At 40.8% G+C, this 54574-nt stretch carries 50 protein-coding genes and 1 tRNA gene; 19 read left to right on the top strand and 32 right to left on the bottom strand.

What is annotated here, in order from left to right; translation table 11 throughout:
* The 3 genes from LBH98_09955 to LBH98_09945 form a co-directional block, all read left to right on the top strand.
* Nucleotides 1–414 (top strand): formylglycine-generating enzyme family protein (locus LBH98_09955; GenBank protein ID MDR0305070.1); only part of this gene is annotated, 414 nt, incomplete at its 5' end.
* Nucleotides 415–851: 437 nt separating this feature from the next.
* Complete coding sequence (locus LBH98_09950) at nt 852–2072, top strand: ABC transporter permease (GenBank protein MDR0305069.1); 1221 nt, start codon at nt 852–854, stop codon at nt 2070–2072.
* Between the two features lie 18 nt (nt 2073–2090).
* Nucleotides 2091–3245: a class I SAM-dependent RNA methyltransferase gene (locus tag LBH98_09945; GenBank protein ID MDR0305068.1), complete on the top strand. Its 1155-nt coding sequence runs from the start codon at nt 2091–2093 to the stop codon at nt 3243–3245.
* On the opposite strand, the gene dapA is transcribed toward LBH98_09945, so the two are convergent.
* The gene (dapA, locus tag LBH98_09940) at nt 3242–4138 is read right to left on the bottom strand and encodes a 4-hydroxy-tetrahydrodipicolinate synthase (GenBank protein MDR0305067.1); all 897 of its coding nucleotides are present in this window, start codon (nt 4136–4138) and stop codon (nt 3242–3244) included. The genes LBH98_09945 and dapA overlap by 4 nt on opposite strands.
* Before the next feature lie 183 nt (nt 4139–4321).
* Here dapA and LBH98_09935 point away from each other — a divergent pair, with 183 nt between their 5' ends.
* The 4 genes from LBH98_09935 to LBH98_09920 all read left to right on the top strand — a co-directional run bounded on the left by LBH98_09935 (nt 4322) and on the right by LBH98_09920 (nt 7964).
* Nucleotides 4322–5554, top strand: a complete 1233-nt coding sequence (locus LBH98_09935) for a phosphoglycerate kinase (GenBank protein ID MDR0305066.1) — start codon at nt 4322–4324, stop codon at nt 5552–5554.
* Between the two features lie 24 nt (nt 5555–5578).
* Nucleotides 5579–5794, top strand: coding sequence for a hypothetical protein (locus LBH98_09930; GenBank protein MDR0305065.1), 216 nt, complete (start codon nt 5579–5581; stop codon nt 5792–5794).
* A complete protein-coding gene (locus LBH98_09925) occupies nt 5748–6986 on the top strand; it encodes a hypothetical protein (protein ID MDR0305064.1) in 1239 nt (412 codons plus the stop codon). The genes LBH98_09930 and LBH98_09925 overlap by 47 nt, the downstream gene beginning before the upstream one ends.
* Nucleotides 6987–7139: 153 nt before the next feature.
* Nucleotides 7140–7964 carry a rhomboid family intramembrane serine protease gene (locus LBH98_09920; protein ID MDR0305063.1) on the top strand — a complete coding sequence of 275 codons (825 nt, stop codon included), beginning with the start codon at nt 7140–7142 and terminating at the stop codon, nt 7962–7964.
* Nucleotides 7965–7968: 4 nt separating this feature from the next.
* Here the strand turns inward: LBH98_09920 and LBH98_09915 are convergent, their stop codons facing one another.
* From LBH98_09915 to LBH98_09890, 6 genes are all read right to left on the bottom strand, one after another.
* A complete protein-coding gene (locus LBH98_09915) occupies nt 7969–8712 on the bottom strand; it encodes an energy transducer TonB (GenBank protein MDR0305062.1) in 744 nt (247 codons plus the stop codon).
* The gene (locus LBH98_09910; protein MDR0305061.1) at nt 8712–9164 is read right to left on the bottom strand and encodes a biopolymer transporter ExbD; all 453 of its coding nucleotides are present in this window, start codon (nt 9162–9164) and stop codon (nt 8712–8714) included. Before LBH98_09910 ends, LBH98_09915 begins: the two co-directional genes overlap by 1 nt.
* Nucleotides 9161–9640 (bottom strand): biopolymer transporter ExbD, encoded by a 480-nt coding sequence (locus tag LBH98_09905; protein ID MDR0305060.1) that lies wholly within the window; start codon nt 9638–9640, stop codon nt 9161–9163. Before LBH98_09905 ends, LBH98_09910 begins: the two co-directional genes overlap by 4 nt.
* A complete protein-coding gene (locus LBH98_09900) occupies nt 9637–10272 on the bottom strand; it encodes a MotA/TolQ/ExbB proton channel family protein (protein MDR0305059.1) in 636 nt (211 codons plus the stop codon). The genes LBH98_09905 and LBH98_09900 overlap by 4 nt, the downstream gene beginning before the upstream one ends.
* A gap of 36 nt (nt 10273–10308) precedes the next feature.
* Entirely contained in the window at nt 10309–12441 is a 2133-nt protein-coding gene (locus tag LBH98_09895) for a S1 RNA-binding domain-containing protein (GenBank protein MDR0305058.1), read from the bottom strand.
* A gap of 41 nt (nt 12442–12482) precedes the next feature.
* Nucleotides 12483–12556, bottom strand: a tRNA-Arg gene (locus LBH98_09890).
* A 105-nt stretch (nt 12557–12661) separates the two neighbouring features.
* Between LBH98_09890 and LBH98_09885 the strand changes: the two genes are divergently transcribed.
* Nucleotides 12662–13114, top strand: a complete 453-nt coding sequence (locus LBH98_09885; protein MDR0305057.1) for a hypothetical protein — start codon at nt 12662–12664, stop codon at nt 13112–13114.
* A 22-nt stretch (nt 13115–13136) separates the two neighbouring features.
* Here LBH98_09885 and LBH98_09880 read toward each other — a convergent pair whose 3' ends face one another.
* The 3 genes from LBH98_09880 to LBH98_09870 form a co-directional block, all read right to left on the bottom strand.
* Nucleotides 13137–14009: a polyprenyl synthetase family protein gene (locus LBH98_09880; protein MDR0305056.1), complete on the bottom strand. Its 873-nt coding sequence runs from the start codon at nt 14007–14009 to the stop codon at nt 13137–13139.
* Nucleotides 14010–14026: 17 nt separating this feature from the next.
* Nucleotides 14027–14257: an exodeoxyribonuclease VII small subunit gene (xseB, locus tag LBH98_09875; GenBank protein ID MDR0305055.1), complete on the bottom strand. Its 231-nt coding sequence runs from the start codon at nt 14255–14257 to the stop codon at nt 14027–14029.
* 111 nt (nt 14258–14368) lie between these two features.
* Nucleotides 14369–15454, bottom strand: coding sequence for an efflux RND transporter periplasmic adaptor subunit (locus LBH98_09870; protein MDR0305054.1), 1086 nt, complete (start codon nt 15452–15454; stop codon nt 14369–14371).
* 457 nt (nt 15455–15911) lie between these two features.
* Here LBH98_09870 and LBH98_09865 point away from each other — a divergent pair, with 457 nt between their 5' ends.
* The 5 genes from LBH98_09865 (at nt 15912) to ligA (ending at nt 25161) form a co-directional block, all read left to right on the top strand.
* Complete coding sequence (locus tag LBH98_09865) at nt 15912–18800, top strand: hypothetical protein (protein ID MDR0305053.1); 2889 nt, start codon at nt 15912–15914, stop codon at nt 18798–18800.
* A gap of 19 nt (nt 18801–18819) precedes the next feature.
* Nucleotides 18820–20763 carry a hypothetical protein gene (locus tag LBH98_09860; protein MDR0305052.1) on the top strand — a complete coding sequence of 648 codons (1944 nt, stop codon included), beginning with the start codon at nt 18820–18822 and terminating at the stop codon, nt 20761–20763.
* Nucleotides 20764–20776: 13 nt separating this feature from the next.
* The gene (locus tag LBH98_09855; protein ID MDR0305051.1) at nt 20777–22681 is read left to right on the top strand and encodes a hypothetical protein; all 1905 of its coding nucleotides are present in this window, start codon (nt 20777–20779) and stop codon (nt 22679–22681) included.
* A gap of 89 nt (nt 22682–22770) precedes the next feature.
* A complete protein-coding gene (locus tag LBH98_09850; GenBank protein MDR0305050.1) occupies nt 22771–23199 on the top strand; it encodes a SoxR reducing system RseC family protein in 429 nt (142 codons plus the stop codon).
* 12 nt (nt 23200–23211) lie between these two features.
* Nucleotides 23212–25161 carry an NAD-dependent DNA ligase LigA gene (gene ligA / locus LBH98_09845; GenBank protein MDR0305049.1) on the top strand — a complete coding sequence of 650 codons (1950 nt, stop codon included), beginning with the start codon at nt 23212–23214 and terminating at the stop codon, nt 25159–25161.
* On the opposite strand, the gene LBH98_09840 is transcribed toward ligA, so the two are convergent.
* The 4 genes from LBH98_09840 to LBH98_09825 form a co-directional block, all read right to left on the bottom strand.
* A complete protein-coding gene (locus LBH98_09840; GenBank protein MDR0305048.1) occupies nt 25156–25788 on the bottom strand; it encodes a TetR/AcrR family transcriptional regulator in 633 nt (210 codons plus the stop codon). The genes ligA and LBH98_09840 overlap by 6 nt on opposite strands.
* 75 nt (nt 25789–25863) lie before the next feature.
* Nucleotides 25864–28959 (bottom strand): efflux RND transporter permease subunit, encoded by a 3096-nt coding sequence (locus LBH98_09835; GenBank protein ID MDR0305047.1) that lies wholly within the window; start codon nt 28957–28959, stop codon nt 25864–25866.
* 39 nt (nt 28960–28998) lie between these two features.
* Nucleotides 28999–30051 carry an efflux RND transporter periplasmic adaptor subunit gene (locus tag LBH98_09830; protein MDR0305046.1) on the bottom strand — a complete coding sequence of 351 codons (1053 nt, stop codon included), beginning with the start codon at nt 30049–30051 and terminating at the stop codon, nt 28999–29001.
* An 18-nt stretch (nt 30052–30069) separates the two neighbouring features.
* Entirely contained in the window at nt 30070–31506 is a 1437-nt protein-coding gene (locus LBH98_09825) for a TolC family protein (GenBank protein MDR0305045.1), read from the bottom strand.
* Between the two features lie 367 nt (nt 31507–31873).
* Here LBH98_09825 and galE point away from each other — a divergent pair, with 367 nt between their 5' ends.
* The 6 genes from galE to LBH98_09795 all read left to right on the top strand — a co-directional run bounded on the left by galE (nt 31874) and on the right by LBH98_09795 (nt 36713).
* Nucleotides 31874–32854 carry a UDP-glucose 4-epimerase GalE gene (galE, locus tag LBH98_09820; protein ID MDR0305044.1) on the top strand — a complete coding sequence of 327 codons (981 nt, stop codon included), beginning with the start codon at nt 31874–31876 and terminating at the stop codon, nt 32852–32854.
* Nucleotides 32855–32989: 135 nt separating this feature from the next.
* Nucleotides 32990–33937: a ketoacyl-ACP synthase III gene (locus LBH98_09815; protein MDR0305043.1), complete on the top strand. Its 948-nt coding sequence runs from the start codon at nt 32990–32992 to the stop codon at nt 33935–33937.
* Nucleotides 33938–33958: 21 nt separating this feature from the next.
* Nucleotides 33959–34900: an ACP S-malonyltransferase gene (fabD, locus tag LBH98_09810; GenBank protein MDR0305042.1), complete on the top strand. Its 942-nt coding sequence runs from the start codon at nt 33959–33961 to the stop codon at nt 34898–34900.
* Nucleotides 34897–35643, top strand: coding sequence for a 3-oxoacyl-[acyl-carrier-protein] reductase (gene fabG / locus LBH98_09805; GenBank protein MDR0305041.1), 747 nt, complete (start codon nt 34897–34899; stop codon nt 35641–35643). The genes fabD and fabG overlap by 4 nt, the downstream gene beginning before the upstream one ends.
* Before the next feature lie 49 nt (nt 35644–35692).
* The gene (gene acpP, locus LBH98_09800) at nt 35693–35926 is read left to right on the top strand and encodes an acyl carrier protein (GenBank protein MDR0305040.1); all 234 of its coding nucleotides are present in this window, start codon (nt 35693–35695) and stop codon (nt 35924–35926) included.
* Between the two features lie 64 nt (nt 35927–35990).
* Entirely contained in the window at nt 35991–36713 is a 723-nt protein-coding gene (locus LBH98_09795; GenBank protein MDR0305039.1) for a class I SAM-dependent methyltransferase, read from the top strand.
* A gap of 12 nt (nt 36714–36725) precedes the next feature.
* Here LBH98_09795 and LBH98_09790 read toward each other — a convergent pair whose 3' ends face one another.
* The 18 genes from LBH98_09790 to LBH98_09705 all read right to left on the bottom strand — a co-directional run bounded on the left by LBH98_09790 (nt 36726) and on the right by LBH98_09705 (nt 54322).
* Nucleotides 36726–37682, bottom strand: coding sequence for an ROK family protein (locus LBH98_09790; GenBank protein ID MDR0305038.1), 957 nt, complete (start codon nt 37680–37682; stop codon nt 36726–36728).
* Between the two features lie 88 nt (nt 37683–37770).
* Nucleotides 37771–38367 (bottom strand): hypothetical protein, encoded by a 597-nt coding sequence (locus LBH98_09785; GenBank protein MDR0305037.1) that lies wholly within the window; start codon nt 38365–38367, stop codon nt 37771–37773.
* Between the two features lie 131 nt (nt 38368–38498).
* Nucleotides 38499–38669, bottom strand: coding sequence for a hypothetical protein (locus LBH98_09780; GenBank protein MDR0305036.1), 171 nt, complete (start codon nt 38667–38669; stop codon nt 38499–38501).
* Nucleotides 38670–38729: 60 nt separating this feature from the next.
* A complete protein-coding gene (locus LBH98_09775) occupies nt 38730–38957 on the bottom strand; it encodes a hypothetical protein (GenBank protein MDR0305035.1) in 228 nt (75 codons plus the stop codon).
* Nucleotides 38958–38966: 9 nt separating this feature from the next.
* The gene (locus LBH98_09770) at nt 38967–39635 is read right to left on the bottom strand and encodes a TIGR00730 family Rossman fold protein (protein MDR0305034.1); all 669 of its coding nucleotides are present in this window, start codon (nt 39633–39635) and stop codon (nt 38967–38969) included.
* Between the two features lie 14 nt (nt 39636–39649).
* Nucleotides 39650–41176, bottom strand: a complete 1527-nt coding sequence (locus tag LBH98_09765; GenBank protein ID MDR0305033.1) for a restriction endonuclease — start codon at nt 41174–41176, stop codon at nt 39650–39652.
* The gene (gene gyrA, locus LBH98_09760; GenBank protein MDR0305032.1) at nt 41136–43805 is read right to left on the bottom strand and encodes a DNA gyrase subunit A; all 2670 of its coding nucleotides are present in this window, start codon (nt 43803–43805) and stop codon (nt 41136–41138) included. The genes LBH98_09765 and gyrA overlap by 41 nt, the downstream gene beginning before the upstream one ends.
* A gap of 331 nt (nt 43806–44136) precedes the next feature.
* The gene (locus LBH98_09755) at nt 44137–45132 is read right to left on the bottom strand and encodes a hypothetical protein (GenBank protein ID MDR0305031.1); all 996 of its coding nucleotides are present in this window, start codon (nt 45130–45132) and stop codon (nt 44137–44139) included.
* A gap of 169 nt (nt 45133–45301) precedes the next feature.
* A complete protein-coding gene (locus LBH98_09750; GenBank protein MDR0305030.1) occupies nt 45302–46033 on the bottom strand; it encodes a Fic family protein in 732 nt (243 codons plus the stop codon).
* Between the two features lie 10 nt (nt 46034–46043).
* Nucleotides 46044–46229: a hypothetical protein gene (locus tag LBH98_09745; GenBank protein MDR0305029.1), complete on the bottom strand. Its 186-nt coding sequence runs from the start codon at nt 46227–46229 to the stop codon at nt 46044–46046.
* On the bottom strand, nt 46226–46984 hold the full coding sequence (locus LBH98_09740) for a hypothetical protein (GenBank protein MDR0305028.1): 759 nt from the start codon (nt 46982–46984) through the stop codon (nt 46226–46228). The genes LBH98_09745 and LBH98_09740 overlap by 4 nt, the downstream gene beginning before the upstream one ends.
* A complete protein-coding gene (locus LBH98_09735) occupies nt 46962–47828 on the bottom strand; it encodes a site-specific DNA-methyltransferase (protein MDR0305027.1) in 867 nt (288 codons plus the stop codon). Before LBH98_09735 ends, LBH98_09740 begins: the two co-directional genes overlap by 23 nt.
* Nucleotides 47828–48601: a 5'/3'-nucleotidase SurE gene (gene surE / locus LBH98_09730; protein MDR0305026.1), complete on the bottom strand. Its 774-nt coding sequence runs from the start codon at nt 48599–48601 to the stop codon at nt 47828–47830. The genes LBH98_09735 and surE overlap by 1 nt, the downstream gene beginning before the upstream one ends.
* On the bottom strand, nt 48594–50711 hold the full coding sequence (locus LBH98_09725; protein MDR0305025.1) for a DNA topoisomerase IV subunit B: 2118 nt from the start codon (nt 50709–50711) through the stop codon (nt 48594–48596). The genes surE and LBH98_09725 overlap by 8 nt, the downstream gene beginning before the upstream one ends.
* Nucleotides 50712–51051: 340 nt before the next feature.
* Entirely contained in the window at nt 51052–53178 is a 2127-nt protein-coding gene (locus LBH98_09720; protein ID MDR0305024.1) for a hypothetical protein, read from the bottom strand.
* 13 nt (nt 53179–53191) lie between these two features.
* The gene (locus LBH98_09715) at nt 53192–53572 is read right to left on the bottom strand and encodes a hypothetical protein (GenBank protein ID MDR0305023.1); all 381 of its coding nucleotides are present in this window, start codon (nt 53570–53572) and stop codon (nt 53192–53194) included.
* Between the two features lie 32 nt (nt 53573–53604).
* Entirely contained in the window at nt 53605–53997 is a 393-nt protein-coding gene (locus tag LBH98_09710; GenBank protein ID MDR0305022.1) for a hypothetical protein, read from the bottom strand.
* Between the two features lie 76 nt (nt 53998–54073).
* Nucleotides 54074–54322 carry a hypothetical protein gene (locus LBH98_09705; protein ID MDR0305021.1) on the bottom strand — a complete coding sequence of 83 codons (249 nt, stop codon included), beginning with the start codon at nt 54320–54322 and terminating at the stop codon, nt 54074–54076.
* Between the last annotated feature and the right edge of the window lie 252 nt (nt 54323–54574).

The raw sequence follows: 54574 nt of genomic DNA, 5'->3' as shown, positions 1-54574 counted from the left end.
GAGTTTGCCGCACGCGGCGGTAATAAGAGTAAAGGCTATATTTTCAGCGGAAGCGATAATTTGAGTGAAGCGGGTTGGTATTGGGATAATATTCCGAGTCAAAATTCGAGTAACTCCGGTTATGGCGCACAACCGGTCGGTCAAAAGAAGGCTAACGAACTTGGCATATACGATATGAGCGGTAACGTATGGGAGTGGTGCAGTGATTGGTATGGAAGTTATTCCACAGGTTTAATAACCGACCCAGTAGGACCATCATCTGGCTCTGACCGCGTTATTCGCGGCGGCGGTTGGTACAACTATTCGCAGATTTGCCGTGTTGCCATTCGCAGCTACGCTACGCCGTCCTCCGGCAACGGCGATTTGGGCTTCCGCGTCGCCTTTGATTCGTCTTCTTTAGCGTTACAGGAATAAAACGCCGGAGCAAACGCAAACAAACCTTGTCGTTTATGATAATACGGGGAATGTCGTATTTGAAACGAAGAGTTGGAAAGATAAAGAGATTTTGTGGGATTTAACGAATAACGCAGGCGGAAATGCGGCGAACGGAACGTATTTGATAATTGTCGAAGCCAAAGGTGCGAGCGAGAAGACTTATAATTATTCGACGAAGTTGGGGGTAAGACGGTAAATGCGGTAGCAGGGTTGAATTTTGATAAACAAGCGGAAGACGCCGCCAGAAAACTCGGCGTCGGAATACTGAAATTAAAAAGCGGCGTGATGGAAATAAACGACAGTAAAATGAAAGTTTATTGAAAGATTGTTTTGTTAATAAGTTATTTAATTCCATATTTTTGAAACATACGCGCCGTACAAAATATCTTATATACCGTAATTAAACGGGAAACGCTATGAGTTTAGGACGGCTTATCACTCTCGCATTTAAGGCTATTCTTCGCAACGGTTTCAGAACCGTTTTGACGATGCTTGGAATAATTATCGGCGTGGCGGCGGTTATCGCTATGCTTGCGGTAGGTGCGGGAACAAAAAAAAGCATTCGCGACAGCATTGCGGCGGCTGGGGCTAATATGTTGTTTATTATGCCAGGGTCGGATTTGCGAGGTCCTGCAAGGTCTGCCGCAAGAGTTAGATTTTACGACAAAGATTTGCATGCGATTGTATCAAATTCTACGATGCTTTCCGATATTTCTCCGATAATTTCCGCAGGCGGAACCGTAAAGTTTCAGGCGGAAAGCAGGACTACTTCCATGTACGGAGTCGAGCCGCCTTATATGAAAATTCGCAAGTTGGAAGTAGAAGACGGACGAATGTTTACGCAGTCGGAATCTTCTACGGGCGCTAAAGTTTGCTTAATCGGACAAACGATAGTCGGTAATTTATTCGGAGACATGGACCCTGTCGGACAATCTATACGATTCAATCAAACGCCGTTTGTAATAATCGGAACGATAAAATCCAAAGGACAAAACAGTTCGGGTATGGATACGGACGATATGATTTTGGCGCCTTTTAACACCGTTCGAAAAAGAATAGTGTACGGTCCCGCCAGACAAACAATTAATCAAATTTACGCATCAGTTATCGACGAATCTCTTACGCAGAAAGCGATTGCCGAAGTAAAGGATGTTTTGCGCGTCCAAAGGAAACTGCGCGACGGCGTTCCCGACGACTTTACAATCCGCTCACAGCAAGAAATTTCAAATATGATGGAATCCACAAGCACGGTTCTTACGGCGCTTTTGACGGCTGTCGCGGCGATTTCGTTGCTTGTAGGCGGAATAGGAATTATGAACATTATGTTTGTGTCCGTAACCGAAAGGACGCGGGAAATCGGTCTGAGAATGGCGGTCGGCGCAAAAGACCGTGATATTTTGTGGCAATTTTTGATAGAAGCGATAATGATAAGTTTGACCGGCGGACTTATCGGAATGATTTTCGGAGTCAGCGCGTCGCTTATATTGAATAAAGCGTTTGGCTGGACGGTCGTTATTATGCCGTCGTCGATTATTATAAGTTTTGCGGTATGCGTGGCGACCGGCGTGTTTTTTGGCTGGTACCCCGCGTTTCAAGCGAGTAAATCCGATCCTATCGAAGCGTTAAGATATGAATGAAAGTTGAAGTGCAAAAATATGTTTGAATATCAAAAATACAATAAATTTTACGCTCAGGCGGCGGGTGAAACGGAAGAAATCTGCACAAAAGAATTGCAGGATTTAGGCGCGGCGAATGTGGTTCCAAGTTTTCGCGGAGTTTCGTTTGAAGCGGATAAGGAAACTTTATACCGCATAAATTACTGTTCGCGGCTGTGCGTGCGGATTTTGGCTCCGATTTTGACTTTCGACTGCCACAGCGTAAAATATTTGACGAAAACCGCGCTGAATGTCGAATGGGACAAACTGTTGAAAATTAACCGGACGTTTGCGATAAACGCCTCGGTCGCAGACAGTAATATTACGCATTCGCTTTATGCGTCTCAATGTCTTAAAGACGGAATCGCCGATTGGTTTAACGCAAAATACAAACGTCGTCCGAATGTCGATGTGGAAAATCCCGATGTCAGGTTTCATTTGCGTATTTATAGAAATCGTGCTACCGTAAGCATAGACACTTCTGGCGCTGCGCTTCACAAGCGCGGTTATAGAGTTTCGTCCGTGCTTGCGCCGATGCAGGAAACGCTTGCGGCGGCGATGGTGAATTTGGCGAATTGGGATAAAAAAACGCCTATTTGGGACCCGATGTGCGGAAGCGGAACGATTTTGGCGGAAATTCTTATGCTTTACTGCAATATCCCCGCTCAATTTTTGCGAAAAAAATTCGGATTTGAAAATTTACCCGACTTTGACGATGGAATTTGGGAGAAAATTAAGGCGGAAGAAAACTCAAAAATTATCGAACTGCCCAAAAATTTAATTTTCGGCAGCGACAAAGACGACGACGCGATTCGCGTAACGCAAAAAAATTTGGCGATGCTTCCAAGCGGTCAAAAAATTTCGCTTCGGACGATGAATTTCAATGAAAAAGAGAGCTTTGAGAACGGCGTAATCGTTATGAATCCGCCTTACGGGGTACGTTTGGGTGAAACGCAGGAAGCGGCGCAATTATACAAAGATTTCGGTAATTTCTTGAAAAAACGCGCAGACGGAACTTCGGCGTTTATTTATATCGGCGATCCTTCGCTTAAAAAGGCGTTCGGTCTTAAACCGTCTTTCGTCAAAAAACTGATAAACGGCCCGCTTGAAGGCGTATTTTTGAAAATTGAAAGTTTTCGGATAAAATTCCGTTAAGATACGACGCCGTCGGAAATCGCGATTTTCAATTTTGAAATTTCGTCTTGTGTCAGTTTGAACAACGGCGGACGAACTTCGTCGCACGCGATAATTTTCTCGTCTTTTAGCAGCGCTTTTATAGGAATTGGATTTGGGTGAGTAAATATTCCTGCAAAAAAGTCATAATTTTTGAAATGAATTTCTTTTGCCAACTGATTGTTTCCAGCTTTGAACGCGGCTATCATATTTTTAATTTCTGCGCCGACCAAATGTGACGCGACGCTTACGACACCCATTCCGCCGACCGCCAAAATCGGTAAAGTCATCGAATCGTCGCCCGAATAAATCGTAAAATCTTCCGGCGTATCGTAAGCGATTTCCGTTACCAAATCAATATCGGGTGCGCTTTGTTTTACCGCAAAAATATTTTTGTGCGCCCGCGCCAAATCGGCTATGGTGGTAGGATTCATCATAACTCCGGTTCGTCCAGGAATGTTATAAAGCATAACCGGAAGCGTCGTCGCTTTCGCAATCGCTGAAAAATGCTCGAAAATTCCTTTTTGGTTCGGCTTGTTGTAGTACGGCACTACCGACAAAATCGCGTCCGCGCCTATTTGTTCCGTGCGCTCTACGACTTCGACCGCGGTATGGGTCGAATTTGAACCGGCGCCCATCATAATTTTTATTTTGCTTCCCGCAGCCGAACGGACGCATTTTAGAATATCCAATTCTTCCTCGTGCGTAAGGGTAGGACTTTCACCCGTAGTTCCGTTAACCAAAATCATATCTGTACCGTTTGTAATAAGATGGTGAACCAAGTTTTCAAGCGACTTGAAATCCACGCTAAAATCTTCTTTGAACGGCGTAATCATTGCCGTTATCACCTCGCCGGCGTCGTATCGAACTTTCATAATAAACTCCTGAGTTTTATTTATTTTGATGAAAATAGTTTATGCCGTAGAAAAAAAGCAAGTGTATTGAAATAGACTTCTTTTCAGACTTGACAAGACTTAACTGTATATATTATATTAAACGGCGAATATAAGGAAGAATGATGAATTATAATGTGAACTTTTTTAGAAAGGAAATTTCTTGTGGCTAAATTGTTTATTGAAGACTTGGATTTGAACGGTAAACGGGCTTTAATTCGCGTCGATTTTAACGTCCCGGTTAAAAACGGAGTCGTTGAATCCGACAAGAGAATCGTCGCGGCTCTTCCGACAATAAAGTACGCTTTAGAAAAAGGCGCGTCTGTAATTCTTATGAGCCATTTGGGAAGACCAAACGGACAGGTAAATCAAAAATATACTCTTGCGCCGGTCGCCAAAAGATTGGAAGAACTTTTGGGCAAAAAAGTTCAGTTTGTCGGCGATTGCGTCGGCGCGGACGCAGAAGGAAAAACCGCCGCGGCAAAACCGGGCGATGTTATTCTTTTGGAAAATTTGCGTTTTCATATCGAAGAAGAAGGAAAAATTAAAAACGCCGACGGTTCAAAAATCGTCGCAAGCAAGGAAGATATTGAGGAATTTTGCAATTCGCTTTCAAGGCACGGCGACGTGTTTATCAACGACGCGTTTGGAACCGCGCACCGCGCACACGCTTCTATGGTCGGCGTAAAGTTAAAAAGAGCCAGCGGGTATCTGCTTAGAAAAGAATTGAAATTTTTGGGCGAAGCGGTTGAAAACCCGACGCGTCCGTTTGTAGCGATTATCGGGGGGGCTAAAATATCCGGAAAAATCGACGTAATAAATTCACTGCTCCCTAAAGTCGATACGCTCATTATCGGCGGCGGAATGGCATACACGTTTTTTAAGGCGCAAGGATACGAAATCGGCGATTCCTTATGTGAAAACGATAAGATTGATTTGGCTAAAGACATTCTGTCGAAAGCGGGTAATAAAATCGTGCTTCCGATAGATATACTGGCGACAAAAAAACTTCATTTTGAAGAAAGAAGAATTGAAGGTGAATATATTGTAGATTTCGATAAAATTCCTGCAGGTCATGAAGGTTGCGATATAGGTCCTAAGACGCAGGAGAAATTTGCAAATATAGTGAAATCTGCAAAAACGGTCGTTTGGAACGGGCCTATGGGCGTGTTTGAAATTCCCGAAACGGCAAAGGGAACGTTTGCGGTTGCTAACGCTCTTGCGGAAGCGACGGCTAAAGGCGCCGTAACGATTATAGGAGGAGGCGATTCGGTTTCGGCTATTGAAAAAGCGGGGCTTGAAAGTAAGGTCTCGCATGTGTCAACCGGCGGCGGAGCGAGTTTGGAATTCTTGGAAGGAAAAGAACTTCCCGGCGTCGTAGCGTTGAGTGATAAATAAATAATAAAAAGGAAAGGGTTTAAAATGAAGTATTCAAAAATTGCGTTCTTAGCGGCAATTATGTCCGCGGTTGTTTTTGCACAGTTCGCACAGGATGAGGAAACGACGGAAAGTCAAAATTATTCAAGTTCTTACGGCGGTTCTTCGTATTCGTCGTCGGTGGGGGGGGGCGGAAAAAAAGTCTCGGGTAAAATTGAGATTTTCGGGAGATTTTTTCTTAAATCCCGGGTTTCATTTTGATAATGATTATTACTATACCGGCAGTTATTATGATGACGACTATTACGGTCCTAATAAAAACGTAAAAGTGGACTATAAAAGCAACACTTTCAATATTCAGTATGCTTGGAATACCCGCTTAGGTTTGGATTTCGGCGATAATCTCTCGGTAGATTTTCGTTTGAGCAATCCGGGGGGTTACGGAAACGATAATCTTGCGTTTAAGGACGGAAACGCGAAAGGGTATATTCCGACTCTTCCCAACGCGTATATTACATGGAAACCGGGCTCGTTATTTAAGTTTTACGGCGGACTTCTTGAAACGAAAGGCAATACGGTTCTTGACTTGGTCGCCGGGTTTGAATCCATGTTTTCCGCATCAGATTTTGATGTGGAGGACTTATATGACGTAGGCGGCGGATACGGTTTGTGGACTTCTTTTTGGAACTGGGATTGTGAATATAACAGTTCGCAGGCGGGGCTTAAATTCGGCTTTGATTTTTCCGACAAATTTTCTCTTAACTTGACAACCGCTTTGGTTAGTCCTGCGAATGCGCTTGGGGACGCCTATTATATAGTTTATGAAGACGGCGTTCCGGTGGACATAGAATATTATTATTATAATCATAACGAATTTCGTTTCATTTTAGACGCCGATATAGGTTTGGGCGAAAAAGTTACGCTTTCTCCGGTATTTCAGACCCGTTCTTTCTGGGGAACTTATTATGATTATTCTAATAGGAAAAATAAAGCGTCGGTTTTATTGGCTTACGGAACGGATATTGATTTCGCGTTTAACGATAAGTTTAATTTTAACGTAGGCGTGGCTTTGGGAAATATAAGATTGGGCAAATCGTATGTTGTGAATTATGATACTTGGGGAGATGATATAAAGTCTTTTGGTTTTCTTGTAAAGGCGGCTCCGTCGCTTACTTTGGGGATTAACGAGTTGGCGTTTAACTACAGTTTGGGAACGGGTAATGTGAAATTAGATGAAGGAGTATATGGTACATACAAAGAATCTTTCGTATGCAACGATTTGTATTTCGGATGGCATTTCCTCATTAATGATAACATTGCGTTTGGTCCTGCGGTCCAATTGGCGTTTAGAAGCGATAAATTGAAAGCGACTTACGAATCTATAAAAAGCACGGATAAAATCGGCGGTTATAATTATATAAATTTCGGTCTTGAATTTGTCGCAAGGTTTTAATTTTATAGGGATTCTATCGGCAAGATAGGATCCCTATACTTTTCGCTATTTCGTCCGGTTTTGTTCTTGAAGCGGCTCTTACAGTCGCCAAAAGACCGGAAAACAACGGTAAAACCATATTAATATTTTCCCTTAAAAAAATAGGAGAAATAAGTGAGTAATATTTTTACAGACAAGCAAACGGGAAATTTCAGCTCTATAAATTTTATTATTACGATTACGGTCGCTATTCAAACCGTTGTTTTTTTGATGCCGCAAATAGGAAATTATTTGGTAGCGTACGGCGGGTTGTCGCCGGAAGCGGTGATTTTTGACAAAGAGGTTTGGCGTTTAATTTCTTATGCTTTTCTGCACGATCCGCGTTCGTTTTTCCATATTGTTTTTAATATGCTTATTCTTTGGATGTTTGGGAAAGAAATAGAGTATGTTTGGGGTTACCGCAGATTCTTTGAATTTTATTTATTTTCGGCGTTGTTTGCGGGCGCGTTTTCTCTTTTGGCGGTATTTTTTAATTTCCCCGTAAACATAATCGGCGCTTCGGGCGCGCTAATGGCGCTGCTTGTAGTATATGCGTATTATTTTCCCGACCGTCAATTGCTTTTTTTCTTTGTTATTCCTATGAAAGTGAGAACGGCGGTAATAATTTATGCGGTCATTTCAATTTTCGGTACGGCAAGAAGTGCGGGAAACGTTTCGCACATAACGCACCTCGGCGGAATTGTCGCAGGGTTTATATGGATTAAAATCGAAGATAAATTTGATTTGGCGATAAGAGGAATTTCCGCATTTTTTAATAATATTTCGACTAAACGTAATCGGTATAAAATTGAGAATGAACAAACCGGAAAGCGTTGCCGCGCCGAAGAAGTCGATAGAATTTTGGATAAAATAAACGATTACGGAATACAATCGCTTTCACCGCAAGAAAGAAAGATTTTGCAGGAAGCGTCTGCAGATTATCGAAAAAAAGGTTTTTGAATAACTATAGTTTCTCAAATCTTATGGGAATCGTTATCCAAACGGCGACTATTTCATCGCCTATCCTTGCCGGCGTAAATTCCATCTGAAAGCACGCGTCTATAGCCGATTTAAGAGTTCCGAACCCCAAATCGTTTTCGGCTACCGCTTTTTTTACTTTTCCGTCTATGTCTATGAGTACTTTAACTTTGATCGTTCCGCTTACGCCGCTTTTGCGAATTTCTTCGCTTATTTCCGGTTTCACGCGTTTTTTGAACGAAGGCGCATGTGTTACGCTCGCCGGCGAAACCGCTTCTTTTGCCATAATGTCCGTTTGTGAAGCGGTTATAGTGTCGAAATCTTTATTTATGGCATTCCCGAATTTTCCGACAACCGCGTTCGCCATCGATCCGCCGGTTCCCAATCTCGTAGAATAAACTTTTTGAAGTCCATAGACCTTTTTTATCTCGCGATTTTCCGGCTTAACTTCCGATACTTCTTTGGGAAATTCTTGAATTTTTGTAATTTTGGGTTTTTCTCCCAAATCAATCGGTTTGGGCGTTTCTTTTTTCTTTTCCTGATTTATGGAAAAAGTTGTTTTAAGCGTTGTAATTTTTTCATGAACGGGTTTAGGCATAATCTCAATTTTTGAAAGATAATAAAATCCACCGCAAAACATTAGAATCACTACGATAAACGAAATAATAAAGTTTTGAGAATCGTTGCTTTTTTGCTCTGAAAAATATTCTTCCGGCGCAATTTTGTTCATCACAAATCCTTGTCCACCAAAATTTCAAAGTTCTCAAAACCTGCGGCGCTGCAAGAAAAACACACTCTTTTTATTATGTTGAACGGCAAATTTTTGTCCGCTTCGATAATAATTCGTTTGTCGGGTTCGTTTTTTGACAGTTTTTCAAACAATTCAGGAATAATCAAATCGTCTCTGTTTTCAAAATTTTCGTTTTTTACGACGCTAACGCCTTGAACACGGACTTCGTTCGAAGTAATTTGTACCGTGTATGCGGGCAACGGCGTGGTTTTAACTTCGGAATATGGAAGCACAATATCTTTTTGCGTAGTTATTAAATTCCCTTCCGTTGAAAAATTTTGAATCAAAAATACAAGTAAAATCGTCATTGCGTCGATAAGCGAAGTTATTTGCGGCGATATCGTGTCGTCCGTATCGACTAAAGAATTTCCTGTAAACGATTTTCTTTTCATATTTTTCCTGCGATGTCGGCCGAATTAGGCGCGGACGATAATCCTGTTTGTAGAAATCCGCTTTCTTTGCAAATGTCCATGATTTTCACTACCCAGTCAAATGTAACCGCGTCTTTTACCGAAACGACCGCCTTTTCTTTATCGTTGCTGATTTCTTTTGCGTTTATAAGCGAATTTATTAAACGTTCCTTGTCGAAATCTACAATAGGTAAAGAATCAATCATATCGCTTCCTACCGTTACCAATAAATAATTTGTGTCGATTACGACGGTCGATTTCAATTCTACTTTTCCGGTTTTGTCTGAATTTGCGGCGTCTGGCGGAAGGTAAAATTGATGAATGGCGATATGGCTGAAAACCGCCATGGAAACTAAAAACGGGATTAGAATTACAAACATATTCATTACGGGTTTTACGTCAATATCTATATTTGCTTCTATTTTGGAATTTTGTCCCCAGACGTGTCTTTTTTTCATTTTGGTTTTTCCAAAAAGTTTAGAAAACGAGCCATTGCGTCGTCAATGCTGTTTATTAAATTTTGCTTTTTATTCGATAAAAAAGTAAAAGCAAACATGCATGGAATCGCCGTGACAAGTCCTAACGCCGTAGTGTTCATGGCTACGGAAATCCCTTTTGACAGCGCCGTCGCTTTTTCAGCCGCTTCAAGAGAAGCAAGCGATGAAAACGACATTTGAAGCCCTTGTATCGTTCCTAAAAGTCCTAAAAGCGTTACGGCGTTTGCTACCAGCGCCAAATAATTAAGTCGAGAGTAAATTCGCGGAATTTGTAAAATCGCATCTTCTTCTACGGTATTGCGGATTTCGTTGATTGAAACGCCTTTTTTGAATTTATTTATTGCATTATTAAGCAGAATTGAAAGCGGGTCGTTTCTTTTGCATAATTTTTCAATCTCTTTTTTATCGTCTGCTTCCAGCGCTTTTGCGGCTTCTAATGCCGCTTTTGCCGAAGTATTTGCGCAAGTTACGTACATAAAAATCAATCGTTCTATCACTATAGCTACGGCAAAGCCGAACACTGCCGAGATTATCCACATAAATTCGCCCCCTTCTTTAAAAAACAAAGCGAATTCACCGATATATTTTCCCATTGAAACCCCCAATTTTATTAAATTTTCATTTAAATTCTACAAATCTTCGTTAAAGAATTCCGTCAAATCCGGAATTTCGGTTTTCGGATGTTTCAATGATAAAGCGATTCTGCGTTTTTTGTCGTCCACGTCGAGGATTTTTACGCGGATTTTAGCGCCGGGCTTAAATGTTTCGGACAAGTATTCGGGAATTTCGGATATATGCACCAATCCGTCCGTGAAAGCGTTTATGTCCACAAAAATGCCGAAGTCGGTAACGTTGCGTACCGTTCCCTGCGTAAATGTTCCTGGAATAATATCCGACCAGGCGACGCGTTTGCGATGTTTTACGGAAACCGGCAAATATCTCGCCGCAATTTTTAGCTGGTTTGCTATTTTTCTTTTAATAAAAAACTCGTTTACCGGATTCTCGTCTTTATAACCGTTTATTATATTTTTGTTGCCGATAATATTTTCAAGCGAGCATTTTAGAATATTACACACCGCATCGACAATATGATACATTTGCGGGTGTATTAAAGATTTGTCGTATAAGTTTCCGGCGTTGGGGAATATTACAAACCCTGAAACGTTATTGAAAGCCGCTTCGTTCATTCCGTCGATATCGGCGATGCTTTTTTTAGATTTAAGTATTCCGTCTGTTTTTTTTGTACGCATAATTTCAAGAGTTTCTTGAGAAATGCCGAGATTAAGAAGCAGGCGATCTTTTTTTGAACCTATTTCTATGCCTTGTTTTAATTGTAAAAGCAATAAATTCCGGTCGGTTATTTCTTTTATTTCTTCTTTAGGCAAATATTGCACCGCATGATTTCCTAATAAGACGCTTAAACACTCCGGTTCGCTTATAAGCGCAAGGGGAGCGATTGCACAAATTCCGTAAGCATAAACGTTCTGAATTGTTTTATCAAAATTTTTCACTTGTGATTTTACAAAATCGGTTTTGAGTATTTCCGAGATTTTTTTATTTGACGAAATCCTTGTTATCTTAGGTTTTGAGGCAAGTGCAGTTATTGTAGTTTCTACGACCGAGTTCATAAATTCGCCGCATTTGTCGTCTTCTACAAGAATAAACTCGTCTGCGCTCCACTGTTCAAATGCGCTTCTTATTTTTCCGGAACTAAACGGTTTCCCGTATTGCCGCACAGATTCCGCCGAGGCGCGAAGCAGAGTTCCTTCGTTATCGACGACTATTATGTTTATTAATTCCTGTAAATTTTGTGAAATTATAAGGATATTCTTTTTTGTTCCTTTATTCCTTTGCTTTAACACGTTATAAAGCTGCGACGAAACAGTTCTTGACACCCTCTCGACTGCGCCTTCAAAAATTTCTTCTTTGATTGAATTTTGCGCCATCGGAACTAAAAATTTGTTGCAAGCGTCCGAAATCGCACGGTTTATTATTGGTTCGGCGCTTGAATTTTCACAGGTTAAGAAATTGTGTCTTAAAAGTTCAAGAATGCTTAAAAACGGAGCGATTACGCTAAATTTAATGTTTTTGTTTTTTTCGGCGTCCATTAAAAATAAAATATCGTCGTCGTTTATATCGCTCAAATTGTGTATCCCGATGAATTTATCGTATTTAGCGGTCTTTTTTTTGACCGAAATTTCTATATTTCCGTCTTTGGCGGTTAAATCCCTTACAGAAATTCTCGCATTTTCGTCAAATCCGAAACGGTCGGTTAAAATAGCGGCGGCTCCGTCAATAACATCGTCAATCGTGTTAAGATTTTTTTCAGAAGACAAATACTTTTCGGCTTCTTTTTCTATGTCTCCGCAATAATTATCATAAAATAAATTCGCAAGAGGCAGAAGTCCGTTAACAATCGCCGTTCTGCCTTTGGATTGAGAATTTATTTTGAACGACGCGACAATATCGTCAATCTCCGTTTTGGAAATACTTAACGATATGTTATCTTCCATGCCGTCGTTGTATTTTTCGGCGCTTTTAAGAATTTTCCTTGCCTGAGTTTTTAACGATTCGAGTTTTTTTTGCAGATCTAAAAATTTGTAAATTTCACAAACGGTTTCAATTCCGCAAATTGAGACGTTAGGCACATATTCCGACATAAAATATATAGAATACCCTCTTTCATGGTGAGAGCAAAGCGATAAAGCGGCATCAAATGGAATATGCCATCTATCTTCTATATATCTCGCAAAAATATGCATTCGTAATGACTCCGCAATAAAAAATTATCATTTTTTACGATCGCATTCGACAGGAGTCGAACCTGCGACCTTCGGCTTCGGAGGCCGACGCTCTATCCAACTGAGCTACGAATGCAAAAAACGATATAAACTCGTGGAAAATAGTATTTTTACAATAGAAAAAGCATAATTGGATCATCTTTTTATGTTTTTTAAGTATTTTTGATTTTACGAAGGGCGTATGACAATGTTAAAAATGTATTTAGAAGACGTTAGATGGAACAGTGAAAGTGAACTCAGCGTACTTGTTTTCAGTAATTTAGAATGCAGCGAAACTATGGAATTGTACGTTCCAAGCGCTGTCGGCTTTGATTTATGGGTGACTCTTGACGTTAAAAGAGAAGACGGCGATATGCCGTATTTCGGTATTATGGATATTATTTCGCAAATTGACGGCGAATTCATAATGTTGTTTGTCGGCAAAAACCAAGCGCCCGAAACGATTATGGCTAAACTTGAAATAACCGGCGTACAATTCGAGGTGGAAATGACGGTCAAAGACGCGGTCACAATCGCAATATTACAAGATTTGCCGATATATTTTGACAAAAGTCTGAGAAATAAAGATAAATTATCGCTTTCTCAGAAATTATTTCGCAAAAAAATTTCTGAGATAACAAGATACTCTTTTTGAAAAAGTCTCTTGAAAACGTTTTTTAGTTTATCCTGCTCTCTAAATAATCGGCGATTTTATTAAGCATATCCGCTTTTTCGCCGAGAAACGCAATTGATTTTTTTGCTTTTGCGGTAAGTTCTTTTGCGTATTCTTTAGATTTTTCAAGCCCGATGATTGACGGATAGGTCGCTTTCTCGTTTTCAACGTCGCTTCCGACTTCTTTCCCTAATTCCTGGGTGGTTGAAGTGATATCTAATATGTCGTCAATGACTTGAAACGCCAAGCCGACCGCGTTTCCGTATTCGGATAACGCCGCAAGAGTTCTAGAATCGGCATTTGCGAGCGACGCTCCTATTATTACCGACGCGCATAAAAGAGCCGCAGTTTTATTGTTATGAATATATTCAATGGTTTTGAGATCGACTTTTTTGCCTTCGGATTCGATATCGACAATTTGTCCGCCGATCATTCCGTTAGTGCCGAGCGCTTTTGAAATTTCTTCAATAATTTTTATATTTCCGGTTCTTGCCATAATTTCGTATGCAAAAATAGCCAAAGCGTCGCCTCCCAAAACAGCGATTCCTTCGCCGAATACTTTATGAGCGGTCGGTCTGCCTCTGCGTAAATCGTCGTCGTCCATGCACGGTAAATCATCGTGAATCAGTGAAAACGTGTGAAGCATTTCGACAGCGCATCCGGCCAAACGCACGTCTTTATTTGCAAATTGTCCGCCGCACGCCTCGTTTGCCGCGAAAACAAGAACGGGGCGAATACGTTTTCCGCCTGCAAAAGTACTGTATCTCATAAGTTTATGTATTGTCTGCGGATATTCGGTTTCTTTGGGAAGAATTTCGTCAAGCGTATCTTCGACAGCCTCGCAACATTTTTCAAGATATTCTTTAATTTCTCTCATAAATAGCTCCTTTTTTTTTACAAATCTAATATTTCTTCTATTAATTTTCCGTTTTTACCTTTTTTCAATTCTGTTATTTTCCCGTTCGCGTCTTCAATAATTTTTCTGCAATTGGCGACGGCGTCAATACCTGTAGAAAACAGAGTAATCGCTTTATCAAGATGAATATCGTCGTCTTCTATTTGCGAAATAATATCTTTGAGAGTTTTTACGCTGTCTTCAAGCGACGGTTCTTTTTTTTCGCTCATTTTACGTTTTTCTTATTTTCTTATAAATTACTAAATTCCCCGATAAAATAATTTATCGCCGTATCTTTCGACAGGAAAATTCGTTTGTTATAAAAAATGAAAATATTGTGTTTACTCGATAATGTTTATACTTAACGTGTCGTTTTGAGAAATCTGTGTAATTCCGGAAACAATAACCGTGTCGTTTTGAGACACTCCTTTTTTTATTAAAATTCTACCTTGCGAAATATGTTCGTATTCGATCGCAGCGTTAAACGCTTTACCGTTTCTTACGATAAAAACCGAACGATTATTGAGCGCCGCCGTAGCCGGAATCGCGATACATTTAAGCGGAGAACCGATTTCCGCCGAAACAATTCCCGACATTCCGTCTTTTACAAAATATTGAGGATTTTCAAAAACGACCTCGGCTGTAAACGCTCCGGTGCTAGGGTCGCTGCCCGCAGGTACCGCAGAAATAATTCCCTTGAGTTCGGCGTTTATCGACGGAATTTTAACGAATGCCGCAGCGCCTTTTTTGATTTGTCCTATTTCTTTCTCGCCAAGCGATATGTTTGCTTTGAGTTTGCTTATATCCGCTATGGATAAAAGCGGCTGTCCTATCGAAATAGTATTGCCGGTCTGAACTATGTCGTTAATATTTGTTATAATCCCGTCAAACGGAGCCGTAATTTTCGTATCTTTAAACGATTTTTGCGCCGAAGCCAAAACGGTTTGCGCCGCTAAAAGATTATTTTTACTTCTGATATATTCCGCTTTGGAAATGCTGTTGGAATTAAACAGTCGCTGACTTGCGGAAAAATTTAATTCCGATTCTTCCACAGCGCCTGCCGCTTGTTTAAGATTAGCCGTTTGAATCGAATTTTCCGTTTCAATCAAAATATTACCGTAATGGACGGTGTCTCCCAATTTTGCCGTTACCGACGATATTGTTCCGGCGGCTTGTGAAACAATCGTAGTTTTTTTGATTCCTTGCAGTAATACGGATGCGGCAATGTCCTTCTGGATCAAAATGTTTTTAACTATAACGGCGTTGACGGGGAACGGTTCTTTTTCGATAACTTTGTCTTGTTTTGTTTTGTTACAAGCGCATAAATATAAAGAAAGGAAAAAAAATAATATAAAAAAATACTTTTTCATGATTTTCACCTGAAATTCATAATCACCGCCGATAAAATAGTATATTTTGCCGCCCATCGCTCAACTTTATTTACATTGACGGCAAAAACGCCTTGCCCGGTGCGCCGTAATCAGCTTAATCCCGCATTCCCTTCAACTGCTCAAACACTGACACTCCGTTTATTTCCGCCCATCCTTCGTCGTTTATTTTGAATATCCTGCGGATATCGGTAATTGATACGTAATTTGGATTTTCTTCCAATAATCCCTGTACTGATTATGAATATACATAAATAAAAAACAAAATCGGAGGGAAACGGGTTTTTTGAAAAAAATCAAAAATAACGAGTTTTCAACAATATGCTTCCGTCTGTGGACGCCCGTATTAATAATGCGTGAGAGTCGTGAAACGGCGGTATAGCGGTAATATATTTTATAAGATTTATCAAAAAAATAAAATAATATCGCACAATACGTTGAAAAGAAAATATATTTGTATTTGGCATGGGATGAAAACACTCAACAGGGAGGTTTTTTGAGAAAGCGGATTAAATGTATTTCTGCCGGAATCGGATTTTTGCTTTTGTTGTGTTCCGCCGCATTTTGTTCGGTGGATATGATGGTGTTGGCGCACGAAACCGATAGCGCTAGGATAGATTCACTTGAAAGACAATTGCCGTTTCTTGAAGCCAAAGTCGCTTCGACGATGAGGAATGGGGCGTCTGCGCCGGTTACTTTCGACGGACAGATACAGCTTCGTTCCCAATTCCACAATTACGGTCGGTTGAAGGATTCTTCATATTTGTACCTTACTCGGCAAGGAGTAATGTTGAATGGAGATAATCCGCTTGTGCGAGTAGGAATTGTCGCTTCACCCGGAAGAAGTACTACTTTGTGGACGACTTTTGGGCTAAATGCGATGTTTTCAGCGTATAATCCGCATCAGTTTTTGGAACCGGAAGGTTTGGATTATGACGGTAGTTGGTATTATGACGTTCAGCACCACAGTAGCGGAAGCGCCGGACGAGGGCTGTCTGTTTATGAAGATATGTGCGCCGGAATTGCAATACGTACGCGTCCGGCGAGTTTTATGCTTAAACTTGGCAGTATGAATTGGATGGAAGCGTCCCCGCTTTCTATTTGGAGCGCGTCTCCGAAAATGTTTGCATGGGAATATTTGCCTTACGAAGAAGAAGAACCGGTTGGAAATTACTACAGTAACAAAATAACAAATTTGGAACAAGTCGGACGCGGCGTTTGGAATAAAAGAGCGTTTCAGGGCATTGATTTTTCGGTTATCGATTTGCCTTGGGGGCTTCGCGGATTTTTTCTTTTCGGCATAGGAAATCCTTACGATATGACGCATCGTTATCACATGGATATGGCGGTGGATTTGGGTTATGCGGGCGACGAAGGTTCGATTGTAGAAAGCGGAATCGGAGATTCTTACCGCAAATTCGTTTTTTATCGTTTGAGTAAACGTCTTGAAAATCATGATATTACTATAGGCGTCAATAACGGATATGTTCACGTTAACGACGATATTATTTACGCCGGTTATAATTATGGAAATCTGTTTAACCAAAAGTTTAATATCGGGCGTTACGGTTCGGAATGGATAAACACGGCGACAAACGAAAGAGACGTTATCCTTTCTAAAGACAGGTTAGATAAGATAGCCGGATGGGGAAAAGATGCGAAAGTCGAATCGCTCGGGGAAGGGTTTTTAGTCGCGCCGCGGATTCTTACGATTGACACTAAAGGAAGCATAGGCAAAAATTTCAGTTTCGGATTGGATTTGGGAATGTCGTGGATTGACACTCAATTTATAAAAATCGACCCGAAATCGTACGACTATAGCGATAATCCTGCGGATGACATTTATGACGCTGAAGATGGTGAATACGGTTCAAGCGGTACGTCGTGTAATCCGGGAAGAATTTTGAGTAAAAGAAAAGAAACGAGTTCGCCTGATTTTGCCGCTTATGGAAATATGACTTATAATTGGGCGCGAATTCAGGGAAGCATAGAAATGCTTTTAGCGGGTGATAATTTTTATTCGCCTTATTCTATGGTAAACAATACCGACGCGTTTTGGGCGTTCGGTTCGAATATGGTCGGAACGCAGGCTTTTCAAAATATGGAAGCGGCGGAATATTCCAAAAATCTGCGTTCTCTGAAACTTACTCTTGTTCCGAAAACTCCGTCTTGGCACGGACACTTGAAATTCGGTTACCAGTTGAACTCGCAAAACAAGGAAGCGCGGGACATTCTGGTTTTACCGTACCGCTTAAACGGCGCAACTCTGCATTCGACGCTTAATCATTGGTACAGCAAATGGGGGCTGGGAACGATTACGGAAGGATATGATTTTATGAATCACCAAGGCGGAGTGGATAATGTCGGATCTTTGGCGAAGCATACGCAAAATCGTTTCGGCGATCAGAGCTATACGGCGGACAACGCTCCTCATAAAGGCGGTATGCGTTCCGATTTTGACGCCGTGAGTGAAATTGTCGTTCCTTTTGAATCTGCGGAACAAGTAATCTTTAATTATTTTTCCGGCAGTACGGTTGTCGGGACATATAGAGATTTGAGAAATATTTGGCATTCCGGTTCCGAATCAAGCGGCGAATTATCGTATGAACACGGCAAATTTATAGATGCTGTCGGAAGAATAAATGCGGCGAATACGGGTAACGGTATAAGAGTCAGCGATAAAGACGGGAATAATTATTACAAAATAGACGAAAATACCGTTACTGCCGATGGGCGTGCGGATCTCGTTATTAGTGACGAAGACGGCAATGTTGTAAAAACGAAAAATGTTTCGCTTGTAAGCAACTCGGGATTTGTTCCCGTATCGATAAAGAAAAGTTTTGATTTCAATGTTGACTGGGCTTTGAATATCGCAAAGTACATCGGCTACAAAAACAGTTTGATTTTGTCGCTTTATTATGAAGTAAACGGAGTTACGCGAAACGGTATTATGCCGATCGCGTTTACGTCCAAAGACGACAAAGACGACAAAACGTTACTTGTATCGCATTATTTAAGGAGCGAACCTACGATCGGAATAACTAAAAAATTTTACATTACGTCTTTGGTAGGTTTTGAGAAATGGCTGAGCGGAAAAACTTGGACGGGCGAATATGAATACGATAACGGAAGCAGTTCGCAATACGGGCTTTTGAACGTAGGCGAGGGCGCAGGCGCAGTCGCAGAGTCTTATACTCTTACGGGAATTAAGCAAAGCCGTCTTGAAATCAACGATTTGGCTTTGGGTATAGGGTTTGACTGGGATATGATGAAAAGAGTGTCTATGCACGGACGTTACAAATGGCTAAAACACAACGATGTGAATATGCCGTTTAATAATTTTACAGGTAACGTCGTTTCACTTGAATTAAAAGCGTTTTTCTAATAGAGGAGATTAAAAAAATATGAGAAGAGTAAATTTAGTTAATGGTATTTTGTTGGTTTGCGGATTGTCGGCGGCTGTTTTGGCCGATATTGAACCTATTAAAGGAAATGATTCGCAACGCCTTGATTCGCTTGAAGCGCAATTAAAACCGCTTTATGCGAAATCCGGGATTTATTTCGGCGGGAATTTTTATTCCAGAGCGTTGAGTTCAAAAATAGACGGAAACCTTGTTAAGGATATGACCGCAAAAACCACAGAAGACATTCTTTATACCGGCCTTGATTTGAGCGTTAACGCTCGTCCTCTTGACGTGATAGGCGCAACGGCGATTGTTCGCATGTATGAGGATTGGCGCAACATGTTTGGAAGTATGGCGAATCCGCTCACTCTTCGTTGGATTAGCATTGACGGAAACGCGAAAGATTTTTTCACTTACAATATCGGCGATTTCACACAAAAATATTCAAAATATACGCTTTGGACGCCGCAGCCGGAAATTATGTTTGAGCCGACGGTTTTTGCCCGCCAAAGAGACATCGCAATGGGTGAAGAATTTTTAGGCGATAACAATAGAATTATGCAGGGCGCGAATTTTAATTTCGGCGCGAAAGTCGCTCCGGGATTGCAAGAGTTGAAAATCGGCGGTTTTGCCGTTCGTCTTCGTCAGGTTGGAAAAGAAATAGGTGATGATGTTACGACTCCGCTGGGGGTTGACGGGTATGGCTTAAGTATGGACAGATACGCTTTCGCTTTTAACGCCGATATGAAATTTGTTCCAGGAACGTTGCTTGGCGGAACCTTTTTGTATATCGGCGACGCTAAACGCACTTCTAAAGAAAGCGACCCAAATACATGGAATAATGCGAACGACGACATAGTTTTTTCCGGACGTTTGAGATTGGGAAGCGGATTATTTTCGGCTATTGATTCGGATAAAGTAAATTTCGGTTTGGGCGGTGAATTTGCCGGTTCAAATTATAGGACATACGCTTATAATTCTAAAAATAAAAAGGGCGATGTAGATAAGACGGATTTTGGGTTCGCGTTTAACGGCGGTTTAGACGGGGACTTTAAGTTTGGGAAAAACGGATTAAAACTTGACGCGGGTTTTATTCTTAATCAACAAAACTTTCGTAACGAGTTAGCGCAAAGCCCGTCTCTGTATAACCGCAATATTCTCAATAGTATGACGCAATCGTTTAATATTTTTGACGCGTTATACACGAGCGTTTTCAGTTATACTCCGGCGGAAGGAGAATTATTGGTGGACGGCGCAGGGATAAAACAACCGATAAAGAAATCGGCTTGGACGCGTGGGACGCTTACTTGGGAAGAAATTCACGACGCATACGAAAACGGCATGATTGAGGAAAATATCAGCGGAGCGATGCCTTTGGGTGACGCGACGCCGAACAGAAGCGGATTTGTCGGCGGTTTGAAATTGGATTTTGTTAATAAGGCGATTTTGCTTGGCGGCGATTTGAAAATTCTCAGCGAATTGCAAAGAGATACTATCTTTTTAGAAAAGACTAAAGAGGCTCAAGATTTCATGGAATTTGTCGGCGGAGCGTCGTTTGATGTGGCGAAATTCGGCAATTGGTGGGCTTATCCGTTTATTCTTTCCGGAAGTTTCAAACATACGTCTGTTGACAATTATCGCGGGCAGTCCGGAAATACGAACGATATTTCATTTATTAACGGCGGTTTGTACTGGAAATTCTGGAAAAGAGCGGCTGTTATGGGCGGTTATCAATTTATAAGCGGTGAAACATTTAATAAAAGTAGTAAAAAGACTGTGACTACGGATCAATCGCAATGGGCGGCCGGATTTGAATATACTGTCACCGAAGGCGGAGTCTTGAATGCGACAATCGGACAGGTAAGTTTCGAAAATTCGGAAGACAAAGGCAAAAACAACTATAAATCGCTTCGTCTTGATTTGAATTTGAGCGTGAAATTCTAAAACGGGAGTCAGAATGGCAAAAAACAGAATAAATGTTTTCTTCACTTTAGGGCTTTTTGGCGCGGTTACGCTGGGCTTTGCAAAACTTGAACCGTTGCCTGAGGTTGTCGAAGCGAGAAAAGCAAAAATAAATTTGATTGAGGCTCAAACAGCCGATACAAATAAATTCATTTTCTTTGAGGAAAATTTTGTAGCGGGCGGGTACGAGTACGTTTATGGCGGCAATACACGCGTTTTCATTCCGGAAGAATCCGGTCATGACGGCGACGTAGCGGTGTGTTTTGAACTTGATCCGGCGGATTATTCTGGCGGCGCCATTGTACTTTACGGCACGGAATACGACTTGAGGGACGTTTTTCCGACGGGTGCTTTGGAGTTTTGGGTTAAGGGTGCGACCGGCGGCGAAAAGGGATTTATAGGTCTTGCCGATAACGAAATGGTAGATGGCGTTAAAACCGAAATTTTATTAGATTTCGATAAATACGGCGGAGTTAAGCCGTATTGGACTCAGATGTCGATTCCTTTGGCGGATTTCGGCAGGCGCGGCGGATATTGGGACGAACGTTTGCAAACCACTATTAAAAGTAATTTTAAGTGGGACTGTGTCAAAGAGTTGCTTGTAGTAACCGACCGAGGTGCGAATAAAAAATTTAAAATTTGGCTTGACAATGTTTATATTGTTAAGAATCGTTATCCAGAGCCTAAGAATCTTTGGGAGCCGTACTGGGACGAAGTAGTGGAGACGATAGAACCGGCTCCGGTAAAACCGGGCGCTGACGTTAAAGAAATAACCGTTATTTATGAAAAAGATTTCAAAGATCCTATGAAGGGTGAAGTTTATGGCGGAAGGACTGCGTTTGCTCAACAAAACACTACGGATCCTGCAGGAAATCCTCACGTTATGGCCGTTTACCTTGATAACGCCGATTATTCCGGCGTTGATTTTAATTGGGGAAAAAATACCGATATGTCTTTACCGCGCAATAATAACGGCGGTATCGGTTTTTGGGCGAAATCCGTTCCCGGCGTAATACAGGTTTTTTTAGGATTAACGGATAATAAGGGCGATGGAAAAAACGTAGGAACGAGCGTTCTGATGAACGATTTCGGAAAACTTGACACTAATTGGAATTATTTTATGATTCCGCTCAAGGAGTTTTCAGACGATGGGGAATACTGGGATGAAAATACAAACGGTACAAAGCACGGGATTATTGATTGGAGTAAAATTATCGGAATGTCGATAACGACCGACAAATATGTCAATCGTATTGCCGTTGAAGATCCGATAAAAGTGTTTTTCTCAAGAATTGCGCTGATAGACAAAGTTCCCGGATACATAGATCCGGACGTTTATTGGGACAATTTTAAGTCGAATGCTCCAGATTTAATTATTAATGACTTTGAAAACGCCGTTGCGGAAGAGTGGATGGCTATAAGCGGAGAAGAATCTGCGCTTGAGGTTAAAATCGTGAGCCAGAACGATCGCGAATTACGCGATAAATACGGCAGATGGCATCTTTTCTTGGATTGGTCGGTTAACGATTGGGTTATGGCGAGTTACGGACTTGCACGAAGGAATTTACCTAAAAACGTTTGCGATTGGTCTAAACATTCGGCAATTTCGTTTGATGCGTTTTCAAACCGCGACGTTGAAAGATTGGGGTTGAAAATCACCGATGAATTTAAAGAAGAGTGGACGGCTATGGTTACTCTAAAACGCGGCTGGAATAATGTAGTAGTTCCTTTCAGAAAGTTTAAAAAATCACCGTATCAGTCGGCTGCGGATGCGACGGTAAACGGCAAACTTGATTTGGGTAACGTGCAAGAATTCAGTTTTGAGCCGTCGGAAATAGGCGTTTCAAGCAAGACGCTTATTGATAATCTTAAATTGACGCAAGAACCAAAAAGTAAATAAGTTTTGGTATTTTCATAAAACACTAGGACGGATAAAAATATTCGCCCTAGTGTTTTATGAAAATATTATTTTGCAAAAAAAGGAAAACTATGCAGAGAATTTCATCAAGAGCCGGAAAAATTTTGCAAGTAAATAGAGACAAAATAAAAATAGAATTGTTTTCAAACGAATTGCCGCAATCTTGTGAAGTAAAAGGTTGCAACGTTTGCAAGTCGCATTCTCCAAAGATAGAAAGAGATTATCCAAAAAGCAATTTTTGCGACGAAATAACAGTAAATGATATTGTGAAAATTGAATGTTTACAGATAAACGACGGAGTTGCCGCCGCTATCGTATTTTTGACTCCGCTTCTGTTTTCGGCGGTTTTTTATTATGTTTCAACTGCGTTAGGTATTTCTTTGCAGAGTGTTTTGTCAATTGTTTTTGCAGTCTTCGGAGGAATTTTCGGCTTTGTCGCGGTAGCGATTTTTGACAAAATCTTTCGTAGATTAAATCCGGCAAAGATTTTCAAAGAATAAAAAGGAATAAAATTGTCGCAGGAAAAATTAAACGAACTTTACAAAAAAATTAACAAGTATGATTCGGCGTATTACGGCAGGGGAGTATCGCTTATTTCCGATCGCGATTACGATTTGCTTTACAAAGAAATGCTTGATTTGGAAGAAAAATTCCCAATTTTTAAAAGTGAGAATTCTCCGAGTACGCGTGTCGGAAACGATTTGACGAGCCGTTTTGCAAAAATTGAACATAAAATTCCCATGATGAGCATTGATAATTCTTACGATGAAAACGATGTGAGCCGGTGGATAAATAATCTTTACGAATCTTGCCGAACGAAAGAAATTTCAGTTTGCGGAGAAATGAAAATAGACGGAGTTTCGTGTTCGTTAATTTATGAAAACGGGAAATTTACAAAAGCGGTTACGCGGGGAAACGGCGAGCGCGGAGACGATATTACCGCAAACGTAAGAACTATAAAAAGTATTCCGCTTGAAGTGAAAACGGTCGATGATTTTGAGGTTCGCGGCGAATTATACATGAAATTTAACGATTTTGAAACGTTAAACAAACAAGCGGAAGAGGACGGTAAAGAACCGTTTGCAAATCCGCGAAACACAACCGCCGGAACTATAAAATCGCTTTCTCCAAAAGAAGTAGCCAAACGCAAAATCTCGTTTCTTGCGTATTACCTGGTTGCAAATTTCGGATTCAATACGCATATTGAACATTTGCAAAAACTTAATGAACTTGGATTTCCTGTTGTAGAGCATAGCGGCGCACTGAAAAATTTTGACGAAATCATTAATTTTATAAATTTTTATAGAGAAAAACGAAAAGACTTGTCTTATCCGATTGACGGAATAGTATTTAAGTTGAACGAATTGTATTTTTACGAAAAAGTAGGTGCGACCGTTAAATCGCCGAAGTGGGCGATAGCGTTCAAATACGAGCCGGAACAAGCGCAGACAAAAATTTTGGCGATAGACTTGCAGGTTGGGCGGACAGGAATTATAACTCCGGTCGCACGGTTTGAACCTGTGGAACTTTCCGGAACGAAAGTAAGCAATGCGACTTTGCATAATTTTGATGAAATATCGCGTCTTGAAATTGACGTCGGCGCGGTTGTGAAAGTCGAGAAAAGCGGTGAAATTATTCCGAAAATCATTGAGACCGTGAGCAAAACCGGAACAATTTTTGAAACGCCGAATGTTTGTCCGGCATGTAAAAACGATGTAGTAAAAATTGACGACGAAGTCGCGATTCGCTGTTCAAATAAGGAATGCAGCGCCGTTAAATCTGCGGCGTTAGAGTGGTTTGTCTCGAAAAATGCGATGAACGTCGATGGAATAGGACCGTCCGTTATCAAACAATTGGTGGATAAAAATTTAGTTTCGGATTTCGCGTCCATATTTGCGCTTTCTAAAGACGATTTTCTGAAATTGGACGGGGTAAAAGAAAAATCGGCGGATAATTTGTTTTCGGCGGTTCAAAATTCAAAAACAGCAGGGCTTTCAAAAGTAATTTCAGCGGTAGGAATCGCACTTGTAGGCAGTCAGACGGCGAAACTTATAGCGCGAGAATTCAAAAATTATGAAAACCTGATAGACGCAAAAATTGATGATTTTCTTAAAATAGATTCCATAGGAAAAGAAATAGCTAAATCGGTTGAGAACTATTTTGCAGACGCGGAAAATAGAAAATTGTTTGAAAGGTTTGCGCAATACGGTGTTTTACTTTGCGAAGCGACGGACGAAAATACCGGAAAATTGGAAGGTAAAACTATTGTTCTAACCGGAACTTTGAGTATTAGTCGCGAAGAAGCGGTGCAAATTCTTGAAAAACACGGCGCAAAAATCGCAAATTCCGTCAGCAAAAAGACGTCTTTGGTCGTTGCCGGTGAAAACGCGGGAAGCAAGTTAAACAAAGCAAAAGGATTTGGCATCAAAATTGTTACAGAAGAGTTTTTATATGGATTATAACTTTTTAACTCCGTTAACAAGTAAAGAAATTAAATCTTCAACCGCTTTTTCTATATAGCCTATTTTCTCATCTTTTATCCATCCGAGCATGACGGCTGTGATTATTGAATCAATCACCCTGCAAAGCGAAATATTGGGGAATGAAGACGTAATTTCATCTTTTTCTTTCGCCCACAGAATAATTTTACTAAGTCCTTGTTCGTAGTATTTGTCTCTTTGGCAAATTAAATAGGTATGTTTATTTTTTCTTTGGCTTTCAAATACTTCAAGCAAATTCATAGACATGGTAAAATTAAAATGCCGCTGGAATGTTTTAAAAGCCAAAAACGAGTATCTGCGAATGTTTTCTTCAAACGACTGCATTTCGTTAATCGAATATTCGATCGAATTTTGTAATTTATCAATAAAATTGTTAATTTCGCGAATATATAAATTATAAATAATTGATTCTTTATTCTGATAGTAGTTATATAGAGCGGCTTTTGAAAAACCTGCTTCAACGGCTATATCTTCAAGATTTGTATCATATATTCCTTTTCTTGAAAATACCGTTAACGCCGCGTTCAGAATAAATTCGCTTTTGCTATCCCTTATTTTTGAGATTCTTACCTCTTTTTTTTCTTCCATATTAAAATAAATTCCTTTCAAATTTGTTTTTCAAAATCAGGGCGTATTTTATACGCCCTGAAAAGATTTCCTTTTTTACAATACTTCGTCTTCGTGTTTTGGAGCTGTCCATACGTAAAGTACTGGAATTACAAAAAACGTAAGCATTGTAGAAATTATAACGCCGCCGATAGCGGTTATCGCAAACGGCGCTCTGAAAGTTCCGCCCGCACCCAATCCCAGCGCCATTGGGATCATAGAAACCACTATTGCGATGTTGGACATTAATATCGCTTTGAGTTTTGTTCCGGCTGCTTTGACTATCGCATCGTGAGGTGAAATATGGTTTTCATTTCTAAGCTGCCGAGCGTAATCTATCATCAAAATAGCGTTATTTACCACGACGCCTATCAGCATGATTACGGACAGCATCGAAATCATCGAAAGCGTACTGTGTGTGATGAAAAGCGCCCAAATAACTCCGATTAAACCGAGCGGTAAAGTCATAAAAATCACTATTCCCATCGGAATTGATTCCAAAAGCGCGATAAGCAGCATAAGCGTCAACGCTACCGCCAAAGCCGCCGCAATGGCAAGTTGCCCCATCGTTTCATCGACAAAATCCTGATTCCCTGCGGTTTTATAGGTATATTCTTCCGGTAGCGGCGCTTTTTCTGCAAGCATTTTAAGAACTTGCGGCGTCTTCGTTCCCATTGCGATGTCTCTTGAAACCGCGTTTGCCGTAACGTTCAACATTTTTTGTTTATTGATACGGGTGATTTGTGAAACGCTTGCCGCATATTCTACGTTTGCAATAACTTCAAGCGGAACCATTCCTTTGGGAGTCATAATGTTCATAGTCGCAATGTCGCGAATATCTTTTCGGGAATTTTCGTCCAAACGGACACGAATCGGATATTCTTCACCTTCTTCACTGTATTTTGCCGTTTCTTCACCCGTAACGTTATAGCGTAAAATTCCGCCGACAATTTGTCCGGAAATCGACGATGAAATATTTCCCATAAGTCCGTAATGTTCCATAATTTCGCGTTTAGGCGTTATCAAAATTTCGGGTTTTGCGCCTTTCCACGATGAATTGAAATCTGTAAGTTCGTTGTCGGTTTCTAAAAATTTTAACGCCGTTTCTGCAAGTTGTGCAAGCGTATCCATATTGTTGCCCAGAATTTGAATTTCCAAATCCGTCGATGATTGTCCCCTGTTCATACCGCTTGCCGCCGCAACCATAATTTTTGCGTCCGGGATGTCGGCAATTTTGGGACGAACTTGCCTGACCATTCGGAATACGTCAATGTCTCTCTCGGCAAGCGGAACTAGTTCTATACGGATTTCTCCGCTTTGTACTCCGGAACTAATCCCTTGTTTGCCTATGGAACTTGATATCGCTTTTAGATAGGGCAGGTCTTTGAGTTTATCTTCTATTTTAACAAGCACGTCTTGAGTGACGGACATAGGGGTTCCTACCGGAAGTTCAACCGAAATGTTGATGAATCCTTCGTCCGTATGGGGCATAAAATCCACCCCTATTTTTGAAGCGACGACTTTCATGGTGAAAATTAACAACAGAAAAGTAAAAACGACTATTCCGATCTTGACTGTTCTATTGTTCAACGCTTTGTCAAGCATATTTTCATATTTTTTATCAAGTCCGGAAATAAACTTGTCGATAGCGTGCGCGTGTTCCTTGCCCTCTTCTTTGGGCTTAAGCATAAACGCAGCCATAATCGGTACGAGCGTAAAACTCAATATTAAGGAAGCGACGGTTGCGAAAACGATTGTTAACCCCAATTCCTTAAAAATTGAACCGGTCATTCCGGTCGTACTCGCTATCGGTATAAATACCGCCAAATTTGTAAGGGTGCTTGCCAAAACCGCGACAAAAATTTCGTCCGTTCCCGCAAGTGCGGCGTGATGAGGATCTTTACCCATATTTCTGTGCCGCATAATGTTTTCAAGTACGACTATGGCGTTTGTTACCAAAATTCCGACGACGATAGTCAAAGACATCATCGTTACCATATTCATAGAAAATCCCATAGCGTCCATACCGATAAATCCCATTATCAGAGAAATCGGCATAATTACGGCGGCGATAATAGTGAGGCGGAAATCCGAAAGAAATATCAATAAAATTATCGCCGTAAGCAGAATGCCCTGCCAGATATTCGAATAAGTGTCGCTGACCGCTTCGCTGATAAAGTTCGACTGATCCGTTACGATTTCAAGGCGCATGCCTTGCGGCAGTTCTTTTCTCTGTTTTTCAAGAGTTTTAATAACTTTCTTCGCCGTCGCAACCGTGTTTGCATCGCCGGATTTTGTAATGGAGAATTCCACCGACTGTTCTCCTTGAAATCTTGCCGCTTCACGAACGTCCGCATACGAATCGCTTACTTTGGCTATTTCGTTGAGCCGAACGTTATATCCGCCGGGAGTAGGTACTTGGATTTGTTCTATTTCTTCGATAGTACGAAATTTTCCGTCAAATTTTACGGAATATTCCTTGAGTTCTCCGGTAACGTAACCGATAGGAACAAGAGCGTTTTGCATGGTAAAAACCGGATATACGTTAAATATCGACAAGTTATGAGCCGCTAATTTTTCGGCGTTAAGCGTTACGTGAATTTCTCGTTCTCGTCCGCCGGAAATCGTCGCCTGTGCGACGCCTACGACTTGCCCGAATTTGTCTTTAAGTTGTTTATCGGCATAAGTTCGCAATTCTATAGGCGATATGGTCGAATCTCCCAATAGCGCTATCGTCATTATAGGCATGGCGGAAAAATCAATCTTTGCAATCGCCGGTTCTTTAACGTCTTCGGGAAGCAAAGACATAATCTGGCTTACCTTGTCTTTTACTTCTATAGCCGCAAAATCCGCATTTATGTCGGTATTGAATTCAAGCACAATTACGCCTGCGTTTTCCATACAATACGATGTCATATTTTTGATGCCGGAAATCATCCCTACTTGATCTTCTACCGGTTTTATTACGTTCAATTCGACTTCTTCGGGACCTGATCCCGGATAAATAAATTGAATCGTAACATACGGCAATTCTATATTTGGCATTCTGTCGGTAGGCAATTTTTGCCACGCGACCAGACCGAAAAGTGAAACCGCCAATATAACCATTATCATCATCAGCGGACGCTGAATACTTGTTTTCGCAATACTCATTATTTTCTCCTTAAAATGCTTATCTGGACAAACGTTTTTTTATTCGTCATTTTTTTGCTCCGTAATGTTCACTTTCTTACCGTCCGAAAGCAAAGTCGCACCCGAGACGACGAATCGCTCTTTTTCTTTAAGTCCGGAAATAATTTCCAAATTACTTCCGCTGTTTATTCCCGGTTCCACTTGCCTTAAAACAGCCGTTTCACCGTTTATTACGAACACCCCTGGCTTTCCTGCTTTGTAAACTACCACATCTATGGGAACGCTTATCGCGTCAGTTTTTTCTTCGATTATAACGAAAATTTCTTTAAACATTCCGACTTTGAGTTTGTTGTTCGGATTTGGAAATTCAAAAGTTACGCGAAAACCGTGATTTTGCGCGATTCCGCCGACCGCAACGCTTGTCGCCCGTCCCCAAAGCGTGTCTTTGTCGCCGACAAGAACGAACGCTTTTTGTCCGTTTGAGTATTTATTAATATTCAATTCGTTAACCATCGCGTCAACTTTAATCCTTGAAAAATCCGCCATATGCGCAATTTGGGTTCTTGCGTCTATTTTAGTTCCTTCGGATTGATAAATTTCTAATATTACGCCGTCAAACGGAGCGCGTACAAATTCGGCTGCGTTTGCTCCTTTAAGCCCTTTTAACGCGTTTTCGTAATTAACTCTAGCGCCTTCAATCTGTTCCAAAGTCGCAGCGCCTTCTTCCTGCAATTTTCGGACTCTTTCGTACATTCTTTCCGCATAATCGTAATTAGCCTGTGCGGCGCTTCGCGGCGAACCGTCCTCGAAATACATACTCGCGATAACGTCGCCTTCTTTAACACGTTGTCCGGTTTTGACGGAAATTTTTTGCAGAGTTCCGCTCATCGCGTTCGTCAAATACGATTGCCTGATTCCTTCCGTCGTGCCGCTCGTTTTTTCTACATGGCGCACAACACTTTTTTTTGCCGTTGAAACAGTCACGGGAATCCCTTGTACCGCTTGAATTTCCTGAATTGTCTGCGATTTTTCTTTCGCTTCGTCTTTTTTCCCGCACGATGTTAAAGCGATAGCCGCCGCGGCGACAATTACCGTCATTTTAAAACTTCTCATTTTCTAAACTCCTCTTTTTTAATTTCCTATTGAGATTAAATCTTCACTTCCTATCAATTTTTCAATATTCATAACCGCCGAATTGATGCCGAAAATTGCGCTGTTATACGCTGTTTTGGCTCCTCTGTTATTCTGTTCGCTGTTGTTCAATTCCAACTGCGTAATTTGCCCCAGTTCAAACGACAATTTGGAAATCCTAAGCCCTTGTTCTGTAAGCGCGATCATCTGCGCCGTCCTCGCCAATTCTTCTTTTGCTACCGCTAAATCCTCAAACGCTGCGCTCAAAGCAAGTCGAAGTCCGCGCTCGGCTTCAATCTCTTGTTTATCCAACTTTAATTCTTCGAATTTTGCCTGACGGAGTTTGTTTTTGCGTTGCCCGCCGTTGAAAATCGGGATTTGAACTCCCACGCCGACTTTAAAATCCCACTGCCAGCTTCCAGAGTCTGCAAATTCGTCGCCGTTATCAAACAAATTATGCTGTCCGATGCTTGCAAACGCTCCAATCATCGGAAGATAATCGGTTTTGGTCAAGTGCGTTTGTTCTGTTTGCAACATTTTTGCCTGCGAAAGCAATTTGAGCGACGAATTATTTTGCCGCATTTTCTCCCAAGCCGCGTCTTCCGTCATATCAAACTGCGGCACGATCAAGCTGTCGCTCAAAATAATTTTCTTATCGTCAAGCGAAGCCGCCGTCATCAACGTTTCCATCGTTAATTTTTCATTTTTTTGCGCGTCGCGAAGCCGTGAAATCGCCTGTTGCTGCTCATATCTTGCGTTTAGCGTATCAAGTGCGCTTCCCTTGCCGGTCTCAAACCGCGCTTTCGCTATTCTGTACGACTCCTCTGCAATAATTAACGCATCCTGTTGAATTACCGCGTTTTGTTGAGCCAAAAGCGCGGAATTGTATGCGTTTATAATGTTTTGCGAAAGTTCCAATTGTTCGCCTCTGTATTTTTCTTCAAGCGTTTCAAGAGAGATTTCGGCGATTTTCAATCCGGTTTTTACTTTTCCCTGTGCAAAAATCGGCTGCGTTGCCTTTACTTCCCACTGCAAGGTATTTTTGACGCTCATAGCGCCTAAAGCGCCTGAAATCCCATCTAACGCTCCGGCTAAGACTCGGTCTGCATTACTAGGTTCCATTCCGTCAACCACCTCGGAAACACTCGGTCTATCTTCCTTTTCTCCATTCAAATTCGGAGCAAGAACATAATTTATCGCTCCGTTAATGTCCGGAAGCGCTTTCCCATAGTATTCTTTCCGCATGTAAACTATCCGTTCGTGTTCGGCTTCAAGTTGAGCCAAACTTTCGGAGTTTTTGAAAGCATACCTTATCACATCGCTTCTGCTCATTGCTCTTTGTCCGTCATTCGGCTTTGACGACGATTCCGGAGCATCTGAAAATACGGACGTTGAAAGTACGGCTGCCGTAAGCGCCGTCAAAATTTTTCTTCTCATCTATCCTCTCTTTCATAAAAATTGTATCGTTCTCGTAATTTCCATATTAAAATAACACATGTTTTCGACTAAATGTACAAAAAACTGACTTTAGAGTCATTTTTTTGTAAAAAAGGTCAGAAATTGTAATTTTTCGTGTACCGTAGCAAGCATAATCAAAACTCCTGCAACCACAAATTTAACAAAATCTTTATATGGATTTATCCTTCTATAATATTAGACGAGCGAACTTGGAAAATATTTTATGCTTGTTGAAATTATTTTTATATTTTGTTTCTCCGTTTCATAAAACTTTCCATTTCCATATCAAAAACTATGTGCGCAGAATATTATTTTATTTTCGAAATTTTAGACCAAAGGAAAAAAAATGAACATTTTGGTAATCGGCGGAGCGGGATACATAGGGAGTCATGTTGCTCGAGAATTGCTTGATAACGGTTACGGAGTTACGATTTACGACAATTTCTCAAGCGGGAAAGAAGAAAATGTATTTGCCGACGAAGATCTTGTCCGCGGCGACGTTTTGAATTTTGATTTACTTGACAAGACGATGGGCGATAGGAAATTTGATGGAATCATCCATTTGTCAGCGTTTAAGGCGGCGGGCGAATCTATGGTAATTCCCGAAAAGTACTCTGTAAACAACATTTGCGGAACAATAAACATATTGAATGCGGCTGTAAAAAACGGTGTGAAAAAGATAATTTTTTCATCTACTGCGGCGGTTTACGGTGAACCGCAGTACCTTCCGATTGACGAAAATCATCCGACGAATCCTGAAAATTACTACGGATTTACAAAGTTGGAAATCGAAAGAATTTTGACATGGTACGATAAACTTAAAGGACTGAAATTTGTAGCGTTAAGATATTTTAACGCGGCTGGCTATGATAAAAAAGGCAGAATTTCGGGGTTAGAAACCAATCCGCAAAATTTGCTTCCGATTGTTATGGAAACCGCTGTAGGAAAACGTGAAAAAATTACGATCTTCGGTTCGGACTGGGACACCCGAGACGGAACTTGTGTTCGCGATTATATTCACGTGAGCGATTTGGCTTCGGCGCATCTCAAAGCGTTTGAATACTTGTTGAAAGTCAACGAAAGTTTGACGGTGAATCTTGGTTCGCAGACGGGTGTTTCGGTCAAAGAGATGGTTGATACGGCAAGGAAAATCACAGGCAGGAAAATAGAGGCGGAGTTTGGCGCTCGCCGTGACGGAGATCCTTCGGTGGTTTTGGCGACGGCAAAAAAAGCGAAAGAAGCTTTGGGTTTCAAAGCGCAACATTCCGATATAACTTCGCTAATTTTAACGACTTGGGAAGTTTATAAAAAAAATTTCAAAATTTGATTGCAAGAATAGAGTAAATTTTACGCAAAATCACTCTATTCCAAAAGTTTGACTATCTTTGATTAAAATATATTATATTAAGTAGTAATATTGTTGTAAAAAATGTGTATTATCGGTTTGTGAAAGGCGGATTTTATTAAAGCGAATATAATTTCGGTGGGGACAGCCGTTCCGGCCGAAATCAAGGATAACGATTATTTCGCGTCGTATTTGGAAACTTCTGACGAATGGATAACCCAAAGGACGGGCATTAAGCAGAGGAGAATTTGGAAAAACGCTCCGAAAGACGCTGCTTCTCTATTGGGTTTTGAGGCGGCAAAGAAAGCGATCGCCAAAGCGGAAATTAACGCCGAAAGTATCGACACGATAATTTGTGCGACGTTTACGCCGGATAATTTTTTTCCGTCAACGGCGGCGATAATTGCCGGAAAATTAGGAATTAAAGGTGCGTTTGCGTTTGATTTATCCGCCGCTTGCGCCGGATTTACGTTCGGACTTTCTGTAGCTGATTCGTTGATAAAAAGCGGGCAGAGCAAACGAGTGCTTTTGGTCGGGAGCGAAGTGATTTCGCGTTCTCTTGATTGGAATGACAGGGGGACGTGCATTTTATTCGGTGACGGCGCGGGTGCGGTGGTTTTGGAAGCGAGTAACGGTGAAAAAGGAATATTGTCCTGTATAAATTATACCGATCCTAACGGGGCAGAGGCGCTTTACCTGCCGAGTTGGGGCGATAAAAAGTTTTTGATTATGGAAGGACAAAAAATTTATAAATATGCTTGTCGTCTTATGCCGGAAATGGTAGAGAGGGCGCTTGAGAAAGCAAATTTGACGTTGAAAGACGTTGATTTGCTCGTTCCGCATCAAGCGAATATTCGTATAATCGAAAGCGTGGGGGAAAGATTAGGACTGCCTCCGGAAAAAATTGTAATAAATCTGCAAAAATACGGAAATACTTCATCGGCGACGATTCCGCTCGCACTTGAAGAAGCGTGGGATAACGGACGAATAAAAGACGGAGACATAATCGCCATGGTTTCGCTTGGCGGAGGAATTACCGCCGGCGGCGTTATAATCAGGTTTTGAGAAAAATGGGAGTAATTTAGTATGAATTTGTCATTTTTGTTTCCCGGACAAGGTTCTCAGAAAGTCGGGATGGGAAAAGATATTTTTGAGCAAAGCGATTTTGCAAAAAAACGCTTTGAAGAAGCGAACGATATTTTGGAACGGAATATAAAAAATATAATTTTTGACGGTACGGAAGAGGTTCTCAAACAAACCGAAAACACTCAGCCGGCGATGTTTTTGATAGAAAGTGTAATTGCCGATTTGCTGAAGCAAAACGGTATATTTCCGTCTTTTACGCTTGGGCATTCTCTGGGAGAATATTCCGCTCTTTATGCAAGTGAAGTTTTTGATTTTGCAACAGGAATTGATTTGGTCGCAAAGCGCGGAGAATTGATGGCTGAAGCGGGTAAAAGATACAAAGGCGCTATGGCGGCGATTTTGGGAATGGAAAAGGAAAAAATTATTTCGTATTTACTTGAAATCAAAAACGGAGTCGTCGTTTCGGCAAATGAAAATTCTCCGGAACAAACCGTAATTTCGGGCGATTCGGCGGCGGTGGAAAGCGCTTGTGAAATTCTTAAGGCGAACGGAGCAAAACGAGCGGTGGCGCTTGCGGTAAGCGGCGCGTTTCATTCTCCGCTTATGAAAGACGCCGCAGACGAATTTTCAAAATATTTGGAAGATAAAAAATTTAACGACGCAAAATACCCAGTTATTACAAACGTTCGCGCAAAGCCGGAAAAAAGCGCGGATACAATAAAATCGCTTTTGGTTGAGCAACTGCTTTCTCCGGTTCGCTGGGTTGATTGCCAAAACGAGCTGTTCGACGTTGGCGTCAGAAACGCCGTCGAGGTAGGTCCTGGCAACGTACTTAAAGGACTTATGAAAAAAACTGTTGCAGAAATTGAGGTTGTAAATTGCGCCGATTGGGAGAACGTAATTTCTATTATGGAAACATACAAAACAGAGGAGAAAAAATGATTTCGTTAAAAGGGAAAGCCGCTCTTGTCACCGGTTCGGGAAGAGGAATCGGAAAGGAAATCGCGGCGAAATTTGCAAAAACTGGCGCAGACGTTTGTGTCAGTGATATTGATTTAAACACGGCAAAAGAGTCTGCTCGGGAAATTGCAGAAAATTACGGTGTAAAAACGCTTGCGCTTTCGGCGAATGTCGCCAAAGAAGAAGACGTGGATAAAATGATTAAGGATTTTATAGAGTTTTTCGGCAAAATTGATATTCTTGTGAATAATGCGGGAATTACCAAAGACGGACTCGTTATAGATATGAAAGAAAGCGACTGGGACGCGGTTCTTGATGTGAATCTCAAGAGTACGTTTCTATGCACGAAAGCGGCGTTGCGTCCGATGCTCAAAGCCAGAGGCGGAAGAATAATAAATATCGCTTCGATTTCCGGACAGATAGGACTTCCCGGACAAGCGAATTATTCGGCATCAAAAGGAGGGATGATAGCTCTGACAAAGGCTGTGGCAAAAGAAGCGGCGAAACGGTCGGTAACAGTAAATGCGATTGCGCCGGGATTTATTCGTACGGCGATGACGGACAAACTTTCACCCGAAGTCGTGAAAGGATACGAGGACGCAATTCCGATGAAAGTTTTGGGTATGCCCGAAGATATTGCCAATTCGGCTCTGTTTTTGGCAAGCGATTTGGCGGGTTATATAACCGGGCAGGTAATCGCCGTCAACGGCGGGTTGGCAATGTAGTATTTTATATTTGTGGTTTGGTTTTTAACAATAAAAAAAGGAGTGTTTTATGAGTGCAAATCTTGAAAAAGTTCAAGAAGTGGTAGCAAAGCAACTGGGTAAGCAAAAAAGTGAAATTACCCCGGAGAAAAAATTTATTGACGATTTGGGAGCGGATTCGCTTGACCTTTCCGAACTCATCATGGCGTTTGAAGAAGCGTTCGGCGTTGATGAAATTTCAGACGAAGATTCGGCGAAGTTTATCACTGTCGGCGATGTCGTGAAATATGTGGATTCACTTTAATTGATAGATAAAAGAGCGTTGTTGAAATATACCGCTCTTTTGTTTTTAATAAAGGTTATTATTTATGTTTTACGATTATTACGACAAAACGACGAATCCTTTACGGGAATGGCAGGCGCGCCATTTATATCCAAAGTTCATAAAGTATATAGCGAAAGAATTACCGGAGAACCCGAGTGTTTTGGAGATCGGTTACGGGCGCGGCGATTTCCATAAAATATTTTCCAAATTTTATCCCAAAGCGAAATATAACGTGATAGATGCGAATGCGGCTATTTGTAAACTTGCTGAGGAAAACGGCGCTAATATTTGCGTAGACGGTGTGACTATGATTCCGCCTTTACCGAGAAATATTGAAAACGAAAGTTTTGATGTAGTTGTGATGAATAACGTTGTTGAGCATTTCTTAAATTGTCAAATAGCGTCCCAAGCGCTTGAAGAATTAAAACCAATATTAAAAGCAAGCGGAAAAGTTGTCATTTTTTTCCCGGATTATCTTGATTGGAAAACTGATTTTTTTGAAGTCGATTATTCACATTCTTTTTTGACGACTCGTTACCGAATTAACCGCCTGCTTTTTGACTGTGGGTATGACGTGGTTAAAAACGACTATTTTCGGTCGGCTTTTAATTGTTTTCGCCTGTTTTTCTGGATTTTGGCGAGAATAAACAATTTGGTTTTCGGTTTTATTCTTCACGTTACCGGCAATGTGTGGAAACGGAATTTGCTTTTTAAATGTAAAATAGCATTTAACAGACAGGCGCTTATAGTCGCGCAAAAAAAATAAAATTTACATAAACTATAACTTTTTACGGGACTCCCAAATCAAAGCGGCGGAACCTAAAATTGCCGCATTTGCCGACGGGAGTTTAGACATAGTTATTTCAAACGTGTCTCGCATTGACTGCAAACATATTTCGCGAGCGTATTTCTGGGCTGGAACTATTAAAATATCTCCGGCGTTTGCAAGCCCGCCGAACAGGAATATTTTTTGCGGACTTGAAAATGCAACAGTGTCGGCAATGATTTTTCCGAAATATCTCGCCGTAACGTCAAACGCTTCAAGTGCGATAACATCGCCTTCTGTCGCAGCGTCTGAAATATATTTCGAGGTCAATTCGTTGTAGGAATATTCACGCAAAACCGACGGTTCGCGTTTTGTGGAAAGAAGTTCGACGGCGGTTCTACAAATACCTGTCGCGGAAACGTATGTTTCTGCACAACCGTGTTGTCCGCACCCACAGGCGCGCCCGTTCGGCACCAATCCGATGTGCCCCAATTCGCCGGCAAAGCCCGAGTATCCGTACAATAATTTCCCATTGATGTAAATTCCGCTTCCAAGCCCTGTGCCCAGCGTTAAAACGACAAAATCGTCGATTTCTTTTGCTCCGCCGAAAATTTTTTCTCCAACGGCTGCGGCATTCGCGTCGTTTGTTACCGCGGTTTCCACATTCAAAATATCTTTGAAATCCCGCGCTATCGGTACGATTCCTTTCCACATAAGATTTACGGCATACTCAATAGTTCCTCTGTAAAAATTGCCGTTTGGCGCACCTATCCCGACTCCGATTAAGTTTGTATCCGATTTCTTTATCAAATCCTTAATCAAATATGCGCTTGCTTTAACAAAATCGTCGAAAATTGGATAATCCGCTGTTTTGAGGGTTCCCGTTTCTACGATATTCCCGTTTCTATTTACCAATCCAAAAACGATATTGGTTCCGCCAATATCAATTCCCGCAACGACATCCGCCATAATTTTCTCTCCTTTTGTTAATATTCGCTTAACTTGTTTTGAAACAATAAAAAAGACACCGAAAAATACTTTCGATGTCTTTATAAATTCAGCGTCTTCCGTACTGAACGGAACCGGACTGCTGCTGTGTTTTAACGTCCATAGCGCTTTCGGTTTTAGTCTCCAAATTTGCTTTAACGCCGTTATTTGCACTTTCTGTAAAAACCGCTTCCGGTTTTTTTTGCTCAACAGTTTCCGCCTGTTTAATCGGAACGTTCGCAGGTCTTTCCTGCTTTTGAACCGCAGGTCTTTCACTGTAAACTTTAGGTTTATTTTGCGGTTGGTTAGGTTGGTTAATATTTTTGTTATCTTTTGAACGATTTCCCAACTGTGAATTCGTATCTTTCAGCGATTGAGCGTTTGATACTATTCTTTCAAACTTTTTCTCAATGTTTTGCGGCTGAGTTCTTTGCCCGTTTTGCTGTGAGGGACGGTTGTTTTGACTAATATTATTCCCCTGATTTTTTTTATTCGGGTTTTGATTATTCTGCTGCGCACGGTTTCTTCCGTCATTTACGGAATTGTTTTTGCTTTCTCTGTGTTTTTGACTATTTTGAAATTGCGTTATTTTGATTAGCGAAATCAATTGCAAAATCACAGACAAGCCCAAGAGAATAACAAAGAACATTTCATTTTCTGGTTTCATTTTTACTCCAAAGTAATTTTTTTCAATTTTTTGATGTTTCAAAGGTAAATTGTACATGCAAAGCGTTTCGTCTTAACATCTTTTGACAAAAGCAAGTTCTAAAACACATAAAATTTTCAAAGAACACGATTTTATTTTTGCGGTTCCTCATCGTAAAGCGTATCCATTTTACTCAAAAGGTCATGGACTTTCGCGAATAAACGCATTATAACCATCGATTTCGCCCATACGAAAAATAAAATAATTAAAGAAAAGAAAAAAATCAACACCCAAAAAATCTGAACTATATGTACCGAATTCATACTTTTCTCCCCTTTAACCCGTGTTAATATACGAAATCGCCGTATGTGAAAGCAAGTTTTTTATTTAACGCTGAAAAATCGCGCCGAAATTCCGCCTTTCCCTACCGGAATAAAAACAGGCTTTGAACATTTCGGACAACGCCCCTGATAAAACGGTCTGTCGGGAGGGCGATAAAGTCTTACATACACGTCGCAGCATTCAAAATGCACGCCCAAGAAAGGTTTTGCAGAATTTTCACTATCCTGCGAATCACTGTCTTTTTGAGGTTTTGAATCGTATAAATCCATGATTTACAATCAAAAATTTGTTGCAAGTTTCCGTTTTTTACTCGACTCATTAATTATCGCCATCGCCTCTTTCGGATCGTCGGTAATATGAAATAGTTTCGTATCTTCAGGTGAAATGTACTGATTGTTCATAAGCATTTTTTTCTCGATCCAATCAACCATTCCGCTCCAAAAATCCTTTCCGAGCAAAACTAACGGAATTTCCTGAGTTTTGTTTGTTTGTATAAGTGTCAACGCCTCAAACATTTCGTCTAAAGTGCCGAAACCTCCCGGACAAATGATGACCGCCGAACTCCAACGCAAAAACATTACTTTGCGAACAAAAAAGTAGTGGAAATCCAATTTCACATTTTGGTATTTGTTCGGATGCTGTTCCATCGGAAGTTTGATATTTAGCCCTATTGCTTTCCCGTTTGCTTCTATAGCGCCGACGTGCGCCGCTTCCATAATTCCGGGGCCGCCGCCCGTGATTACGCCAAATCCGTTTTCCGCACACAATTTACCCATTTCCACCGTCATTTTGAAATACTTATCGTCGGGTTCCGTCCTTGCCGAGCCGAATATCGACACGCATGGTCCAATATTCGACAGAGTTTCAATTCCTTCTACAAATTCGGAAATCACTCTAAACATCCGCCAAGTTTCGTTTGATGCATTTTGCGGAATTTGGTTTACCATATTATCCTCCAAAGTTAAAAATCAATATCAATTTTTTCAGATTTATCGTTGCTTTCCGCCTGCCTTACCACATCGCGTTTGGGAAGCGGTAAATACAAACGTTCGCCGTTAATTATTTGTTCGGTAGTAATAATTTTAATTCTGTCAAAAGGCTGATTGTTGGAAGAATTTACATAGACACCCGCCTCTTTAGCTTCGTTTATCATATCTTTTGTCGGATTGTTCAGTGTTATGAAAATTCCGATTACTGCGTTTTCTTCTCTTTCGAGAACTCCACGAAAATCTCGGATGTCTTTTACCGAAACTTTCCCGGATTTTACCGAAAACAGGACTTCTTTCGACTTGTCGGAAGAAACAGCCATAAACATTCGCCCGTCAATTCCTTTATCGCTTCCTTTTTTCTCGTTAATGTAAGCGTAATTGTTTGTATATGTCAAAATAACCCATTTTTCAAACTCTTTACGAACTCTGTCGTCCTTTTTTAACGCTAAAGCCGTCGCTGATTCAATATCGCGCGGAATGCCGTTTAGTTCAAAATTTTGAGAAACTTTTTCTCCGTAAGTATCTTCAAGGCGTTTTATTATAAGCGAAATACTTTGGTAAGTAATGTCTATTCCGACCCATTTTCTATTTAAGCGTTCGCAAACAGCGACAGTTGTTCCGCATCCGCAGTATGCGTCAAGAATGTTGTCGGTTTCGTTTGAACTCGCCTTGATTATGCGTTCTAATAACGCTTCCGGCTTTTGCGTAGGATAACCTAATGCTTCTTTACCGCGTGCAACAGGAATATCCCAAACATCATCAGAATATTTTCCTGTTTTCATATAGACAATTTCTTGTATCCCTTTTCGTAAAGCTGAAACTTTATATCGTCTTCCTTCATCGTCAATATGATTATACCGCTTCTCGGTTTTTTCAGAATAAGGAATAAGAATATTTTGCGGATAAAATTTGCTCACATCTCCCTTGCAATAAGAGAATATTACATCGTGTTTTCTCGGCAAACAATATTTCGGCACAGAATTTCCCGTATAGTGCCAAATTATTTCGTTCCTCATATTTCCGCCTTTCGGAACAAAAATATTGTCTAAAAGCAGTTTTATATAATGACTTGCCGTAGGGTCGCAATGGAAATAAAAACTTCCCGTTTTTTTCAGCGCTCTGTGAATTTCCGTAACACGCAGCGCCAAACTAATCAGATACGCAAGCAAGCTTCCTTTACAGACAATGTTTTTGATGTTGTCGATAAACTTTACCAACTCAATATTGAATCTTTTTTCTTCGTTTTCAAGAATCTCGTTAAGTCCGTCAATCGCCGATTTATCCCATTCCCAAGTGTCAACAAACGCTTGTGACTGCGCCTTGTCTTCATTGCTTGCGGTCGCATAAATCTGATTGTAGTCGCGGTTTGAATTAAACGGCGGGTCTATATAGCATAAATCAATCGACTCGTCTGCGATATACTTTCGCAAAACGTCAAGATTATCGCCATAGTAGAGTTTATTCATCGCTTTCGCCGTCGTCCGCTTCTTCTTTGACATCGTCGTCTTCGTCGATAATTTCTTCTTCAAGCAAGTCTTCGGGATTTGTCTGCGGTAATTCCGACTTTTCAATATCGCCGCCGTCGTCGTCGCTTTTGCCGCAATCGCTGACGTCTATAACCTTGTCGCCGGTGTCTAAATTCATAAGTTTTACGCCTTGCGTCGCTCGCCCGATAACATTGATTTTTGCAACGCAGACGCGGATTATTATTCCGTTTTTAGTAATTATCAGCAAATCATCGTCTTCGTTTGGGTTCATGATATTGATGACTTTCCCGTTACGTTCGCTCGTTTTTATGTTAATAATTCCTTTACCGCCTCGATTGGTAATTCTGTATTCGCCTAATTTCGTGCGTTTTCCAAAACCGTTTTCGGTAACCGTAAGAATTTTGTCGTCGTCGGATTTCGCCGTAATCATTCCTATAACCTTGTCGCCGTCTTTCAAACGGATTCCACGTACACCGTGCGTGTTTCGTCCGGTAATTCTCGCCTTTTCGATAGGGAAACGAACCGCATTTCCACCTGACGAAGCGATAACGACATTATCGTCTTTCTCACATAGAACCGCCGCGACCAATTCTTCTTTTTCGTCCAATTTTATAGAATTCAGTCCGTTTTTACGCAAATTTTGATAATTTTCAAGCGGCTGACGATTTATAATTCCTCTTTGAGTCACTTGAACTATTGATTGGTTTTGTGCGTTGTCATAATCTTTCACCACGACGAAAGACGCAACCTTTTCTCCGTTTGTCTGCAATACCTCGATTACATTCACAATCGGACGACCTTTCGAGGTTCTGTCGCCTTCGGGTAATTCCCAGACCTTAATTCCGTAACAGCGTCCTTTGTCGGTGAAAAACAAAATTGTGCTGTGTGCAGACGCGACAAAAAGCGTTTCTATGAAATCCGAATCTTTTGAAGCCATTCCTTTTAGTCCGCGGCCGCCTCGCCCTTGCGTTTTGTATGTGTCCGCCGCCGTACGTTTAATGTAGCCGGCGTGTGTCATAGTTATTACCATATCTTCGTTGGGAATCATGTCTTCAATGTCAATATCACCCGCCGCATCGACAATTTGCGACCTTCTGTCATCGCCGTATTTTTTCAAAATATCGTCCAAATCCTCGTTGATAATAGCGACTTTTCTTTCGCGTTTATCCAAAATATCAATAAAATCGGCAATTTTTAGCAGTAAATCTTTCTTCTCGTTTTCCAATTCTAAACGGTTCATACGAGTTAAAAGCCCTAAACGCATATCTGTAATCGCTTTAGACTGAATTTCGTCAAGATTGAAACGTTCCTGTAAAGTTATACGCGCATTCGCCTCGTCTTCGCTTGAACGAATTATTTTAATAACTTCGTCGGTATTGTCTGCGGCGACTATTAACCCGTCGACAATGTGGCTGCGATTTTTCGCCTTATTCAAATCAAACTGAGTTTTACGGGTAATCACCTCAAGTCGATGGTCTATGTAATGCTCAATCAATTGCTTGAGATTAAGCAAATGAGGACGTCCTCTTACAAGCGCTAAATTTAATATTCCGAAAGACGATTGCAGCGGCGACATCTTATACAGCTGATTAAGCACGACTTCTGCGTAATCGTCTCTTTTTACATGAACGATGATTCTTATTCCTATTTTGCTTTGAGCGCCTTTTTTCTTGCCGCTGTCACTGTCGTCAATGTCCGAAGATTCGTCTTCAATATCCATAATCCCGGAAATTCCGTTTTCTTTGTCGGAGGCTAATTCTTCCATTTTTTTTACGAGATTTTCTTTGCTCAACATATACGGAATTTCGGTAATAATAATTTTACCGCCCTGTCCGCTTGCATCCGTACCGACAATTTCGGCTTTGGCGCGCATAATTATTTTTCCGCGTCCGGTTTTATACGCCTCAATCGCTCCGCTTCTTCCGTAAATGAGTCCGCCCGTAGGAAAATCAGGCGCGGGAATGTATTTTATCAAATCGTCAATTTCAATTTCCGAATTTTCCAACACCGCTTTAATTCCCAAAACCACTTCCCGCAAGTTATGCGGCGCCATATTCGTAGCCATTCCAACCGCAATTCCGGAAGAACCGTTTACAAGTAAAAACGGGATTCTGGAAGGTAAAACTATCGGTTCGTCTTTATCTTCTGAGAAATTTTTCGCCATATCGACAACGTTTTTGTTAATATCGATAAGCATTTCGTCCGCCATTTTATCCAATTTACATTCCGTATAACGATACGCCGCAGGTTTGTCGCCGTCGATTGAACCGTTACCGCCGTGAAAGTCAATCGCGCAGTATCGAAGCGACCACGGCTGCGACATACGTACAAGCGCTTCATAAATCGAACTGTCGCCGTGCGGATGGTAGTCTCCCATTACCGCGCCTACGACTTTTGCGCATTTTATGTGGTCTTTGAGGGACGCCGTCCAGCCGTTTTCGTGCATACTGTACAAAATTCGTCTGTGCACAGGTTTTAGTCCGTCTCGCGCATCCGGCAACGCCCTTGCCGTAATTACGCTCATTGCGTAATCCAGCATTGAACGTTTCATTTCTTCTTCAAGTAAAGTCGGAGAGATTATTCCCTCTGAAGTATTTTGTATTACTTGTTCTTCAAATTTGTTTTCTTCGTTTTCGTCCACTTATGCGCTCCTTTTTTATTTGGGACTTATAAGATATGCCGCCGCTCGTTAATCCCACTATAAAAGTCCGATTTTATACTTTGATTTTCGGGTAAATATACCATTTGCCACATATAAAAAGGCAAACGAAACAACAGCGGGACGTATTTATACGTCCCGCTGTTAATATAAAATCTGCAAATAATTAATTCTTTACCGTCTAACCCCCAGCTTCGCCTAATACTTATATGTCTTTTAGTTTACGCCTTTGGCTTCAGCCGATTATCAGGTATATACCATTTACCGCCAGTTTTGAGGCGGCATTAGTCAAATCTCACTCTAAAATATTTTACTACTTCTTTACTACAGTATCAAAAATCTCATAACCCAAATAATCGTATTCAGGTTTAACGAGGTCAAAAGCGTCTGTGCTATACCACTTGTTTTTTATAACTCCACTACCGTTCACTTCCCATACGTAAACTTTTCTGTTATTTATATAACAAATATACTTTTTGTCATCTTTCTCAAAGATTACTTTTTTACTTCGTTTTTCTTGAGATTCGCTTACGTCAGGAAACGGTTTTCCGCTTTCAAATTTGATAATTTTACCTTCGGCTGTTCTGAACGCCAAATCCCCGCCGTTTGCATTTTTAACTCGCTGCGCCCATGCTGTCTTGCTCTTATCTTCTGCAATTCTTGTTTGTTCTGTTGCAACATTGTTCCGAATTATTTTGTTTTCCGCTTGCGATACTGTCTTGGATTCGCTGTGTTCTTCTTGACGTATTTGTTCTTGCGATTGATAAACGCTATCCTGCACTTTCTTTTGTTCTGTGGCAATATCGTCTTTTACTCTCTGCAATTTCACTTGTTCTTCTTGCTTAGATAACGTTTCAGACATAGAACGTGACGGATAATCGTTATTTTTAGGAACAGATACAAAGTTTTCCAAAGGAACTTCCGTTTTTTCTATCATCCTGAAATTTTTGTATCTTGCAGGATAACCGATAACCGTTATTTTTACGCCGCCAAATCCGTCGTATTCGTGAAAATATGTCGGCTCGACCATTAAATCCGCAATATCTTTATCCAATTTTCCGGAATTATATTTTACCAAGGCGTTTAACATCGCGACTTTTCCAATCTCGTTCAACTTATCTTTTTTGCCGTTCGCACTCCCGACTATTTTGTTTGGACTTACATCCAAATCCGCCGTTAAAGTCGGTTTTTTCCAATCCGTGTTCGCGTCTATTTCTTTCAGCGAATTGGTCATAGCGGCGCAGCCCGACAACATAATGCCGATAAAAATCGTAGTTATCGACAAAAAACATCTTTTAAGATTATTCATAAATTGGTTTACTCCTACAGCGTGTTCACGCTATATACTAGCATAAAATACCACTTGTTGTATTAAAAGTCAAGTTTTTCGAATAATTCGGTACTGTTTTTCTCTGTCTATTCTATTTGGTTATAGTCTAAATTTTCGAGTAAATATAGTATTTGTTTCTTGTTATTGTTCAATTCGTTAAATCGGGATAAAAATATCTAATCCACTCAAAATACGTATCCTGAGCCGATTTGCAAGTATCAATCAAATACCCGCGCTCGCTTTCAAATTCTTTAAGTCCTCGATAATAATATTGCTTATGCCGCTCGTCGATAATAAACGGAACAACGCCGGTTTTCAAACATTCGCGAAACATTATAAGTCGTCCTATCCGACCGTTTCCGTCTTGAAACGGATGAATTTTTTCGAATTTACAATGATATTCTGCAATGGTTTCAAGTGAAATTTGCGGCAAATTTAAGTGCCAGTCGTTTAATTTATTCATTTCTTCTTCAACGTTTTTGGGTAAAATCGTTTCAATGTCTCCGATTTCATTCGGTATTTTTTTCCAGTCTCCAACGACAAACCAATCGGTATTTGCCTGTGAAGTCGCCGCTTTTAAGATTTTATGAAAGTCTTTGATGATTTCGTTTGTCAGAATTTTGTCGATATTCTCCAGCATTTTGTCAAACGCTGTAAAATGATTCGCCGTTTCAATAATATCATCGACCAAAAGTGCGTCTTCTTCTTTGAAACCGATTGTTTTCGTTTCAAAAATAAGCCTCGTTTGCTCTTGCGAAATTCTGCTTCCTTCAATTCTGTTGGAATTATATGCCAAATTTATCTGTGTTTTGTGATACAATCCGCCCTTCATTTTAGCGCTTTTTTCGGCGAGAATTTTTTCAAGAATTGCAGAGTTCATTATTCTACTCTTATTTTATCATTTCGCTAAAAATTGTGTCATAAGTCAAAATAAGAGTAATATCTCCAACACCTCCCGATATACCTTTGCGAGCAATATACATTTCATCGTCTGTCAATTTTCTACCGATTCTTTCTATTGCTTCATATTGTACGTCTTCTTCAGTAATTTGGAAAATCACATTATCGTTCGTCATCGTTTCACACTTACTTTCTTTATTCGTTCCCCCGAATTAAATTTTACAATTTTATTCCAATCAATTTCACCGGAATTTTTACAATATTCGTTAGAAAACTCCTTCACAAAACGATTAAGTAATTCATTATACGCTTTTTGATATTCATCGTTTTTTTCTCTCGCCTTATATCCAAGCGGCTCAATAATATCAATATAAAAGTTATCGTTTCCGGAAACAAACGACCAAAATCTCTGCCCGCAAAATTTGAAATAATCTCCTTTATCGGGATTACTGTCAATTCCATAACAACAGCCGTTTATTGCCTCAATAATTAATTTTGAATTGCTTGTTCTTAACGTTTGCTTTGCACTGCGGAAACGGTCTCTCATTTTTTTTACTTGTTCGCTATTTCCCCAATTATTACTTGATTTTATTGATATTATATATCTAACGTTTTCTTTGTCAAATTCAAGGTCTATACCGGTGCAGGATGATTTCCAACCGTTAAAGATTTTTTGGTTTATGAAAATCGCCAGCCCTTCAAGCCAATCGCCAAAAACAGTTTCTTCACTTGACGATAAATATGCATCTACTATTCCTCGAACAATATCGTAAGCGGTTTCTACGAATTTTGCTTTGAAAAGATAAGGATTTTTTCTCTTTAAAACATCAGACAACTTTAATTTTTCTAATTTTTTCAATCGGCTCAAATGAAAAATTCCGATATTTTCTTCAACATATTTAATAACATCACATATATCTAATTTTTCCACAATCAACCTCTCCTTGTTCAAAAGACATAAACAAATTTTGTTGAATTTGGGACTCTATCATAGACACATATTCCGGTATTATTTCTATTCCGACTGAATTTCTACACATTTCTTGCGCCACCCGTAATGTCGTTCCGGAACCCGCAAAAGGGTCTAAAACAGTATCGCCTTCCTGTGTAAAAAGTTTAATAAACCATTCCGGTAAAGCATCGGGAAATGCCGCACTGTGATTTTTATTATTACATTCCGTCGATAAATACAGAACGTTATTTGGATAAACAGTTTCTTTATCTACCCAATTTGAAATATTTTTACCAAAACCGCTACCGTTACGTGCGTTATCACGAATTTTATCAGTTTCGCTTAAATTTTTCAGCCGCCAATTTGCCCAGTCGCCAATCGGTATTTTTACAGCATCTTGATACATTTTGAAATTTTTAGTCTTATTAAACTGCAAAAGTCGTTCCCAAGCGTCACGAAAACGATTTGGCCATTTACCGGGATAACTGTTTTTTTTGTGCCAAATAAACTCTTCTGTCCACAACCAACCTTGTTTGCGCAACGCTAAAATCAGTTCAAGAACATAAGTGCTTCGTTCACCATCTTCCGCTTTTTCCTTTATATTCAAAATAAATGTTCCGCTTGGCTTTAAAACTCGTAAAAGTTCCTTGCTTATCGGTAAAAACCACTCTGCATATTTTTCTGGAGCGACGCCGCCATAAGTTTGTTTTCGTCTGTCGGCATACGGCGGCGAAGTAACGATTAAATCAACAGAGTTTTCATGAAATTCTTTAAGGATTTCCTTGCAATCGCCAAACTTTATTTCTGTTTTTACACTCAACATCACCAAACTCTTTTTAACTCTTCCAAAACCTCTTCGTCCGTCGTGTCGAGTAAAACCGGAGTTATCGTCGAATAGCCTGCAAAATTCGCCGCGATGTCAAAAACTTCGCAGTCGGTTTCGGTAAGCGCCATTGAATCGCCGTTTGCGCGAAGACGAATTTCTCCGCCCGCCTCTCCGCCGTCGATAATATAAGTGTCCTTATAATACGCCAAACTTTGACGGACGATTTTCACGCCTTTAATTTCGTTTATCGGCAAATGTGGAAAATTCACGTTGTAAATCACTCTGCCCGTATTGTCCAAGAAACCGTTTGACAAAAATTTTTCAAAAATTTCAAACGCCAATTTCCCGTAACCGCTTATGTTTTCTCTTTGCTGGCAGTGAAGTGAAAACGCAACGGCGGGAATACGCCAAAACCCCGCTTCTCGAGCGGCGGCGCAAGTTCCCGAATAAAAAGTCGCAATTCCGATGTTTTCTCCGGTATTTATTCCCGAAATTACGAAATCCGGCTTTTTCGGCATAAGATGCGCTAAGGCTACTTTTACGCAGTCGGCAGGCGAGCCGTTAACCGAAAAACATGCGATATCGTCTTTTCTTTCGATTTTTTTGTATGTAATCGACGTCCCAAAAGTGAAACTGTGACTTTTCCCGCTTTGCTCGGCTTGCGGAGCGACGACAAATACGTCGTAATTTTCCTTGAATGCGGAAATTAACGCTTCGATTCCATTAGATAAATATCCGTCGTCGTTTGAAATCAAAATCGTTTTACGCATCAATATCCGCCTTGTCGGCATTTTCTTCAATAAATTTCCGCCGCGGTTCGACTTCGTCGCCCATAAGCATAGTAAAAACTCTGTCCGCTTCAACCGCGTCCTCAACGCTCACTTTTTTCAGACGCCGCGTTCTTTGGTGCATCGTCGTTTCCGAAAGTTCCTGCGGGTCCATTTCTCCAAGCCCTTTGAAACGTGAAACTTTGACGCTTCTACTGTCTTTAAGATTATATTTGGCGAGAATCTGTTCTTTTTCTTCATCGGAATGAACGTATTCGTCTATTTTTTTCCCGTCTTTAATCCTGAAAAGCGGAGGGCATGCGACAAAAACATAGCCGTCTTCAATGAGTTTGGGAAGTTTTCTATAAAAGAAAGTCAAAAGCAGCGTTCTGATATGCGCTCCGTCCACGTCGGCGTCGGTCATAATTATTATTTTGTGATAACGCAAGGCGTTTATGTCGAAAGTGTCGCCTATTCCGCACTTAAAAACTCTGAATATCATATCTTCTATTTCTTTATTCTGCAAAACTTTGTCGATTCGCGCTTTTTCAACGTTCAGGATTTTTCCGCGCAAGCAGAAAATCGCTTGAGTCCTGGGATTTCGTCCGCGTTTCGCCGTGCCGCCCGCAGAATCTCCTTCCACGAGAAACACTTCACGTTCCGAAGGGATTTTACTCGTACAATCGGTCAGTTTTTCGGCTTTCCCGCGACCTTCTTTCACCACTTTGCGCACGTTTTCCTGCGCGTTTCTCGCCGCTTCTCTGGCTATCGCCGCATTCACGATTTTGTTACAAATTTCTACCGCGATCTGCGGACTTTCTTCAAGATATGCGGTCAGACTTTCCTGTACGTTTCTATTTACTATCGCCGAAATACCGGAGTTCCCTAATTTCTGCTTCGTTTGTCCCTCAAACTGAGGCTCGCTTATTTTTACGCTGACGACAGCCGTCAAACCTTCCCATAAATCCGAACGCTCAATCTTGATTTTATCTTCTTTTTTATTTTTCTCGTCTTTTTCTTTGCCTTTTTTGGGCTTATCTTCTTTGGTTTTGCCTCTCAACGCTTTGATTTTATCTTTGTTTTCGTCTATATATCTTTCAATCGTGGACCAAACGCCGTTTCTGAATCCGACCAAATGCGTTCCGCCTTCGCGAGTGTTGATGTTGTTTGCGAAAGAATACACTTTTTCATCGTAACCGTCGTTATACTGAAAAGCGACTTCAAGTTCCATATCCGGCTCTTTGTGATGAAAATGTACGGGTTCGGGAAGCAGAAGCTGCTTTTTCGTATCGTCGTCAAATTCTATTTCTCCCGTTTGAGCGTCTATTTCGGCGCCGTTCAAGTATTTCACGTAATCCACAAGCCCTTTCGGGAAACAAAAATCATGAGAAACCGGCTCACCCGCAATTCTTCCCGTCCATAACGGATTTTCCTTGCCGTCGTCGCATCTCTCTTTAACGCCTTCGGGAGTTTCACTGCGCTCATCGACAATAGATATTTTTATTCCTTTGTTCAGGAAGGCAAGTTCCCTGAGCCGCGCCGTAAGAATTTTGAAGCTGTATTTCGTCTCTTCGAAAATCTCGGTGTCGGGAACAAAAGTAATAGTAGTTCCGCGCTGTTGAGTCGTACCGATTTCTTTGATTTCGTCTTTTTTATTTCCGCGAGAGAATTCCATCTCATAGATTTTTCCGTCTCTGCAAACTTCCGCGCGCATATAAGACGATAACGCGTTTACGCACGACGAGCCGACTCCGTGCAATCCTCCCGAAACTTTGTAGTTGGAATTATCGAATTTTCCGCCCGCGTGAAGAGTACAAAGCACCAATTCTAAAGACGACATTTTTTCTTCTTTGTGCCAGCCGACCGGAATTCCGCGTCCGTTGTCTTTTACGGTTATTCCATTATTTGCGTGGATAGTAACTTCAACTTTGTCGCAGTATCCCGCCAGCGCTTCGTCAATGGAGTTATCCACGATTTCATAAACCAAATGGTGAAGTCCGGGACCGCCGGTAGAGCCTATATACATTGCAGGACGTTTACGAACCGCTTCAAGTCCTTTGAGCGACTTAATGCTTTCCGCTTCGTAACTTGAATTATTTTCGTTTTGAGACATTTTTCCCTCTTTTCAATTCTCGAAAAACATTGTTTTACACAAGGAGGAAAATACTATTTGCCGCAAACAAAAAGGGGGAGCGCAAAGAATTCCGTGCGAGCGCAGCGAAGCAATCCAGTTACCGCCGCGTTTTCCATTGTTTGCTTATGGATCGCTTCGTCGTTTCACTTCTCGCAATGACGAATTCCATCCCTTGCCTCTATATGCTTTTTGAGCCTTACGCTTGCGCATCAAAGGGATTATACCTGCCGCTGTTGTTAATGGGTTGCCATCCACATGTAAATATTTTAGGAAAACAGTGGATTGAAAAGACAGGTGCGATTGGAATTAACCTCACTACTTACTTCTTCAAATACGGATAACCGTTATTTGTATTCGGGCTTATTCCCCAAGTCTTAGTAAAATCCCAGCCACTGTAAGTACTTTGCTTTTTCATATCTTCCGTCGCCACAGGTTTACCTTTTTGACCGTCAAACTGCCCGCTTGTTTGGGTATCGTAGTAGGAATTGGTAATTTTGTTGCTGGTGTTGTATTTGTTATATCCTACCAACCCGCCAACATTATTATCTCCTTTTACATTTCCAACAGCATAACAATTGGTGATATCACAATTCCACCACGTTTCTCCATGTTGTCCAAGTAATCCACCGACATTATTGTTTCCCTTCACATTTCCAGTAGCATAACAATTGATAGTTATACTTCTACCTAAATCCGTTATTCCCATCAATCCACCGACAGATGTAGTTCCTGCTACATTTCCAGTAGCATAACAATTTTTAATTGTTCCTTGGCTTCGTCCTGCCAATCCGCCAACATTTCCTATTCCTGTCACACCTACGATAGCGTAACAATTACCAATTGTTCCTGTGTTCTTTCCTACCAATCCACCAGAATTTTCTTTTGTCCCTCTTACATTTCCTCCAGAAATATAACAATTATCAATTGTACCGCCATTCTCTCCAACTAATCCGCCAATATAACTGTTCCCTCCGATATTTCCGGCAGCATAACAATTCTCAATCCTGCCGCCTTCCACACTTATTCCAACCAATCCACCTACATAATCTGTTCCCATTACTATTATATTTCCCGAAACATAACAATTTTCTATTATTCCGGCATTACTTCCAACCAGTCCGCCGATACGGGTATTCCCCTTAATGTTAACGTTAATAATTCCAAGATTCTTCACCGTTGCCATATTATCGACAAAACCGAACAATCCCTGTCGGTCGTTATTGCCTCCGATATTAATTCCTTTTACAACTTTACCGTCACCGTCGAATGTGCCGTTAAAAGGAATCGCCGTATTTCCGCTTTTCGTTCCAATCGGCACCCATTGATTATCGCCTTCAAGGCTAATGTTATCGGCAAGAATAAACGTCTGCCCCGAAAAATCGTTTCGGGCGTTAACTCTGTCTCTGAACGCTCTCAAATCTCCAAGCGTATTTATCGTAACCTGTATATCGTTCCAATTTATAACCGTTACGCGGCTGTCGGTATTATAAGTTATAACTTTATCGCTCGCGCTTTCCGCCGTCGTACTTGCTGGAATTGGAAGTTGTATTGCCGTTTGCGCAGTCTGCTCGTTCTTTTGAATATCGGGGCTTTTTTCGGCTACGGGTTTTTCTGGCTTTGGCGTTCCGGCTTCGTTTGCCAGCAACACTTCCGCATTATACAGATTATTTTCCGCAATTTTTGTATTGTTTTGCGCGGTTGTGTATGCAATCTCAAGTTTTTTACATTCGGCATCCTGCGCGTTATACTGATTTGTCGTTTCGGTTAAGTGATTACTTGTCGCTCTCGTTTTTGCCATTCCTGCGCTTGTACTTGCGTTGGAAGCGGTAAGCGTATTCTTGTAATCCTTTTCTGCGTCGTCTTTCTGTATCTTTAATTCGGCAAGGCGTTTTTGGGCGATAAGCCGAGTCTTATACAGTTCGCTTTCTTTGGCTTTGGCGGCTTCCGTCTGCTTTTTCAACTCTTCGGTTTCTTTTCGCAGCGTTTGTATCTTCTGCTGTTTGTTTATATCGTCAAGCCGCGCCTGTTCCTTTTGTTTTACGATATTGTCCAAATATTTATACAAATCGACGGTATCGACAAGCATTTTGAATGTCGCCGAATAAATCATATCGCCTTTGTCGTTTTCGGTAAACTTCTCCGTTCCCGTAACAATTTGCGTCTGTACTTTGCCGATAGTATAAGTTTTCAACTCCTCAACAAAATCTTCCTGCTTAGTCTTATTGGCAGCGGTTGTCGTCATTTTCTGACGCGCTTCTACCAAAACGCCTAATTGTTGCAACAGCGAGGACTGCGCTTCTTCCATCGCTTTGGCTTTTGCCGAATTGCGGCTATCGTCGTTACTTGCGGTATATTTATAAGGAATAGTAAATTCCTTCTTTTGACCGAATGCGGATATTGACAGAAGCAATATCGCTAAACATAATATCATGCTTTTATGATGCATGTAAAAACTCTCCTTATTTTAACTTTGAATATTTTTCGCGAACATTACCATAACCAGGAACATTTCCTTCTAAAACAAGCGTTGACTTTGATATTTCAACAATAGAATATATTTGCGCCATACCGTTAGGCGCCATCATAATTAGCCGCCCGTCGGCGCCTATTTTCCATGTAAAACTCTCAGCCCACGCTCCAACCCCTCTGAGATTATTCCATTCAGACACTCCGGTTCCGTCGTTAAAAAATTCTACCCTGTCGCAAATCAAATCTTTGTCCAGATTGCTTTCCACTGTATTCCATTGTCCTGCCAGCAACAATTTTGTGTTTTGTTCGTTGCAATAAACAAAAGCGAATGTTATAAACATAAGCATAATGACCAATCTTATTCTTTTCATTAGTAATTGTCTTTCCTTTAATTTCTTATTTTTCAATTCTCTTTCTTTTTGTGCAACAAACAACTCAAATCACCGTCTAATATTAAAATTTTACCGTCGTTTGAAAAACGATAATCACAAATACGTGTAAGCCTTTCGTCATAATTACTTTTAATAATGACCGCGATTTTATCACTAACAATCGCATAATTAACAATTTTCTCACCCTCAATACTTCCACTTCCGGTTCCGTCGGCGTTAAATATAACCTGTTTATTGTCTGCCGCATCAACCCACGTGCCTATAATTCGTTGTTCAACCGACTTGGCACTAATCTTCTGTCCGCTTGATTTACCGTTAGCCTGCTGTTCATCAGACTTATCCAAACACCCTGTCATAACCAAACAAATAACCGCCGCACACATTACTAAAACCAACTTTTTCATCTAAACGCTTCCTTTTCTTTAATTGAAACTATTAACATAAATTCTCACTCAATATCTACCAATTCATCAAGAAATTTCACTTAAGTTTGGTATTTTCCTCAATAGCAATTATAGTTGCGATAAATCCTCCGAAAAGAATATTCGTCAACATGCCGACAAGCGCTCCTATAATTACGCATAATAATGCCGCCAATTCACGTCCGATTCCAACATCGTGACCACCATTCCATCCGATAACACCGCCTGCTACAACATATACAATCAGATTAATCCAAAGACTAATTTCAACCAATTTACGAAACGCCGCTTTTGTAAAATCCAACATAAAACCCCATCCTTCAATTTAATTTTCTCAACCTAATCTTCTTCTCTTCCTCATCCCAAAAAAAGATTGCCCCGTCGCTCTCGCAACGAAGCAATTTAAAATTCCCTAATTACCGTCTCACACCCAACTTCGCCGAATACTTATACGTCTTCCCGCTGTTTCCCTTAGCCTCGACTACTACCAAATAACTGCCGTTCGCAACGTTTCTGCCCGCGTTATTCGTCAAATTCCACAGAATCTCTTTGTTATTTC

The sequence above is a fragment of the Chitinispirillales bacterium genome (assembly GCA_031254455.1).
GTDB lineage: Bacteria > Fibrobacterota > Chitinivibrionia > Chitinivibrionales > Chitinivibrionaceae > WRFX01.
This window is presented reverse-complemented; position numbering and strand designations above follow the sequence as displayed.

Bases quoted from the DNA above. Each gene is read 5' to 3' on its own strand.
- LBH98_09930 (MDR0305065.1), top strand. From the start codon at position 5,579: ATGAAGTATTCAAAAATTGCGTTCTTAGCGGCAATTATGTCCGCGGTT.
- LBH98_09895 (MDR0305058.1), bottom strand. From the start codon at position 12,441: ATGCATATTTTTGCGAGATATATAGAAGATAGATGGCATATTCCATTT.
- LBH98_09855 (MDR0305051.1), top strand. From the start codon at position 20,777: ATGGCAAAAAACAGAATAAATGTTTTCTTCACTTTAGGGCTTTTTGGC.
- LBH98_09860 (MDR0305052.1), top strand. From the start codon at position 18,820: ATGAGAAGAGTAAATTTAGTTAATGGTATTTTGTTGGTTTGCGGATTG.
- LBH98_09840 (MDR0305048.1), bottom strand. From the start codon at position 25,788: ATGGAAGAAAAAAAAGAGGTAAGAATCTCAAAAATAAGGGATAGCAAA.
- LBH98_09725 (MDR0305025.1), bottom strand. From the start codon at position 50,711: ATGTCTCAAAACGAAAATAATTCAAGTTACGAAGCGGAAAGCATTAAG.
- LBH98_09850 (MDR0305050.1), top strand. From the start codon at position 22,771: ATGCAGAGAATTTCATCAAGAGCCGGAAAAATTTTGCAAGTAAATAGA.
- LBH98_09910 (MDR0305061.1), bottom strand. From the start codon at position 9,164: ATGAAAAGAAAATCGTTTACAGGAAATTCTTTAGTCGATACGGACGAC.
- LBH98_09905 (MDR0305060.1), bottom strand. From the start codon at position 9,640: ATGAAAAAAAGACACGTCTGGGGACAAAATTCCAAAATAGAAGCAAAT.
- LBH98_09830 (MDR0305046.1), bottom strand. From the start codon at position 30,051: ATGAGAAGTTTTAAAATGACGGTAATTGTCGCCGCGGCGGCTATCGCT.
- LBH98_09770 (MDR0305034.1), bottom strand. From the start codon at position 39,635: ATGGTAAACCAAATTCCGCAAAATGCATCAAACGAAACTTGGCGGATG.
- LBH98_09835 (MDR0305047.1), bottom strand. From the start codon at position 28,959: ATGAGTATTGCGAAAACAAGTATTCAGCGTCCGCTGATGATGATAATG.
- acpP (MDR0305040.1), top strand. From the start codon at position 35,693: ATGAGTGCAAATCTTGAAAAAGTTCAAGAAGTGGTAGCAAAGCAACTG.
- LBH98_09710 (MDR0305022.1), bottom strand. From the start codon at position 53,997: ATGAAAAAGTTGGTTTTAGTAATGTGTGCGGCGGTTATTTGTTTGGTT.
- LBH98_09885 (MDR0305057.1), top strand. From the start codon at position 12,662: ATGACAATGTTAAAAATGTATTTAGAAGACGTTAGATGGAACAGTGAA.
- LBH98_09720 (MDR0305024.1), bottom strand. From the start codon at position 53,178: ATGCATCATAAAAGCATGATATTATGTTTAGCGATATTGCTTCTGTCA.
- LBH98_09795 (MDR0305039.1), top strand. From the start codon at position 35,991: ATGTTTTACGATTATTACGACAAAACGACGAATCCTTTACGGGAATGG.
- fabG (MDR0305041.1), top strand. From the start codon at position 34,897: ATGATTTCGTTAAAAGGGAAAGCCGCTCTTGTCACCGGTTCGGGAAGA.
- LBH98_09880 (MDR0305056.1), bottom strand. From the start codon at position 14,009: ATGAGAGAAATTAAAGAATATCTTGAAAAATGTTGCGAGGCTGTCGAA.
- LBH98_09950 (MDR0305069.1), top strand. From the start codon at position 852: ATGAGTTTAGGACGGCTTATCACTCTCGCATTTAAGGCTATTCTTCGC.
- dapA (MDR0305067.1), bottom strand. From the start codon at position 4,138: ATGAAAGTTCGATACGACGCCGGCGAGGTGATAACGGCAATGATTACG.
- LBH98_09750 (MDR0305030.1), bottom strand. From the start codon at position 46,033: ATGAACTCTGCAATTCTTGAAAAAATTCTCGCCGAAAAAAGCGCTAAA.
- LBH98_09900 (MDR0305059.1), bottom strand. From the start codon at position 10,272: ATGGGAAAATATATCGGTGAATTCGCTTTGTTTTTTAAAGAAGGGGGC.
- LBH98_09775 (MDR0305035.1), bottom strand. From the start codon at position 38,957: ATGGATTTATACGATTCAAAACCTCAAAAAGACAGTGATTCGCAGGAT.
- LBH98_09780 (MDR0305036.1), bottom strand. From the start codon at position 38,669: ATGAATTCGGTACATATAGTTCAGATTTTTTGGGTGTTGATTTTTTTC.
- LBH98_09785 (MDR0305037.1), bottom strand. From the start codon at position 38,367: ATGAAACCAGAAAATGAAATGTTCTTTGTTATTCTCTTGGGCTTGTCT.
- LBH98_09915 (MDR0305062.1), bottom strand. From the start codon at position 8,712: ATGAACAAAATTGCGCCGGAAGAATATTTTTCAGAGCAAAAAAGCAAC.
- fabD (MDR0305042.1), top strand. From the start codon at position 33,959: ATGAATTTGTCATTTTTGTTTCCCGGACAAGGTTCTCAGAAAGTCGGG.
- LBH98_09715 (MDR0305023.1), bottom strand. From the start codon at position 53,572: ATGAAAAGAATAAGATTGGTCATTATGCTTATGTTTATAACATTCGCT.
- LBH98_09825 (MDR0305045.1), bottom strand. From the start codon at position 31,506: ATGAGAAGAAAAATTTTGACGGCGCTTACGGCAGCCGTACTTTCAACG.
- LBH98_09705 (MDR0305021.1), bottom strand. From the start codon at position 54,322: ATGTTGGATTTTACAAAAGCGGCGTTTCGTAAATTGGTTGAAATTAGT.
- xseB (MDR0305055.1), bottom strand. From the start codon at position 14,257: ATGAGCGAAAAAAAAGAACCGTCGCTTGAAGACAGCGTAAAAACTCTC.
- LBH98_09870 (MDR0305054.1), bottom strand. From the start codon at position 15,454: ATGGGCGGCAAAATATACTATTTTATCGGCGGTGATTATGAATTTCAG.
- LBH98_09735 (MDR0305027.1), bottom strand. From the start codon at position 47,828: ATGTTGAGTGTAAAAACAGAAATAAAGTTTGGCGATTGCAAGGAAATC.
- LBH98_09790 (MDR0305038.1), bottom strand. From the start codon at position 37,682: ATGGCGGATGTCGTTGCGGGAATTGATATTGGCGGAACCAATATCGTT.
- surE (MDR0305026.1), bottom strand. From the start codon at position 48,601: ATGCGTAAAACGATTTTGATTTCAAACGACGACGGATATTTATCTAAT.
- LBH98_09755 (MDR0305031.1), bottom strand. From the start codon at position 45,132: ATGAATAATCTTAAAAGATGTTTTTTGTCGATAACTACGATTTTTATC.
- LBH98_09745 (MDR0305029.1), bottom strand. From the start codon at position 46,229: ATGACGAACGATAATGTGATTTTCCAAATTACTGAAGAAGACGTACAA.
- galE (MDR0305044.1), top strand. From the start codon at position 31,874: ATGAACATTTTGGTAATCGGCGGAGCGGGATACATAGGGAGTCATGTT.
- LBH98_09945 (MDR0305068.1), top strand. From the start codon at position 2,091: ATGTTTGAATATCAAAAATACAATAAATTTTACGCTCAGGCGGCGGGT.
- LBH98_09765 (MDR0305033.1), bottom strand. From the start codon at position 41,176: ATGTCAAAGAAGAAGCGGACGACGGCGAAAGCGATGAATAAACTCTAC.